Source organism: Enterococcus sp. S22(2020), from assembly GCF_020295385.1.
GTDB classification, from domain to species: domain Bacteria; phylum Bacillota; class Bacilli; order Lactobacillales; family Enterococcaceae; genus Enterococcus_L; species Enterococcus_L dunnyi.
In genome coordinates, this window is the sequence record NZ_JACFUD010000005.1 from 211,037 (window position 1) to 268,707 (window position 57,671).

Annotated in this window: 62 protein-coding genes (2 of these 62 running past the window's edge); 55 read left to right on the forward strand and 7 right to left on the reverse strand. The window is 40.0% G+C overall.

Annotated features, from left to right (window positions below):
* The 6 genes from H3T55_RS12090 to H3T55_RS12115 form a co-directional block, all read left to right on the forward strand.
* Positions 1–499, forward strand: the 3' portion of a protein-coding gene (locus H3T55_RS12090) for a LacI family DNA-binding transcriptional regulator (RefSeq protein WP_225534681.1). It extends 461 nt beyond the left edge of the window; only the last 499 of its 960 coding nucleotides appear in the window; the start codon falls outside the window, past its left edge; the stop codon is at positions 497–499.
* 79 nt (positions 500–578) lie between these two features.
* On the forward strand, positions 579–1,460 hold the full coding sequence (rbsK, locus tag H3T55_RS12095; protein ID WP_225534682.1) for a ribokinase: 882 nt from the start codon (positions 579–581) through the stop codon (positions 1,458–1,460).
* Complete coding sequence (rbsD, locus tag H3T55_RS12100; RefSeq protein ID WP_225534683.1) at positions 1,457–1,846, forward strand: D-ribose pyranase; 390 nt, start codon at positions 1,457–1,459, stop codon at positions 1,844–1,846. The genes rbsK and rbsD overlap by 4 nt, the downstream gene beginning before the upstream one ends.
* A gap of 20 nt (positions 1,847–1,866) precedes the next feature.
* Positions 1,867–3,348, forward strand: coding sequence for a sugar ABC transporter ATP-binding protein (locus tag H3T55_RS12105; protein WP_225534684.1), 1,482 nt, complete (start codon positions 1,867–1,869; stop codon positions 3,346–3,348).
* A 2-nt stretch (positions 3,349–3,350) separates the two neighbouring features.
* Complete coding sequence (locus H3T55_RS12110; protein ID WP_225534685.1) at positions 3,351–4,295, forward strand: ABC transporter permease; 945 nt, start codon at positions 3,351–3,353, stop codon at positions 4,293–4,295.
* 22 nt (positions 4,296–4,317) lie between these two features.
* Complete coding sequence (locus H3T55_RS12115; protein WP_225534686.1) at positions 4,318–5,250, forward strand: D-ribose ABC transporter substrate-binding protein; 933 nt, start codon at positions 4,318–4,320, stop codon at positions 5,248–5,250.
* Between the two features lie 186 nt (positions 5,251–5,436).
* Here the strand turns inward: H3T55_RS12115 and H3T55_RS12120 are convergent, their stop codons facing one another.
* On the reverse strand, positions 5,437–5,772 hold the full coding sequence (locus H3T55_RS12120; RefSeq protein WP_225534687.1) for a RidA family protein: 336 nt from the start codon (positions 5,770–5,772) through the stop codon (positions 5,437–5,439).
* A gap of 171 nt (positions 5,773–5,943) precedes the next feature.
* Here H3T55_RS12120 and H3T55_RS12125 point away from each other — a divergent pair, with 171 nt between their 5' ends.
* The 6 genes from H3T55_RS12125 (at position 5,944) to H3T55_RS12150 (ending at position 13,451) form a co-directional block, all read left to right on the forward strand.
* The gene (locus H3T55_RS12125) at positions 5,944–6,891 is read left to right on the forward strand and encodes an ABC transporter permease (protein ID WP_087641973.1); all 948 of its coding nucleotides are present in this window, start codon (positions 5,944–5,946) and stop codon (positions 6,889–6,891) included.
* Positions 6,892–6,906: 15 nt separating this feature from the next.
* Positions 6,907–7,827, forward strand: coding sequence for a carbohydrate ABC transporter permease (locus H3T55_RS12130; protein WP_087641974.1), 921 nt, complete (start codon positions 6,907–6,909; stop codon positions 7,825–7,827).
* A 163-nt stretch (positions 7,828–7,990) separates the two neighbouring features.
* Complete coding sequence (locus H3T55_RS12135; RefSeq protein WP_225534688.1) at positions 7,991–9,457, forward strand: ABC transporter substrate-binding protein; 1,467 nt, start codon at positions 7,991–7,993, stop codon at positions 9,455–9,457.
* A gap of 167 nt (positions 9,458–9,624) precedes the next feature.
* Positions 9,625–10,239: a YesL family protein gene (locus H3T55_RS12140; protein ID WP_087641976.1), complete on the forward strand. Its 615-nt coding sequence runs from the start codon at positions 9,625–9,627 to the stop codon at positions 10,237–10,239.
* On the forward strand, positions 10,232–11,965 hold the full coding sequence (locus tag H3T55_RS12145; RefSeq protein WP_225534689.1) for a sensor histidine kinase: 1,734 nt from the start codon (positions 10,232–10,234) through the stop codon (positions 11,963–11,965). The genes H3T55_RS12140 and H3T55_RS12145 overlap by 8 nt, the downstream gene beginning before the upstream one ends.
* Positions 11,955–13,451, forward strand: coding sequence for a response regulator transcription factor (locus H3T55_RS12150; protein WP_087641978.1), 1,497 nt, complete (start codon positions 11,955–11,957; stop codon positions 13,449–13,451). The genes H3T55_RS12145 and H3T55_RS12150 overlap by 11 nt, the downstream gene beginning before the upstream one ends.
* Positions 13,452–13,500: 49 nt before the next feature.
* Here H3T55_RS12150 and H3T55_RS12155 read toward each other — a convergent pair whose 3' ends face one another.
* Together H3T55_RS12155 and H3T55_RS12160 are read right to left on the reverse strand one after the other, a co-directional pair.
* Positions 13,501–15,642, reverse strand: a complete 2,142-nt coding sequence (locus H3T55_RS12155; protein ID WP_225534690.1) for a GH92 family glycosyl hydrolase — start codon at positions 15,640–15,642, stop codon at positions 13,501–13,503.
* A 3-nt stretch (positions 15,643–15,645) separates the two neighbouring features.
* Positions 15,646–16,680 carry a GntR family transcriptional regulator gene (locus H3T55_RS12160; RefSeq protein ID WP_225534691.1) on the reverse strand — a complete coding sequence of 345 codons (1,035 nt, stop codon included), beginning with the start codon at positions 16,678–16,680 and terminating at the stop codon, positions 15,646–15,648.
* A 158-nt stretch (positions 16,681–16,838) separates the two neighbouring features.
* Here H3T55_RS12160 and H3T55_RS12165 point away from each other — a divergent pair, with 158 nt between their 5' ends.
* From H3T55_RS12165 to H3T55_RS12185, 5 genes are all read left to right on the forward strand, one after another.
* The gene (locus H3T55_RS12165) at positions 16,839–18,128 is read left to right on the forward strand and encodes a glycoside hydrolase family 125 protein (RefSeq protein ID WP_225534745.1); all 1,290 of its coding nucleotides are present in this window, start codon (positions 16,839–16,841) and stop codon (positions 18,126–18,128) included.
* 27 nt (positions 18,129–18,155) lie between these two features.
* Positions 18,156–20,843 carry an alpha-mannosidase gene (locus tag H3T55_RS12170; protein WP_225534692.1) on the forward strand — a complete coding sequence of 896 codons (2,688 nt, stop codon included), beginning with the start codon at positions 18,156–18,158 and terminating at the stop codon, positions 20,841–20,843.
* Positions 20,844–20,860: 17 nt separating this feature from the next.
* Positions 20,861–21,715: an ROK family protein gene (locus tag H3T55_RS12175; protein WP_225534693.1), complete on the forward strand. Its 855-nt coding sequence runs from the start codon at positions 20,861–20,863 to the stop codon at positions 21,713–21,715.
* Positions 21,716–21,717: 2 nt separating this feature from the next.
* Positions 21,718–22,977 (forward strand): family 20 glycosylhydrolase, encoded by a 1,260-nt coding sequence (locus H3T55_RS12180; protein WP_225534694.1) that lies wholly within the window; start codon positions 21,718–21,720, stop codon positions 22,975–22,977.
* Between the two features lie 253 nt (positions 22,978–23,230).
* On the forward strand, positions 23,231–25,966 hold the full coding sequence (locus H3T55_RS12185) for an endo-beta-N-acetylglucosaminidase (RefSeq protein WP_225534695.1): 2,736 nt from the start codon (positions 23,231–23,233) through the stop codon (positions 25,964–25,966).
* Positions 25,967–26,010: 44 nt separating this feature from the next.
* On the opposite strand, the gene add is transcribed toward H3T55_RS12185, so the two are convergent.
* A complete protein-coding gene (gene add / locus H3T55_RS12190) occupies positions 26,011–27,033 on the reverse strand; it encodes an adenosine deaminase (RefSeq protein ID WP_225534696.1) in 1,023 nt (340 codons plus the stop codon).
* 330 nt (positions 27,034–27,363) lie between these two features.
* On the opposite strand from add, the gene H3T55_RS12195 reads away from it, so the two are divergent.
* The 13 genes from H3T55_RS12195 (at position 27,364) to H3T55_RS12255 (ending at position 40,579) form a co-directional block, all read left to right on the forward strand.
* Positions 27,364–28,392, forward strand: coding sequence for a LacI family DNA-binding transcriptional regulator (locus H3T55_RS12195; protein WP_087641986.1), 1,029 nt, complete (start codon positions 27,364–27,366; stop codon positions 28,390–28,392).
* A gap of 124 nt (positions 28,393–28,516) precedes the next feature.
* Positions 28,517–29,818, forward strand: a complete 1,302-nt coding sequence (locus H3T55_RS12200) for a pyrimidine-nucleoside phosphorylase (protein ID WP_225534697.1) — start codon at positions 28,517–28,519, stop codon at positions 29,816–29,818.
* Positions 29,819–29,836: 18 nt separating this feature from the next.
* Positions 29,837–30,499 (forward strand): deoxyribose-phosphate aldolase, encoded by a 663-nt coding sequence (gene deoC / locus H3T55_RS12205; protein ID WP_087641988.1) that lies wholly within the window; start codon positions 29,837–29,839, stop codon positions 30,497–30,499.
* A 24-nt stretch (positions 30,500–30,523) separates the two neighbouring features.
* Entirely contained in the window at positions 30,524–30,919 is a 396-nt protein-coding gene (locus tag H3T55_RS12210) for a cytidine deaminase (protein ID WP_087641989.1), read from the forward strand.
* A 244-nt stretch (positions 30,920–31,163) separates the two neighbouring features.
* Positions 31,164–32,270, forward strand: a complete 1,107-nt coding sequence (locus H3T55_RS12215) for a BMP family lipoprotein (RefSeq protein WP_087642076.1) — start codon at positions 31,164–31,166, stop codon at positions 32,268–32,270.
* Positions 32,271–32,455: 185 nt separating this feature from the next.
* Positions 32,456–34,021: an ABC transporter ATP-binding protein gene (locus H3T55_RS12220; RefSeq protein WP_225534698.1), complete on the forward strand. Its 1,566-nt coding sequence runs from the start codon at positions 32,456–32,458 to the stop codon at positions 34,019–34,021.
* Positions 34,014–35,147, forward strand: coding sequence for an ABC transporter permease (locus H3T55_RS12225; protein WP_263864691.1), 1,134 nt, complete (start codon positions 34,014–34,016; stop codon positions 35,145–35,147). Before H3T55_RS12220 ends, H3T55_RS12225 begins: the two co-directional genes overlap by 8 nt.
* Positions 35,147–36,109 (forward strand): ABC transporter permease, encoded by a 963-nt coding sequence (locus H3T55_RS12230; RefSeq protein WP_225534700.1) that lies wholly within the window; start codon positions 35,147–35,149, stop codon positions 36,107–36,109. Before H3T55_RS12225 ends, H3T55_RS12230 begins: the two co-directional genes overlap by 1 nt.
* A 110-nt stretch (positions 36,110–36,219) precedes the next feature.
* Positions 36,220–37,386: a phosphopentomutase gene (gene deoB / locus H3T55_RS12235; RefSeq protein ID WP_225534701.1), complete on the forward strand. Its 1,167-nt coding sequence runs from the start codon at positions 36,220–36,222 to the stop codon at positions 37,384–37,386.
* 10 nt (positions 37,387–37,396) lie between these two features.
* Positions 37,397–38,215: a purine-nucleoside phosphorylase gene (locus H3T55_RS12240; protein WP_225534702.1), complete on the forward strand. Its 819-nt coding sequence runs from the start codon at positions 37,397–37,399 to the stop codon at positions 38,213–38,215.
* Between the two features lie 21 nt (positions 38,216–38,236).
* The gene (gene deoD / locus H3T55_RS12245; protein ID WP_225534703.1) at positions 38,237–38,944 is read left to right on the forward strand and encodes a purine-nucleoside phosphorylase; all 708 of its coding nucleotides are present in this window, start codon (positions 38,237–38,239) and stop codon (positions 38,942–38,944) included.
* An 86-nt stretch (positions 38,945–39,030) separates the two neighbouring features.
* On the forward strand, positions 39,031–40,221 hold the full coding sequence (locus H3T55_RS12250) for an iron-containing alcohol dehydrogenase (protein ID WP_225534704.1): 1,191 nt from the start codon (positions 39,031–39,033) through the stop codon (positions 40,219–40,221).
* Between the two features lie 25 nt (positions 40,222–40,246).
* Positions 40,247–40,579, forward strand: a complete 333-nt coding sequence (locus H3T55_RS12255) for a hypothetical protein (protein WP_225534705.1) — start codon at positions 40,247–40,249, stop codon at positions 40,577–40,579.
* Positions 40,580–40,714: 135 nt separating this feature from the next.
* On the opposite strand, the gene H3T55_RS12260 is transcribed toward H3T55_RS12255, so the two are convergent.
* From H3T55_RS12260 to rpiA, 3 genes are all read right to left on the reverse strand, one after another.
* A complete protein-coding gene (locus H3T55_RS12260; protein ID WP_069662399.1) occupies positions 40,715–41,401 on the reverse strand; it encodes a 2,3-diphosphoglycerate-dependent phosphoglycerate mutase in 687 nt (228 codons plus the stop codon).
* Positions 41,402–41,592: 191 nt separating this feature from the next.
* Positions 41,593–42,177 (reverse strand): recombinase family protein, encoded by a 585-nt coding sequence (locus H3T55_RS12265; RefSeq protein WP_225534706.1) that lies wholly within the window; start codon positions 42,175–42,177, stop codon positions 41,593–41,595.
* Between the two features lie 133 nt (positions 42,178–42,310).
* Positions 42,311–42,988 carry a ribose-5-phosphate isomerase RpiA gene (gene rpiA / locus H3T55_RS12270; protein ID WP_225534707.1) on the reverse strand — a complete coding sequence of 226 codons (678 nt, stop codon included), beginning with the start codon at positions 42,986–42,988 and terminating at the stop codon, positions 42,311–42,313.
* A gap of 343 nt (positions 42,989–43,331) precedes the next feature.
* On the opposite strand from rpiA, the gene rpsL reads away from it, so the two are divergent.
* From rpsL to rpsE, 25 genes are all read left to right on the forward strand, one after another.
* The gene (gene rpsL, locus H3T55_RS12275) at positions 43,332–43,751 is read left to right on the forward strand and encodes a 30S ribosomal protein S12 (protein WP_010761696.1); all 420 of its coding nucleotides are present in this window, start codon (positions 43,332–43,334) and stop codon (positions 43,749–43,751) included.
* Between the two features lie 59 nt (positions 43,752–43,810).
* A complete protein-coding gene (gene rpsG, locus H3T55_RS12280) occupies positions 43,811–44,281 on the forward strand; it encodes a 30S ribosomal protein S7 (RefSeq protein WP_069662405.1) in 471 nt (156 codons plus the stop codon).
* A 79-nt stretch (positions 44,282–44,360) separates the two neighbouring features.
* Complete coding sequence (gene fusA, locus H3T55_RS12285; protein WP_225534708.1) at positions 44,361–46,445, forward strand: elongation factor G; 2,085 nt, start codon at positions 44,361–44,363, stop codon at positions 46,443–46,445.
* 138 nt (positions 46,446–46,583) lie between these two features.
* Positions 46,584–47,771, forward strand: coding sequence for an elongation factor Tu (gene tuf, locus H3T55_RS12290; protein WP_087642001.1), 1,188 nt, complete (start codon positions 46,584–46,586; stop codon positions 47,769–47,771).
* 173 nt (positions 47,772–47,944) lie between these two features.
* On the forward strand, positions 47,945–48,271 hold the full coding sequence (locus tag H3T55_RS12295) for a PadR family transcriptional regulator (RefSeq protein WP_225534709.1): 327 nt from the start codon (positions 47,945–47,947) through the stop codon (positions 48,269–48,271).
* Positions 48,261–48,815: a DUF2812 domain-containing protein gene (locus tag H3T55_RS12300; protein ID WP_225534710.1), complete on the forward strand. Its 555-nt coding sequence runs from the start codon at positions 48,261–48,263 to the stop codon at positions 48,813–48,815. The genes H3T55_RS12295 and H3T55_RS12300 overlap by 11 nt, the downstream gene beginning before the upstream one ends.
* Positions 48,816–49,131: 316 nt before the next feature.
* On the forward strand, positions 49,132–49,440 hold the full coding sequence (gene rpsJ / locus H3T55_RS12305) for a 30S ribosomal protein S10 (protein ID WP_002389727.1): 309 nt from the start codon (positions 49,132–49,134) through the stop codon (positions 49,438–49,440).
* 24 nt (positions 49,441–49,464) lie between these two features.
* Positions 49,465–50,094, forward strand: coding sequence for a 50S ribosomal protein L3 (gene rplC / locus H3T55_RS12310; RefSeq protein ID WP_069662420.1), 630 nt, complete (start codon positions 49,465–49,467; stop codon positions 50,092–50,094).
* Positions 50,095–50,119: 25 nt separating this feature from the next.
* Complete coding sequence (gene rplD, locus H3T55_RS12315; RefSeq protein ID WP_069662421.1) at positions 50,120–50,743, forward strand: 50S ribosomal protein L4; 624 nt, start codon at positions 50,120–50,122, stop codon at positions 50,741–50,743.
* Positions 50,743–51,036: a 50S ribosomal protein L23 gene (locus H3T55_RS12320; RefSeq protein WP_087642004.1), complete on the forward strand. Its 294-nt coding sequence runs from the start codon at positions 50,743–50,745 to the stop codon at positions 51,034–51,036. The genes rplD and H3T55_RS12320 overlap by 1 nt, the downstream gene beginning before the upstream one ends.
* Before the next feature lie 39 nt (positions 51,037–51,075).
* Complete coding sequence (gene rplB / locus H3T55_RS12325) at positions 51,076–51,906, forward strand: 50S ribosomal protein L2 (protein ID WP_087642005.1); 831 nt, start codon at positions 51,076–51,078, stop codon at positions 51,904–51,906.
* A 42-nt stretch (positions 51,907–51,948) separates the two neighbouring features.
* Complete coding sequence (gene rpsS / locus H3T55_RS12330; protein ID WP_087642006.1) at positions 51,949–52,227, forward strand: 30S ribosomal protein S19; 279 nt, start codon at positions 51,949–51,951, stop codon at positions 52,225–52,227.
* A 20-nt stretch (positions 52,228–52,247) separates the two neighbouring features.
* Complete coding sequence (gene rplV / locus H3T55_RS12335; RefSeq protein WP_069662425.1) at positions 52,248–52,595, forward strand: 50S ribosomal protein L22; 348 nt, start codon at positions 52,248–52,250, stop codon at positions 52,593–52,595.
* Between the two features lie 208 nt (positions 52,596–52,803).
* Positions 52,804–53,460, forward strand: a complete 657-nt coding sequence (rpsC, locus tag H3T55_RS12340) for a 30S ribosomal protein S3 (protein WP_087642007.1) — start codon at positions 52,804–52,806, stop codon at positions 53,458–53,460.
* A gap of 2 nt (positions 53,461–53,462) precedes the next feature.
* On the forward strand, positions 53,463–53,897 hold the full coding sequence (gene rplP, locus H3T55_RS12345; protein WP_002356208.1) for a 50S ribosomal protein L16: 435 nt from the start codon (positions 53,463–53,465) through the stop codon (positions 53,895–53,897).
* The gene (gene rpmC, locus H3T55_RS12350; RefSeq protein WP_010766220.1) at positions 53,887–54,075 is read left to right on the forward strand and encodes a 50S ribosomal protein L29; all 189 of its coding nucleotides are present in this window, start codon (positions 53,887–53,889) and stop codon (positions 54,073–54,075) included. Before rplP ends, rpmC begins: the two co-directional genes overlap by 11 nt.
* A 23-nt stretch (positions 54,076–54,098) precedes the next feature.
* Positions 54,099–54,365 (forward strand): 30S ribosomal protein S17, encoded by a 267-nt coding sequence (rpsQ, locus tag H3T55_RS12355; RefSeq protein WP_010761681.1) that lies wholly within the window; start codon positions 54,099–54,101, stop codon positions 54,363–54,365.
* A gap of 58 nt (positions 54,366–54,423) precedes the next feature.
* Complete coding sequence (gene rplN, locus H3T55_RS12360; RefSeq protein WP_010766218.1) at positions 54,424–54,792, forward strand: 50S ribosomal protein L14; 369 nt, start codon at positions 54,424–54,426, stop codon at positions 54,790–54,792.
* A 34-nt stretch (positions 54,793–54,826) separates the two neighbouring features.
* Entirely contained in the window at positions 54,827–55,135 is a 309-nt protein-coding gene (gene rplX / locus H3T55_RS12365; protein ID WP_069635457.1) for a 50S ribosomal protein L24, read from the forward strand.
* Positions 55,136–55,161: 26 nt separating this feature from the next.
* Complete coding sequence (gene rplE, locus H3T55_RS12370; protein ID WP_069635456.1) at positions 55,162–55,701, forward strand: 50S ribosomal protein L5; 540 nt, start codon at positions 55,162–55,164, stop codon at positions 55,699–55,701.
* A gap of 18 nt (positions 55,702–55,719) precedes the next feature.
* Positions 55,720–55,905: a type Z 30S ribosomal protein S14 gene (locus tag H3T55_RS12375; protein ID WP_002356214.1), complete on the forward strand. Its 186-nt coding sequence runs from the start codon at positions 55,720–55,722 to the stop codon at positions 55,903–55,905.
* A 35-nt stretch (positions 55,906–55,940) separates the two neighbouring features.
* Entirely contained in the window at positions 55,941–56,339 is a 399-nt protein-coding gene (gene rpsH / locus H3T55_RS12380; RefSeq protein WP_010770626.1) for a 30S ribosomal protein S8, read from the forward strand.
* A 31-nt stretch (positions 56,340–56,370) separates the two neighbouring features.
* Positions 56,371–56,907 carry a 50S ribosomal protein L6 gene (gene rplF / locus H3T55_RS12385; RefSeq protein ID WP_087642008.1) on the forward strand — a complete coding sequence of 179 codons (537 nt, stop codon included), beginning with the start codon at positions 56,371–56,373 and terminating at the stop codon, positions 56,905–56,907.
* 165 nt (positions 56,908–57,072) lie between these two features.
* Entirely contained in the window at positions 57,073–57,429 is a 357-nt protein-coding gene (gene rplR, locus H3T55_RS12390) for a 50S ribosomal protein L18 (RefSeq protein ID WP_225534711.1), read from the forward strand.
* Between the two features lie 20 nt (positions 57,430–57,449).
* Positions 57,450–57,671, forward strand: partial view of a 30S ribosomal protein S5 gene (gene rpsE / locus H3T55_RS12395; protein WP_069635454.1) — the 5' portion only. The gene runs 279 nt beyond the window's last position; the window shows 222 of its 501 coding nt (coding positions 1–222); it begins with the start codon at positions 57,450–57,452; its stop codon lies beyond the right edge, outside the window.

The window sequence follows — 57,671 nt, forward strand, 5'->3', positions numbered from 1 at the left end:
CGGACAAATTATTGGGACAGAGATTTTAAAGACAGCATTCAAAAAGCTATTGATCATTACTGGTAGCTTATCTTTTGAAAGTGCTAGAAAACGATTAAAGGGCTTGACGGATACCTTAGAAGCAGAAAAATTTTCCTATGAAGTGTTTGAAACGAGTTCGTTCAATGTGGATGAGGTCGATAAAATTTCAGAGACGTTTTTTGAAAAGTATCAAGGCGTTGATACGGTGATCGCTTCGAATGATTATCTTGCACTGAAGATCATGCAAAAGGCACAGCAAAGAGGATTGAACATCCCAGAAGATCTACAAATCATGGGGTATGACGGGATTCCTTTTGCTGATATGACCTACCCAAAATTAACGACGATCAAGCAGCCGGTTTATGATATTGGAGAGACGGCAGCGATGTTGATGGTCGATCTTTTAACGGGTGAAGAGCAGCGAAAGAGTGAAACAATTTTACCAGTCTCGCTACAAAAAGGAGAAAGTTTACGCTGAAAGGGTTTACATTTTCGTCGAAAGATGTTAATGTATGGACATAGGTAACCGGTTACACATTCTGGATGGAGATGAGAAAATGAAGAAAGTAGCAGTAATAGGTAGTATATCAATGGATTTTGTCGTAACAACCAATATAATCCCGAACCAAGGCGAAACAGTTGTTGGTGAGGCATTTCAGACATTTTTTGGCGGTAAAGGGGCGAATCAGGCGATCGCATTAAGTCGATCAGAACTAGATGTATTTATGCTGGGAGCTGTTGGCAACGATTCTTTTGGACGGTCGCTGATCGATAATTTGAAAAACAACGGTATCAACACAGAGATGATCCAAACCCATGATAATGTTGAGAGCGGCTCAGCGCATATTCAAATCAAGGATGGTGATAATCGAATCATTATCGTACCAGGTGCAAATGATTTGATTTCAGTCGAGGTCGTTCAATCTTATCGTGAAAAACTAGAACAAATGGATATGATCGTCTTGCAAAATGAAATGCCGATGGAAACGATCGAATATTTGATCGAGTTTTGCTCTGAGCGTCAGATCGCTGTGTTGTACAATCCAGCGCCGGCAAAAGAAATTCCTGAAAGATACTTGGATAAAGTCACATATTTAACTCCGAATGAACATGAGGCATTGTTATTATTTCCAAATCAAAGTCAAGAAGAAATGCTCCGCAATTATCCGAACAAACTGGTCATCACTCTTGGGGATCAAGGTGCTGTCTTCTTTGATGGAGAAAAACAAATCACTGTCCCGGCTAAAAAGGTAGACACTGTTGTGGACACGACCGGAGCTGGAGATACATTTAATGGCTATTTCGTTAAAGGAATTTTAGAAGGCTTATCGATCGAAAAAAGTTTGGCACTTGGAAATGCCGCATCAGCGATCGCGATTCAAACAAAAGGCGCGCAAAGCGGGATTCCAGCATATGAGAAGGTGGCGGCAACTGTATGAAAAAACGTGGGATTTTAAATTCAGAGATCGCAAAAGTGGTTGATGATCTAAGACATACAGACCGAATCATTATTAGTGATTGCGGCTTGCCTGTACCGGATCATATCAAAGAAATCGATATTTCCTTGAAACAAGGCACCCCCTCTTTTTACTCCGTTTTAGAGCTGATTTTAGCAGAAGTTGCGGTAGAAAAGGCAATAGTAGCGAGTGAAATCAAGAAAAATAATACTGAACTTCATGAAAAAATAAAAGGCGTTCTTCCTTCTATTGCGTATGTTTCTCATGAAGAGTTTAAGCAATTGAGCAATGATGTGAAGGTGATCATCCGTACGGGAGAAGATACACCATATGCAAATGTGATTTTACAGTCCGCTGTAATCTTTTAGAAAGTGAGAGGAGCAGTCTCATGGAAGTGAAAATGGTAGCGATCAGCAAAAGTTTTGGAACAAATAAGGTGCTGGAAGGGGTGGATTTTGAACTGAAATCAGGTGAAATCCATGCCTTGATGGGCGAAAATGGTGCAGGAAAATCCACGTTGATGAATATTCTGACGGGATTGCATAAGCGTGATGCGGGGAAAATTTATATCGATGGTACGGAACGATACTTTAAAAACGCAAAAGAAGCAGAGGAATTTGGGATCACATTTATTCACCAAGAAATGAATACGTTTTCTAACATGACAGTTTTGGAAAATATGTATCTGAATAGAGAGTTAAAGACGAAATTTGGTTTGTTGGATACGAAAAAAATGGCGGCAGAAGCGCTGAAAATATTTGACGAACTGCATATTTCTTTAGCACTGGATGCTCAGGTCGATACGCTGTCTGTTGGTCAGCAGCAGATGCTGGAAATCGCCAAATCATTGATGACAAATGGAAAAGTTCTGATCATGGATGAACCGACCGCGGCACTTTCAGAAACAGAGATCGATAACTTATTCAAGATCATTCGCGGGTTGAAAGACAAAGGTGTTGCAATTGTTTACATTTCACATCGAATGGAAGAAATTTTTGCTTTGTGCGATCGGATCACTGTGATGCGTGATGGAATTTCTGTCAGCTTATATCAAATTTCAGAAGTCGACGTGAATCAAATCGTCCATGATATGGTTGGTCGTGATATCGGTGATTTTTATCCCGAAAAAAATAATCCAATCGGCGAAGTTAAATTTGAAGTTAGAAATTTAAGCTCAAAAGGAGTGTTTCAAGATATATCTTTCTCCGTGAAAGAAGGAGAGATTCTTGGCTTTTCAGGGCTGATGGGCTCCGGCAGAACAGAGATCATGCGGGGAATTTTCGGGATCGATACGTATGACTTAGGAGAAATTCTGCTAAATGGGGAGAAAATCACTATCCATAAGCCTTCAGAGGCAATAAAAAAGGGAATTGGGTTCCTCACTGAAAACCGAAAAGATGAAGGGCTGATCCTTGATTTTAGTTTAGAAGATAATATTTTATTGCCATCGGTGGATGAATTTAGTAAACGCGGGTTACTGGATCAAAAAACGATCGACGATTTTGTAGAGCTATTATTGAAACGGTTAACAGTCAAGGCTGAAAATAAGGAGGTTCCAGCCAGCAGTTTATCTGGTGGAAATCAACAGAAAGTCGTTCTAGCGAAGTGGATCGGTATTGGTCCGCAAGTCTTGATTTTGGATGAACCAACGAGAGGTGTAGATGTGGGCGCCAAAAGGGAAATTTATCTTTTGATGAATGAGTTGGCAGAGCGCGGTGTTGCGATCATCATGATCTCAAGTGATTTACCGGAAGTGATGAGTGTAAGTGATCGAATCGTTGTAGTCAGAGAAGGACAGATTGCAGGCGAAGTAGTGAAAGCTGATGCCTCACAAGAAAAAATTATGAACTTAGCTACAGGAGGAAACTGATCATGGAAAATACGAAAAAGAAAAAATTTGCTCTCGGTTCTTTAGGTCCGTTGTTAGCTTTGATTGCTTTAGTGATCGTTGTGACCGTATTGAATCCAAGCTTTATTACACCGAATAATCTGTTGAATCTACTGCGTCAGGTGTCCATCAATGCGTTGATTGCCTTTGGAATGAGCTTTGTTATTTTGACTGGCGGTATTGATCTGTCTGTTGGCTCAACACTTGCTTTATCTGGGGCACTGACAGCCGGGCTGATCGCAAATGGCATTTCTCCTATATTGGCGATGCTGGTTGGAATGGTTTTAGGCGCATTTTTGGGACTGATCAATGGTCTTTTGATCACAAAGGGAAAAATGGCACCTTTTATTGCAACCTTGGCAACGATGACGATTTATCGTGGAGCAACACTTGTTTATACAGATGGTAACCCAATTACAGGGATCGGTGAAAGCTTCATTTTTCAGTTTATGGGAAAAGGCTATCTATTCGGCGTTCCATTTCCAATTTTCGTTATGCTGATTTTCTTTCTATTATTATATGTTCTTCTGCACAAAACCGCATTTGGTAAAAAGACGTATGCTGTCGGAGGGAATTTGAAAGCGGCAGAAATCGCAGGAGTCAAAACGGATCGTGTCCAAATGATCATCTATACGATCTCTGGTTTGATGGCCTCTATTTCAGGGATCATTTTAACGTCCCGCTTAAATTCAGCTCAGCCAACGGCAGGACAGGCGTATGAGATGGATGCAATTGCAGCAGTTGTATTAGGCGGAACGAGTTTGTCTGGCGGAAAAGGACGTTTGTTTGGCACATTGATTGGTGCGCTGATCATCGGAACGATCAATAATGGATTGAATTTATTAGGTGTTTCGAGTTTTTATCAACAAATCGTCAAAGGATTAGTCATTATTATTGCAGTGTTACTGGATAGAAAACAAAATAAATAATCAAATAAGGGAGAGAAACAACATGAAAAAACTGTTTATTTCGATGATGGCCGCGGTGTTACTTTTATCAGGGTGTGGAGCAGCAACTTTAGGAGACAATGAGTCAAAAGGAGATACGAAAACAGAGGAGAAAAAAGCGGCGGATCTAAAAGTCGGTGTAAGTATTTCCACATTGAATAATCCGTTTTTTGTTTCAGTCAAAGATGGGATCACCACATTGGCAGATGAAAACAAAACGAAAACGATCATCTCTGATGCACAAAATGATGCCTCTAAACAAAGTAATGATATCGATGACCTGATCCAGCAAAAGGTAGATGTGATTTTAGTCAATCCAGTAGATTCTTCTGCGATTCAACCAGCTGTTGAAGCAGCAAATGAGGCGAATATTCCAGTGATCGCATTAGACAGAAGTTCTGATGGCGGAGAAATTTTGACATTAGTTGCTTCTGATAATGTGAAAGGCGGGGAAATGGCCGCTGATTTCATCATCGAAAAGGTTGGTAAAGGCGCAAAAGTAGTTCAACTTGAAGGAACTCCCGGTGCTTCTGCGACACGTGAGCGTGGAAAAGGATTTGAGAATATCGCAAAGAATGATCTGGATGTCGTACAAAGTCAGTCAGCAGACTTTGACCGTGCGAAAGGCTTGAGTGTGATGGAGAACATTCTACAATCTAATTCGGATATCAAAGCTGTTTTTGCACAAAATGATGAAATGGCTCTTGGGGCAGTCGAAGCGCTCAAGGCAGCAGGGAAAAAAGATGTCTTAGTTGTAGGATTTGATGGAAATGAGGATGGAATCAAAGCAGTCGAAGCTGGAACGATGGGGGCAACAGTTGCACAACAACCAGTCGAAATGGGTAAATTGGCCTTACAGGCAGCGTATGATCATTTTGAAGGGAAAGAAGTTGAAAGTAAAATTGACTCACCATTAGAATTGATGAAAGCAAAATAAACAAAACTGAAACAAAGGTTGAGATGAAGTGTTCAACTTTGGGGACTAAGTGCATCGATTTTTAGCATCTTTGATACTAAAAATTGATGTGATCTAGTAGTTGCTTTCGTTTCTAGTATCTAGTCATTTTTAAAGGGATTGGGGCGTAACTCGCAGAGTTACGCCCCAATCTTTTTTGTGAAATAATTAGAAGGCTGCAATTCCATCGATTTCGACTTTAAAAGCTGGATCGATCAGGCCGGCAACAATGACGAGCGTCGCTGTTGGTTTTGAACTGCCGACAAAAGCAGCAAGTTTTTCTCTAGCTCCTGATAGATGATCAACATGAGTAAGGTAAATCGTGATTTTTACTAATTCTTCTACAGTCAATCCATTTTCTTCCAATGCAGCATGGATCTTTTCTAAAACTATGTCCATTTGTTCTGAGATCGTTTCAGGAGTGAAGCCGTCTTTACTTGGCGTTTGACCAGAAATATACAAGCTTTTGCTTCCTGCAATTTTTGTGTTTTGATAGATAGCCATCAGTGAATCCCTCTTTTCAAGTTTTTTTGAGTATAACACAATCGGAAAGGATTTTTGCGGAAAAGAGGTATCTATATTTTTTATAGGAATAACTATATTTTGTTTATTCTTATTTTTAGTTGAAAGCGCTATAATTTCGTTGTGAATAAGTTGAAGAAAGGAGTTGAGCAGATGAAAAGAAAGTCAAAGCGTGCGCTTTTCTTTTCAAATATTTGGCGGTATAAGGCATTGATCCTAATGGCTGTTCCGGCGATGGTCTGGATGATCTTCTTTTTTTATATTCCAGTTTTGACCAATGTCGTAGCCTTTAAGGATTTTCATATTTCCCCAGATGGTTTTATTGCAAGTTTGAAAGAAAGTCCATGGGTTGGCTGGGAGAACTTCAAGTTTTTATTTTCTTCCAATGATGCCTTTTTGATTACGAAAAATACAGTGTTGTACAACGTGACCTTTATTACTTTGAACCTTGTCATTTCTGTATTTTTTGCAATCGTGATGAGCGAGCTTCGGAATAAGCGCTTGGTAAAAGTGTATCAAACGATGTCACTATTGCCGTATTTCTTATCGTGGGTCATTATCGGGTATTTTGTTTATGCCTTTTTGAGCCCGGATAAAGGGATTTTCAATCAGTGGATTTCAAGTCAGGGAGGAACACCGATCAACTGGTATAGCGAAGCAAAATACTGGCCGTTTATTTTAGTCTTTATTGGTACATGGAAAGGGATTGGCTATAACAGTATTATTTATTTTGCTTCTGTTATGGGCATCGATCCAACCTATTATGAAGCTGCGATGGTCGATGGAGCTAGCAAATGGCAGCAGATCAAAAATGTAACGATTCCCCAATTATTACCGCTGATGACGATCATGACGATTTTAGCTGTAGGGAATATTTTTAGAGCCGATTTTGGGTTGTTCTATAATGTTCCTAGAAATTCAGGTGCTTTATATGAAGTAACTTCTGTTTTAGATACGTATATCTTCAATGGATTGACTGCCACGGGTGATATCGGAATGACAGCAGCTGCTGGTTTATATCAATCCACAGTTGGATTTGCTTTATTGATGATCACCAACGGAATCGTTCGTCGTTTTGACAACGAATCGGCATTATTCTAAGAAGGAGTGAAAACATTGAAGAAAAAGCCCGTGTCAAAAGTAGAAATTCGTTCATTTAATAAACCGGTCAATCTATTCTTTAATCTATTGATCGCTGTTTTTGCTCTCTCGTGTATCTTGCCGTTTTTGTTTGTGGTGGCGATCTCATTCAGTAGTGAAACAGCCTTGGCAGCCAATGGGTATAGTTTTTGGCCGCAAGATTTCAGTGTGTTTGGCTATACGTATTTGTTTGGTCAGATGAATGATAAAATCATTCAAGCATTGATGGTAACATTGTTAGTCACTGTTTTAGGAACGCTGATCAATAGTACAGCAACGTCATTATATGCGTATGTGATCTCTAGATCGAACTTTCCCTTCCGTCGTTTTTTTACCGTATTTTGTTTGATTACGATGTTGTTTTCTCCGGGGATGGTAGCTAATTACTTGGTTATGACGAATTTATTGCAGTTGAAAGATACGATTTGGGCATTGATCTTGCCAATGGCCGTTAGTCCGTTTAACATTATCGTGATGCGGACATTTTTCAAACGGTCTGTGTCAGATTCGATCATTGAATCAGCGCGGATCGATGGCGCATCTGAGTTGCGGATTTTTGTGCAGATCGTTCTACCATTAGCCGTTCCTGGCATTGCGACGATTAGTTTGTTTGCAGCTTTAGGGTATTGGAATGATTGGTTCAACGCACTATTGTATATTCAAAAAGATAGTTTAGTTCCACTACAGTATTTATTGATGAAGATTCAAAATAACATTCAGTATCTGACTCAAAATGCTGGCGCCAGCAGCCAATTATCTGGCGGGATGGCGGCGATCCCGGGTGAATCTGCTCGAATGGCGATCGTCGTGATTTCTACACTGCCGATCGCGATAAGTTATCCATTTTTCCAAAAGTATTTTGTAAAAGGATTGACGATCGGTGGAGTGAAAGAGTAATCCAATAAGTCTACTGAAGAAAAAAGAGATTCAGTAGACTTATAAATGGTGTAAATATAGACTGTTTTTGAGTTGAATCAGTAGAGAGAAAAAGAGCTTCACGCAGATAGTGACACGTCTCTGTTTTTAATAAGTGTCGATCATAAATTTAGGAGGAATAGAAATGAAGAACTGGAAAAAAGTCGCAAGTGCAGGAATAGCAGTGGTTCTTTTAGGAGCTTTGACAGCATGTGGAGGCGGAAGTAAAGAAAAAACAGCTGGCAGCAGTAATAAGTCAGATGAAAATACGCTTTTGATGTATCAGATCGGTGACAAGCCTGATAATTACGATGAATTGATGGAAGTGGCGAATAAGCGCTTAGAAGAAAAGACAGGCGTGAAGCTAAATATTCAGTATATCGGCTGGGGTGATTACAAGAAGAAGATGAGTGTAATTGTATCATCAGGCGAAAATTATGATATTGCTTTTGCTGATAACTATGTGCCGAATGCACAAAAAGGAGCATTTGCAGATTTAACTGAACTTGCCCCTAAATTTGCGAAAGATGCATATGATCAACTGGATGAAGCTTACATCCAAGGGAATTTAGTTGATGGTAAATTGTATGCGTTTCCGGTAAATGGAAATGTCTATTCTCAGCAAGTATTGACGTTCAATAAGCAGTATTTAGATAAATACGATCTGACCATCGACGATATCAAAACTTATCAGGATACGGAGGATGTCTTGAAAGCTTTCCATGAAAAAGAACCGAATGTTGCAGCTTTTGCGATCGGTCAAGGATTCAAAGTACAAGGGGACTTCGACTTTCCGATCGGAAACGAATATCCGTTTGCTGTAGACCTAAATGGCGATTCTGATAAAATCATCAACCAATATGACAATAAAGAGTTTGTAGAGTCATTGAAAACGATGCATAAATGGTACCAAGCTGGCTACATCCCATCAGATGCAGCTACAAGTAACACAGAGTTTCCATTAGAAGGCAATACTTGGTTTGTTCGTCAAGAAACGCAAGGCCCTTATGATTATGGTGATACGATTTTGACGAATGCTGCAGGCCAAGAGTTAGTTTCTAAAGCTTTCACGACACCATTGAAATCTACTGCTCAAGCACAAATGGCTAATTTCGTTGTTTCAAATACATCTAAAAATAAAGAAAAAGCAGTTGAAGTCTTGGGACAACTGAATAGCGATCCGGAATTATTAAATGGCTTGGTCTGGGGGATCGAAGGCGAAGCTTGGGAGAAAATCTCAGGGAAAGAAGATAAAATCAAATTATTGGATGGATACAAACCAAATACGCATCTAGCTGCTTGGAATACAGGAAACAATAAGATCCTTTATACACAAGATACGATCACAGATGACATGATCAAAGAACGTGATGAATCGATCGCAAAAGCAGAAACTTCCCCAATTTTAGGCTTTAATTTTGTAACATCAAGTGTGAAAACAGAATTAAGCAATATCGCTAATGTCATGAGTCAATATCTGGATGGCTTAAACACAGGAACCGTTGATCCAGAAGTGACGATCCCTAAATTGAAAGAAGCTTTGGACAATGCAGGGTATGAAAAAGTACAAACAGAAATGCAAAAACAATATGATGAGTTCTTGAAAAAATAGAGCGAGCTGGAGAGCCAAGTGATTTCGATGATTTGTCGTTTTTACTTGGTTCTTTTAAAAATGAATAGGATAAATAATGCGTATCTTATTTATGAAGTAGTGTTTTAGTTGGCATATCTGCTTGAGTTATTTATTATAAGAGAAGAGAACTAGAAAGGACGGAGAAAATGGTCGGTAAAGCATTAGAAACGTTATTCATCAAAATTTGGGTGATTGTGAAATTGAATCTGTTTTTTTGGTTATTCAGCTGCTGCGGATTACTGATTGCAGGAGTAGGCCCAGCACTTAAGACGGTGAATGAACTATTCATCCGTCATGAATTTAATTATAAAGACATTACGCTGAAAGAAGGCTGGCAAAGCTTTAAAGAAAATATGATTAGAGGGAATCTACTTTTTTATGGGGTAGGCATACTCTTGCTTATTTTGGGATACAATCTATTTTTATCGGTACAAATCCAAGGACTCCTTTTCTTGGTGATCGATTTTATTTTGGTTTTCGGAATGATCTATAGCTTGGTTGCTTTTCAATATACGTTATTATTAGATAGCTATTACGAAATCGATTTGATCAATTTGATAAAGCTGGCTGTTATTTCAACGCTCTCTAGCTTTATGAATCTTCTAAAGATAGCTATTGGCGTCGGCTTGATTTTTTTGATCACATGGAAGTATAAAGGGTTATTTCTCTTTGCTACGTTTTCCATGATTCAAATTTGGAGTTTTACAGCGACTAGATCATGGCGTCAAACGATCGATCAGCGTTTAGAGGGCTATGCGTAAAAGATTTCCTCTGTCCATCTATAAAAAGACGTTATTGAACCGGCTGCTAAAAAACTATGCATTGATTCTTGCTTCGTTGATTTTAGTCGGTATGGTCAGTATAGGGATGAATACCTATTGGCAGGCGATGGGAAGAGGAAAAGCAACGACACAAGAGGCAGTCGATCTGCTCAGTCGGTCGATCAATGACAAAAATTTACAAGGCAAGACTATGCTGAATGGATTGACAGATAATCAAGACAAGATCAATAGTTTGAACCGCTACATGGGGTCTGATATTCCTGAGTATTTAAATTACACCTATGATGAACAGCTAAAAACAGGGAACTATTTATTTTTGCCTAGTCAGGTCAAAAATTTTTATACGACATATGAAAATATTGAATCGATCATCATGGTTTTGAATAACTATGAAGGGTACTATTTGTCTACTAATGACAACAAAGGAGGGATGAAAGAAGAAGGGACGCCTGATCTTGAAGACAAATTCTACTTGTCGTATCCAATGATCCATCCTGTGACATTAGAGGTGTTTGGAAGCTTTTATGTGGAATTTTCCAAACAAGATATGTTAAGTAGTTTGATGCATTTAACAACCTATGATGGACTATCCGCCTATATTTTTTCAGAAACAGGGTACCAATTGTTGACATATACTGAAGTGACTAAACAAATGGATCAAGAACTGATCCAAAAGCGTATGAAAGAAACTTCAGAGCTCCCGATTCAATCGTTAATGGAAAAAAATCTACTAGAGCACTTAGAAACGGTCGGAGGATTTAATATCCTAGTGACTATTTCCAAGGAGAAGATCGTGAAAGCTGTGCTGAGCGATTTGCGTATTTTAGTGGTTGGCGGCGGCGTCCTGATTCTGATTTTATTATATTTACTTTATCGAACCTTTACGAAGTATTCCCAACAAGTAGATATAATCATGGATTCGATGGCACTAGTCACACAAGGGGACTTAAATACACGGATCGACGAGAAAATGACGCAGTTTGAATTAAAAGAACTCTCTAATGGAATCAATACGATGCTGGATAATATCGAGCAATATATTGCAGATATATATAAATTAGAGATCAAGCAGCAGGATGCTCATATGAGAGCGTTACAATCTCAAATTAGTCCTCATTTTTTATATAACACACTGGAATATATCCGAATGTATGCGTTAAGTGAAGGTAGTGAAGAGTTAGCAGATGTTGTTTACGCGTTTTCAACATTATTAAGAAATAATACAGACCAAGCCAAAACAACAACGTTAGAAAAGGAGCTAAGCTTCTGCGAAAAATATGTTTATCTTTATCAAATGAGATATCCTGACCGTATCGCCTATCACTTTGAAATCGATGATGCGCTTAGAGGATTAGTGTTACCTAAGTTTTCAATTCAGCCTCTGATCGAGAATTATTTTGTCCACGGCATTGATTTTTCTCGCAATGATAATGCAATCAGTGTGAAAGCAAGAGTAGTTGGAAAACGTGTAGAGATCATGATTCGTGATAACGGCAAGGGGATTTCTGATCAGAAGCTGTCTGTGATCCAAGAAAAACTAAAGCAGCAAACGATTGAGCTGCATGATTCGATCGGTCTGCAAAATGTCAATGAGCGGCTTCGTGCCTATTTTAGTCCGACATTCCTAATGCAAGTGGTATCAAATGAACCCAGCGGACTGACTATTATATTATCGTTCGAAAAGGAGCAAAAAGATGAGCTATAATGTTTTATTGGTCGATGATGAATATATGATCGTCAATGGCTTAAAAAAGATCATCTCTTGGGAAGAAGAAGGATTCGCGATCAGAGCGACCGCAAGAAATGCAAAAGAAGCATTGACTTTGATGGAATCTGAGGAGATCGATCTAGTGATCACGGACATCACTATGCCGGAGATGACTGGGTTAGAGTTCATTGATGCGGCCCAAAAAGAAGCGCGACAATTTGAATTCATGATTTTGTCTGGTTATCAGAAGTTTGACTTTCTAAAAGGCGGGTTACAGTTGGGAGCTATCAATTATCTGATGAAACCTGTCGATAAATCTGAGTTGTTAAAAAGTGTTAGAAAGGCAAAAGATCGTTTGGATACCCGTAATAGACAAGAAACAAGAGAAGGAATGTACAGTGAAGTTTTGTTGTCTCAATGGGTCAATGATGAATTAGAAACAGGAAATTATGAGGCATTCAGCCAGCTCGTTGATCTATCGGATAAATCAGACTGGACTGTTCTGATTTTTGAAGTTTCTAGAGAAAAAAAGAATGTACTGAGTGAATGGCTGAAACAACAACAGCAAACGCTGTTTTTCTCACGGAACTTGGGCGATAAAAGCTTAGTGATACATATTTTCAAAGGAAATAAATACCTGTTGAATCAACTCCTTTTAACGAATCCATTGCAGGAACAAGATGAGAAGGATTGGGTATTAAGTGTGGGTGAGACGGTTTCCGATTGGGAAGATGTTCCAGATAGTTTTGAAAAGGCAAATCAAACCTTGCAGCGTTATAAGTTTTATGAAAGAAGCGGGAGCAATATTTTATATGCTGTGTTTTCAGATGATTTTGATTTGTCAGCAGATATCATCAATTTTAACAAAACATTGATGGTTGGAGACTTTCCGACGATCGAGGAGACGATCACAGACATCTTTGCAAAAACACAAAAGATAGGGGCTCGTCCTGAAGATGTTAGACATATTACCTTTATGCTGTTTATGGATATCTATCGGCGGTTCAATCACCTAGATGAAGAAGAATACCGACAAATATTAGATGATATCAACCGATCCTCGAATGTAGATAAACTATGTGGCATTTTGACATCTACGATCAAGGAAATCACAAAAGAAAAAACTGCTTATGATTATTCTGAAAATGTCCAAAACGTGATCGATAAAATTCGTATGGATTACGCCAGTGATTTAAGCTTGAAATCAGTTGCTCAATCTCTTCATCTGAACGTTATGTATCTAGGGCAATTGTTCAAAAAAGAAACGAAAAAAAGTTTCTCCCAATATTTGAACCAGTACCGAATGAAAAAAGCCCAAAATCTATTGTTGTATACAGATGACAATGTCAATGAAATCGCAGATCAAATCGGTTTTAATAATAGTACGTATTTCTCTCAAATGTTTAAAAAGATGAACGATTTGACACCTAAAGAATTTAGAGAAAAATACAAGCACCATTATCATTCTGTCGGTGATGAATAAAAACAGGAACAACCTGTCGATGTACGATAAGGTTGTTCCTGTTTTTATTTTATATGCTAAATGGCAGTTGTTCATCTGTATAAGATTTAGGTCTAGGAACAGTTCCAAGTGAAAAATCGATCTTTGCTCCACTTAATAGATCTTCGTGTTTGAAGAATAGAGCATCATACGGTGTGTCATTGAAATGGATATGATCGACAAATTGATGCTGCTCTTGATTTGGACCTGCAGTGATCGTGACGGACTTGCCATTAGATAAATGAAGAGTCGCTTTATCAAATAGAGGCATCCCGATCACATATTCACCAGAGCCGGGACATACGGGATACATTCCTAAAGAACTGAAAATGTACCAGCTAGCCATACTACCGTTATCTTCGTCGCCTGGATATCCAGTGAAACTGTCGTTAAAAGTTTGGGTCATCAGTTGTTTTATCAGTGGTTGAGCAAACTCAGGTTTACCTAGGTAACTGAATAAATAAGGGAAATGGAAACTTGGCTGATTTGAGATAGCCAGCTGCCCAAAATCGATGGCAGCCATCTCGCTCATTTCATGGATCTCAAAGCCGTAACCAGAGACATCAAAAGTAGGCGTTTGATTGCAAAGGTCGATCAATTTTTGTTGGAACTTTTCTGGCCCGCCGAAAGCCTCGATCAGCCCTTTGAAGTCATGGTAAACAGCGAAGCTGCTTTGCCAAGAACTACCTTCAGCATAATCTTCTCCCCAGCTATAACAATTAAATGGTTCTTTAAACTGTCCATCTGTTTGCTTGGCTCTCATGAATCCTGTTTTTGGATCAAAAATAGTCAAGAAATTCTTTGCTTGTTTTTGATAATGTTCAGCAGTAGCTGTGTCGTTCAGCTGTTTCGCTACTTGAGAAATACAGAAGTCGCTGTAACAGTAATCAAGCGTATGATTGACTGATTCATGATAATTTGCCGGCACATAACCATACTTTAAATAATCATCGGTTCCTTGCCGACCATAGTTCGAATGTTTACTTTGAATGGTTGCCCCTTTGAGCATGGCTTCTAAAAATTCAGGCATTAAATCAGGGCGAATATTTTTTACAGCTGCATCAGCAATCACTGCATCGATCAATGTACCAGGCATCAACCCTCTTTCGTCTGGTGATAACCATTTAGGTAAATAACCACTCTCGCGATAGCTTGTTAAAAATCCTTCCAGCATTTCTTCATATTTGTCCTGTGCAATCAGTGAGTACAGTGGATAAACAGTTTTATACGTATCCCAAAAACCATTGTTGGTATAGAGAACACCTTGTTTCACTTGTTTTGCTAATGTGTCGTAGTGAATAGCTCGATCATTTTCATCTTTTTCGTAGAAGGTTTGGGGAAATAGAAATGCTCGATACAAGTTATGATAAAACGTTGAATACCGTTCAGCATTTCGATCTTGAATCTCGATTCTACTAAGGTAATCTTTCCATTGAGCGTTAGAATGAGCGAGATAATCTTCAGGCTGCCAATGTACTTCTCTAGATAAATTCAGTTTAGCTTGTGCGCCGCTGATAAAAGAGGTTCCGAATTGTACGATCTGTTCCTCAATGTCACCAAAAGAAAAGGAAACGACATTGTTGTCACCTGACTTTTCTAACCAAGTTTCCTTTAACAAGGGTTCTTTAAAGTATAGCGTAAAGTAAAAGGTAAAATCAGCATCTTCACAACCAGCATAATTGATGATCGAGCCTGAAACAGTGTGAGCGTCTTCGATTCGAAGGTGGTACTTACCAGGTAGTGAGAGAAGTAATTTTGCTTCTGGTTGCGTGTAGCGAGCAGTTAAAACACCGCCGTACATACTAGGAATCAACCGTGTCGTCAGTTGATAACGCTGTTCAGTGATTTCTAGGTAACTAGGGCTAAAAACGCTTTCATCCGGTCGGTAAGAAGACTGCGCATGAAAAAACGTTTCTTCCTTCAACGAACCGTTATATGGCAAAAGAACAAAGTAGCTAAAATCGCCCATCCAAGGGCTTGGCTGGTGCGTTAAGCGAAAGCCTTGAAAGATGTGGTCTCGCGGATTAAACCACCAACTACCGTTGTCGCCGTTGGTTTGAGGAGCAAAATAATTCATCCCAAAAGGAACGCCTGTATAAGGCAGACAGTTGCCGTTTGAAAATGAATGTTGATTATCGGTACCGTGTCTTGTATCGATCGAGTATGGGTTCATGCATTAAATCTCCTTTGTCGAATGTCTGATGATTTGTTTTACAGGAATCTGTTGGTCTGTCGGTATTACTTGTTGCTCGATCCATTCTATCAACATCGTTCCCGCTAATTGTCCCATGCCTTTGAAATCTTGAGCGATCGTCGTCAGTGAAGGATCGACCAAAGAGGCTGCTTGGATATTATCGAAGCCAACGACAGAAAGTTGGGCAGGGATGCTGATATTTGCTCGTTTCGCCTGATTCATCAATGAAATCGCGACTAAATCATTTTCGCACACAACACCTGTGATCTCATTTTCTATTAAATACTCTAAAGTTTTTTCATTTGAAATCGCTGCTTTATCCGATAGTGCTGTATGAAATGATAAATGATGTTCTTTTGTTGCATGGATATAACCTAAATACCGCTGGCGCACAGATTGAGGCAATGTTGATTCACCGAAAATATACGCAATTCGCTGATGGCCATGTGTTGCTAAATAATTTGTTGCCATTTCTCCTCCAGAAAAGTTGTCTGACTGAATCGTTGGATAAGGCAAATCATGGATTTTTTTGTCTAAAATAATGACAGGGAACTGCTGGATCGATAACTCAAATAAGGTATCTAAGAAATCTTCTGTATTATGGGCATAATAAATCATACCGTCAAAATCAGCCATAATATCTTCCGCTTGTTTGTTGATCAAAAATTCTGCGGATGACATGATCACTTCGTATTGATGCTCACTCGTAACTGGCGCTAGTCCTTCATTGAAATTTCCTAAAGATAAGTCATTTAAGAAAGGAATCAAAAATAAAATACGTGCGGCCTTCTTTTTCTTTGGTCGTTGTGTTTGAACATAGCTACCTTTTCCTTGAATACGGTATATCAACCCTTGGTTTTCTAATTCAGTCAATGCCCGCTTGGATGTGATCCGGCTAACTTGGTACGTTTGGGAAAGCTCTTTTTCTGTCGGAAGCTGTGCATGTTCGGGCAATTTTCCAGAAGCGATTGCCTGTAACAGATCATCGATGATTTTTTTATATAAAGGTTTAGTCATAATAGCTCTCCTAATGCGAAATGATATATCATTAAGAGTAGTTTATCATAGTGGGAAAAGAACGTCAATTCAAAGAAAAATAAAAAAGAGTAGACAAAAGACTATTGATGTCATATACTTTCGTTGTGAAATGATATATCAAATATTGGAGGTTATTGATAGTGGATAAAAAAATTCCCGAGTCCGTACGGACATTTATGGAAACGATTACTAAATTATGCGGTGAAGAGCACGCCGATTGGGCGGAGAATTTTAATGCTGCATTTGCGAATACGTTGACGACAACTGTCAAAAAGCAAGAGGATGGAACAACTTTTCTATTGACTGGTGATATTCCAGCAATGTGGCTGCGTGACTCAACGGCGCAAGTTCGTCCGTATTTAGTGATCGCGAAAGAAGATCCAGAACTTGCCGACATGATTTGTGGACTTGTTCAGCGACAATTTAGATATATCAACATCGATCCATATGCAAATGCTTTTAACGAAACGGCAAATAGTGCAGGGCATCAAACGGACAAAACAACGATGAACCCTTGGATTTGGGAACGTAAATATGAAATCGATTCTCTGTGTTATCCTGTTCAGCTGGCCTATTTATTATATAAAAATACAGGTTATACAAAGCAGTTTGATCGATCATTTATCGACGGCGTGAAAAAGATTTTGACTGTGTTTAAAACAGAACAAAATCATCAAGGTTCATCCTATACCTTTGAAAGAGACACGACACGATCGGAAGATACATTGCCGAACGCTGGTCGTGGATCAGACGTTGGACCAACTGGGATGACGTGGTCTGGGTTTCGACCAAGTGATGATGCTTGCCGTTACGGTTATTTAGTACCGTCGAATATGTTTGCAGTTGTGATTTTAGGCTATATAGAAGAGATTTTTTCTACGGTGTTATCGAATCAGGAAATAGTTGATCAAGCGGTAAAATTAAAAAAAGAAATCGATACAGGGATCAAAGCCTACGGGCTAACCAAGAATCAGCAAGGAAAGCAAGTTTTTGCCTATGAGGTTGACGGTTTGGGCAATAGTACGATCATGGATGATAGTAATATTCCTAACTTACTGGCAGCACCATATTTAGGGTATGTAGATGAAACAGATTTGATATATCAAGAGACAAGAGCTACTCTTTTAAGCCAAGAGAATCCCTATTTTTATGAGGGCAAATACGCGAAAGGAATCGGCAGCTCTCATACACCGGAAAATTATGTGTGGCCGATTGCTTTAGCGATGGAAGGAATGACAACAAGCGATAAAGCTGAGAAAAAACGAATTCTTGATTCGCTGGTTGCAAATGATGCAGGAACTCATTTGATGCATGAAGGCTTTGATGTAGACGATCCCGAAAACTATACGCGGGAATGGTTCTCCTGGGCGAACATGATGTTCTGTGAATTAGTGATGGATTATTTTGAGATTCGTGTGGCACGTTAAAAAATGGACGAGAGAAGGAGCAATAACATGAAGAAAAAAGTTTACATCGTTTCCCATTCCCACTGGGATCGTGAATGGTACATGCCGTATGAGCAGCATCATATGCGCTTAGTCGAATTGATGGATGATGTCTTAGAGCTAATTGAAACAGATCCAGCATTCAATAGTTTTCATCTTGATGGACAGACCATTATATTGGACGATTATTTACAAGTTCGTCCAGAACGCAAAGAGGATGTTCAACGAGCGATTACTGCTGGAAAACTAAAAATAGGACCATTTTACATTTTACAAGATGATTTCTTGATCAGCTCTGAATCAAATGTCCGGAATATGCTGATCGGTAAAAAGGAAAGTGAAAAATGGGGCGCTCCAGTGAACCTAGGCTATTTCCCTGACACATTCGGTAATATGGGACAGACCCCGCAAATGATGAAACAGGCTGGGTTAGAAACAGCCGCTTTTGGTCGAGGTGTCAAACCAGTGGGCTTCAATAATGAGGTGCTGGATGATGAAAATTACACCTCTCAGTATTCTGAAATGTGGTGGCAAGGACCAGACGGGACGAATATTTTAGGACTCCTGTTTGCAAATTGGTACAGCAACGGCAATGAAATTCCAGCAACTAAAGAAGAAGCAGTAACTTTTTGGACACAAAAATTAGCGGAAGCTGAAAAATTTGCTTCAACAAACCATTTATTGATGATGAATGGTGTGGATCATCAACCTGTTCAAAAAGATGTGACTAAAGCGATTGCGTTGGCGAATGAATTATTCCCGGAATATGAATTTGTTCATTCTAATTTTGATGAATATCTACAAGCAGTTCGTCAGGACCTGCCGGAACATGTTGGAACCGTTCATGGGGAATTGACAAGTCAAGAAACTGACGGCTGGTTTACCTTAGCTAATACCGCATCTGCCAGAGTGTATTTGAAACAATGGAATACCAAAGTAGAGCGACAGCTAGAGAATGTTACTGAGCCCTTGGCGGCTATGGCGTATGATCTAACAGGCAGCTATCCACATGATCAGCTAGATTATGCCTGGAAATTATTATTGCAAAATCATCCTCACGATAGTATTTGCGGGTGTTCAGCAGATGAGGTTCACCGAGAAATGATCACGAGATTTGAAAAAGCGGATGAAGTCGGCAACTACTTGGCGAATGAATCGCTAGAACAGCTTGTAAGTGAAGTGCAAACAGATGGATTTCCGGAAAACAGTTACCCTTTTGTTGTTTTTAATACATCTGGTTATGTAAAATCAGATATCGTCAATGTAAGAATCGAGCTTGAAAGAAAGCCATTTAAAGAAGGCGTTCCTCATGAACTATGGCAGGAATTAAATGAAAGTGAGACACCAAATTTTGAGGTGATCGACGGACAAGGCAAAAGAATCCCCGCAAGCATTTCTGCGCCAGAAGTTTGCTTTGGATATGACTTGCCGAAAGATCGTTTTAGAGTTCCATACATGGCAAAATATGTTGAAGTAAAAATGCTGCTCTCTGATTTGCCAGCATTTTCATGGGAAACATTTGCGTTGCAAGAAATACAGGAACATCCTCAACTAGCTGCTTCGATGGTCAAAAGTGAGACGCCTGTGGTTTTGGAAAATGATCTTTTAGAGGTGAAATTCAATGAGAATGGTACGATAAACGTTCAGGATCGAGCGACTGGAAAAACCTATCATGAGTTGCTTACTTTTGAAGATACTGGAGATATCGGGAATGAGTATATCTTCAAACAGCCGGAAGGAACAACGCCGATTCTATCGAATGAACTCTCAGCAGAAATTGCCGTCGTGAAAGACGAGTCATTTATCGCACAAGTGAAAATCGTTCAGCAGATGATGATCCCAGAAGCGGCAGAAGAATTGCTCTTACAAGAACAAAGAGCAGTAGTCGATTTCCGTTATCGAAAAGCGAAGCGCTCAACGAAGCTGAAATCACTCACGATCACAACACTTGTAACGATGACGAAAGATTCTTCTCGTTTAGCCTTTGAAACAACGATCGATAATCAAATGGATGATCATCGTTTACGTGTACTATTTCCAACGGAGATCGAAGCTGAGACGCATGAAGCCGATAGTATTTATGAGGTGGTTACAAGGCCGAACCAAGTAAGTAAGAGCTGGGAAAATCCGACCAATCCACAGCATCAACATGCATTCGTCAATATTCATGATGAAATGCGGGGAATGACTGTTTCAAATTATGGATTAAATGAATATGAAGTCTTGCCGGAAAAAAATACGATCGCATTGACGTTAGTAAGAGCTGTCGGCGAAATGGGGGATTGGGGCTATTTCCCAACACCGGAGGCGCAATGTCATGGAGAGTTTGCGTTCCAATATGGATTGGATTTTCATGGTGCAGACTCTGGGCGCTACGAAACCTATCAGCGGGCGTATAGTGCACAAATTCCATTTAGTTTGAAGCAGACGACTCGTCATTCAGGTCAATTAAAGGCTGAAGATCAGTATGTAACGGTAGCAGGCTCGACATTTGCTGTTACAGCGGTCAAAAATAGTGAAGACGATCAGTATTTAGTGGTTCGCGGCTTCAATATGAGTGATCAAGCGGCAGAAGTGCAAGTAAAAAAACAGACGAATACAGCAGAGAAGCTGAATTTGCTTGAAGAAAAACAATCAGAATCATTAGGTGAAGAGTTAAGTCCATATGAAATTCGAACGATCGGGTTTCGTAGATGAGAAAAGGAGAGGAAAACATGAGCTATTATGGATCGATCGAAGCAGGTGGAACAAAATTTGTTTGCGCTGTAGCGGATGAGGAGCTATCGATTATTGAACGGATCAGTATACCAACAACGTTACCGGAAGAAACGTTGGCTCAAGTCTTTGATTTTTTTGATCGATATGAACTTAAGGGATTAGGTGTTGGCTCATTCGGTCCGATCGATGTCAATGAACAATCTGAAACCTATGGGTATATCACGTCAACGCCTAAAAATGGCTGGAGAAACATCGATCTTTTAGGGTTATTGAAGGCGCGATATGCTCTGCCGATTGCTTGGACGACAGATGTCAATGCCGCGGCTTATGGAGAGATGCATTTAGGAGCTGGACGAAATACTCAAAACTGTCTTTATTTGACTGTGGGAACCGGTGTTGGCGGCGGTGCTGTAGTTCAAGGATCTATTTTACATGGGTTCAGTCATCCTGAGATGGGACATATCTCAGTAACACGGCATCCAGAGGATTCTTTTGAAAGTACTTGTCCTTATCATGACCATTGCCTTGAAGGCTTGGCAGCAGGTCCAGCGCTCGAAAAAAGAACAGGAGTCAAAGGCCAGTTAGTAGCAGTGGATCATGCGGTTTGGGAACTTGAAGCTTTTTATCTAGCCCAGGCATTGATGAACTATACATTGATCTTATCACCAGAAAAAATTATTTTAGGTGGCGGGGTCATGAAGCAAACACATCTTTTAGAGAAAATCCGCCAATCATTGGAAGAGCAGCTAGGTGGTTATGTCTCATTGCCTGATGATTATATTGTCGGCTGTGGATTAGGAGATAATAGCGGAACGATCGGTTGTCTGCTTTTAGCTAAAGAGGGTGCGTAAAGATGGACTCAGAGTTGTCTATTTTTCTGGATGCAGCATTTTGTCTATCGAGAAAACAAATAAGTGAGCTGTATGAGCGATTGTTGGGGAAAAAGGTTCGATTTGTTTCTGATAGCGAAGAGGCTGTGGTTGTAATGAAACGTTCTTCTGGATCATCAGCGTTGTTTTCAATTGAGTCTGTTGCACCACTATTGCTTAGTGCTGATAATGAGAACGGAGCATTTCAAGGTCTGATGTACGTAGCAAGATCGCTTAGATTGGGAAAAGAATGTGAATGCGGGTCAAAAATACCAAAGATATCCGAGCGCATCATCATGCTGGATATCGGCAGGAAGTATTTTACCCCGAACTTTTTAAGGCTGCTGCTGGAAGAAATGGCATTGTTTGGCTTTAATTATCTGCAGCTGCATTTTTCCGAGGATACAGGTTTGGGGATCGAATCAAAAAAATATCCTGAACTCAATTCCCAAAAGACTTTATCGCAAAAGGAAGTGCGCAAGTTGATAGAGGCTGCCGCTGAATTATCGATCGAAATTATTCCAGACTTAGATACACCGGGACATATGACACATATACTCAAAAAGCATCCAGAATGGCAATTAAAAGAGCTGACGTCACGGGGGATATCTTCTGTTTCGTCGGCGATGGATGTGACGAATGAGGCAGCCGTAGCTTTTACCTTTTCTCTTTATCAAGAATATGTGGCGCTTTTTACTGGTTGTCGCTACTTTCATATTGGGGCAGATGAATTTGCTGATTTTGATCATTTCGAATGTTATCCAGCTTTGGCTGATCGGGGACAAGAGAAATTCGAAGGGTATGTCAATTCGATTGCAGCGCTTGTCAGACAAGCTGGTTTTATTCCGAGAGTTTGGAATGATGCTTTCTTTAGAAAAAATAGGACAAGTACATTAAGCGAAGAGCTGGAAATTACGTATTGGACAAGATGGCAAAAGGAAATGGCACCCGTTCGGACGTTTCTAGATAAAGACTACTCCGTCATCAATTTTAATGATAATTATCTCTATTATGTGCTAGGAGAAAATGCTGGTTATTCTTATCCAACAGCACAAAAAATCAAAGAGAAATGGCAGCCGGATCTATTTGCATCTGAACAAAAAGTCAAGACGGAACATCAAGAACAGATCAAAGGAGCTGCGTTAGCGATCTGGTGTGATAAACCGGAAGCGAAAGAAGAAGAAACGATTTTTTTAGAGGTAGTCCAATTGATGGCTGCCTTTTCAGAACATTTTTATCAATAAGGGAAGTATGAAAGGAGAGCGGGACAAAACTAAAACCAGTTTTGTTCCGCTCTTTAAAACGCGAATAAACGACGAGAGGAAAGTAGATCCATCTTACCTCTCGGATCAGAATGCTCATTAGCGAAAGTATGACCTATAGTTTTTAAACGAAAACCTATAATTTTTCTATTTATAAACCAGATGGAAAGCGCTAACATTTTGTAGAAGAATGAATGATGCTGCATTTAGGCGAATAATGAAGGAGGTTCATTCAGTGAAAAGAAAAAAATGGAAACAGTTGTTTTATTGCTCGATACTTACATTGGGGGCAGCAGTCGGGTCTATCGGACTCGACTTGCCGGCTCATGCAGAGTCAGTTGGAAATAGTGGGATACCAATCAACGAGCATTCTCCCCAAGCAACAGCCTTATTTCCGGAAACATTACTAAATTGGAGTGCTAAAACAGACCCCGATGCGCCTTTCAATGTATCGAAAGTTCCTTTAGCATCTCGCGTAAAAGGAAAGAAAATGAATGAGGATCAAAGTACAGACGCGAAAGTTTTATCGATTGCGATCGTCAATCGACACACAAAAGGAACGCCGGCGCAAGGGGATGCGGATAAAGCTGTTTATAACTTTACGAACTGGCAATATGTAGATACTTTGGTTGCTTGGGCTGGTTCTTCTGGTGAAGGGATCATTGTACCGCCAAGTGGTGATGTGACAGATTCAGCTCATCGAAATGGCGTGCCGGTGATCGGGACAGTCTTTTTCCCGCCGGAAGCTTACGGTGGAAAAAGTGAATGGGTAGAGCAATTCGTGCAAAAAGATTCTAAAGGCCGCTTTCCAATGGCAGATAAGCTGTTAGAAATGTCAGCAGCGTACGGCTTTGATGGTTGGTTTATCAATCAGGAAACAAATGTCGATGCACAAACGGCTAGTCAGATGAAAGAATGTTTAAGCTATTTACAGGCTAAAAAACCTAAAAATCAACAGATCATTTGGTATGATTCGATGATTCCAAGCGGCAATGTCGTGTGGCAAGGCGCGTTGAATGAAACGAATCAAGGCTATTTCCAAGAAGGGAAAAAACGTGTTTCTGATAATATGTTTATTGATTTTCGCTGGCGTGAACTAGCTTCTTCTAAGGAAAAAGCACTTCAGCTGAAACGTGATCCCTACGATTTGTTTGCTGGAATCGATGTGCAGGCAAATGGCGTAAACACAGGCAGAAAACCAAGCAGTATTTTAGATACCGATGGAAAACCAATTGTTTCTTTAGGCCTATACTGTCCTGACTGGACACTGAGAGATGGTGGACAATACGATATCGAACGCTACTGGAAAAACGAACAGCTGCTTTGGATCAATCCCCAAGGTGATCCCAGAGCCGTTACTAGTGGGAAAAATGAATGGCAAGGAGTTTCTCGGTATTATGTCGAGAAATCGCCAGTTACACAATTTCCATTCTTGACGAATTTTAATGTAGGTAATGGAGATGCATTTTATTTAAACGGTACAAAGGTCAAAGAAGGAACCTTTAATAACCGCAGTATTCAAGATGTCATGCCGACCTACCGCTGGGTCATCGATAATGAAGCAGGTAATCACTTGAGTGCGGATATTAGTTATGAAGATGCCTATAATGGCGGTTCTTCGATCAAATTATCCGGTCAAATGACTGAGAATCAAGCAACTCGTATCAATTTATACGCAGCACAAGTCAAACCTTCAGCTTCTGATACGGTGAGTGTTGTGACGAAAGGTGCAGACGAAACAGGACTCGTATTGGAAATGAAAGAAAAAGAAACTCCAACTGTACTGAATGGTGAGCAGAAAAATCTAGAAAATGGCTGGATTCAAACGAGCTATTCGCTAAAATCAGTTGCAGGTAAGACGATCACATCGATCGGTTTGGACTTGAAAAATACCAATACGGCATCAGCAGAAATTTATTTAGGTCAACTCCGATTAGGAAAAGAAAAAACAACACCTGTCAGCAAAATAGACAAGGTAGTTTTTCCAGGAAAAAGTATCGTTGATGACCTAACTGAAAACGTCAATATCAGCTGGCAAACGAAAGGAAAGAATACTGCGTCCTATCGAATATATCGTGAAGTTGAAGGCCAGCTACAATTTGAAGGAGAGACAGCAAATACATCTTATACGCTGTTAAATCAGGAACGCATATCAGAAACATCTGTTTATCAGGTCGTTCCAGTTGATTTTTATGGTCGGGAAGACCGTAAGAGATCAGCCTCAGCGGTCTACACATTTGAAGCACTGAAAAAACCTGAAATCGCGATCAACGCAAGTAAAACGTTAGTTGCTGTCGGTGAACCAGTAACATTATCAGCTGCAGTCTCTAAATCAACAGAAACAGTAAATTGGGAAATATCTGGCAGTGATCTTGAGATGATCTCTGGGCAAGAAGCGACGGTAACATTTGCGAAAGCAGGAAGCTATACAGTCAAAGCGACAGCATTCAATTCAGCAGGTGAGACGGAAGTCGTTATTGAAGATTATATTTATGTTTATGACAAAGGAAGCGGCATCACAAGTGAAAATCTTTCGATCTTGCCAACGACAAGTGCAACAGAAGGATCTGGTTACACCAATGAACGTGAAAGTTATCGCTATGCTTTAGATGGCGACCTAAGCACGAAATGGTGTGACAATAGCAGTGACAAACCATGGATGATCGCTGATTTAGGCGCAGTCAAAACAATTGCCGGATTTGAGTTGTCTCATGCGGGAGCTGGTGGAGAAAGTTCGGAATGGAATACAAAAGACTATGATATCCTGATCAGCAATGATAAACAAACATGGACAACAGTTGTTCAGGCGCGTGGAAACCGAGCTGACGTAAGTAAAGATGCGATTCGTCTAGTCGAGGCCCGCTATGTCAAACTGAGTCTTGAAAAAGCTGAACAAAATGGTAAAACTGCCAGAATCTATGATTGGCAAATCATCGGAGTGAACCAAACAGGGATCGTACAAACGAATTAAATCAACTAAAAAACACGGCGGAATCCTTGACTCCACCGTGTTTTTTAATTGATCAGTTCAAAGTAGTCAGTTGATAATCGGTCATGAAGCAGTTGTTTTTCTGCTTCTGGCAGAAAAGCACCAGTGACAGCGTTATGGTTCAGCTGTTCCATATCATTGTAAGTAATGCCGTACCATTCATGTAGTTTCATAAATTCGTCAGTTAATGTGGTGGCAGAAACGGTGCGATTATCGGTATTGATGCAAACATTGATACCAGCATCTAAAAACTGCTGAAATGGATAATCGTCTAAAGAAGTCACTGTTTTTGTTTGAAAATTACTCGTTGGGCACATTTCGATCAATGTTCCTTGTTCTTGAAGCAGTGCAAAGTATTCGGGTGTATCTTTTACTGCGATGCCATGACCAATTCGTTTGGCACCCAGATAGACAGCATCTGCTACATTTTTTCCGCAGCCGCATTCACCTGCGTGTAGAGTCAGAGGGATGTTTGATCGTTCAACAAGTCTTAGCGTTTCTTCAAAAGCATAGGGTGGAAAATCGATTTCATTGCCGGCAAGGTCGAAACCTGCAACACCAGAACGTTTATACTCTTCTGCTAAAAGAACGATCTGTTCGATTTCATCCAGCTCTTCATGCCGCATGCCGCACAACAACGCATTGCTTTTCACGCCGAATTGTTCTTGTCCTTGATTCAAACCTGCTAACACAGCGGTTACGATTTGGGCTAAAGAAAGGCCTTTTTCTGTATGCAAAGAGGGGGCAAAACGCACTTCGATATACTGAATATTCTCCTCAGACGCTTGGCTGATTAAATCAAAAGCTGCTTGCTGTAAGGCATTTTCTGTCTGAAGACAACTTAATACAAGGTCAAAACGCTGCAAGTACTCATTTAAATTTTGGCAATCTTCTGGTGCAACTAGAAGTTCTTTGAGCTCGTTTTCAGATGCTGGTAGTGAAATTCCTTGCTGTGCTGCAATTTTTTGTAAGGTAGCTGGTCTGATCGAACCGTCTAAATGGCAATGCAATTCTATTTTAGGTAAATTTTTGACAAGTGCGCGCTTCACATGATCATCCTTTCATAACTATTGCTCCAATAAGTATTTTGAAGACTTTAACATGCTCAATGAACTATGTCAAGATAAGAAAAAAAGATTTTTACTAAGAAATAAAAGAGAACTTATATCTAATAGAAAATAAAAGAAATCCACACATACAACCGTTTGAAATACCATGATTTGAATAAAAGAAAAGAAGAGGAGCGATGAGCTCAAGAGTTATTTTTATTGTTTAAACTATTCTATTGCTGAAATTTCTGATACACTGAACTCATTCAGTAAGTTTTTTTGAAAACGTTGACATGGTTGGTAGGCATGTGACTAAAGGGAGAATGAATAATGAAGTTGACCATTAAGGAAATTGCGGATATGGCAGGCGTTTCAGTGACCACTGTTTCTCAGATCATCAATAATAAAGGCAGCCGATTCAGTGAACAAACGAGAAAGAAAGTATTAGAAGTTGTGGAAGAGTATGATTATAAGCCGGATTATTTTGCTTCGAATATCATCACTCGCCACTCAAAGACGATCGGTATGGTAGTGCCGGATGTCACTGATTTTTTCTTTGCAAAAGTGATCGAAGGTGTGGAGACCTATCTTAATTCTCTGGGATACATGATTTTATTATGCAATTCCAAACATGATGAAGATAAGGCAACGCAATATGTGACAGAACTTGTCCACCGTTCTGTTGATGGCATCATTTTTGCAACACCTAATTTACTGCCGGCAAACCATATTTTACGAAACAAAAGCAAACGCAAGGTTCCCGTAATATTAGTCGATCGCGGAATCAATCCTAGAGAAAGCGGGCGTTTGATCGTAAAAGAATATGAGGGCGCTTACCAAGCGGTTTCTTCTTTGATCAAGCAAGGTCATAGACATATCGGGATGTTGAAGGAAAATGACGGGTATTATCAGTTGACAGAGAGGATCACGGCGTATCAGCATGCACTAAAAGATCATGGAATTCCGCTGAGAGATGAATACATGGCGAATGGAGACCTGAATTTAGGTGGAGGTTATGAAGCGGCGAAAAAAGTGTTGAAAAATGAAAAAATCACAGCGATTTTTTGCGGGAATGATGAGATGGCGATGGGTGCATATCAAGCGATTGAAGAATGCGGAAAAAAAATCCCGGAAGATATCTCAGTAATTGGTTTTGATGGCTTGGAAATTTCTGAATATTTAGTTCCTGGATTGACGACGGTTTATCAACCAAGCTTTGATATTGGTTTTTATGCCGCTCAGTTTTTGGTGGAGTCGATCGATCATCCCGAGAAAAAAATTCCGAACAAAACTTTTGAAACAACATTTATTTTAAGAAATAGTACGAAATCGATTGACAAGTCGGTTGATTTGATTTAATGTTCGTGTTATAAGCGTTTTCAAAAAAATGGAAGCGTTAGTAAACTGTTTTACTAAAAGGTTTTAACCTGAATAAATTTAGTGTATAATACATCCTTGGGGATTAGTTCGGAGGAAAAAAAGCATGAGAATGGTCGATTTGATCGAAAAAAAACGTGATGGACACGTACTGACAGAAGAAGAAATCCAATTTATTGTTTCCGGATATACAAGTGGTGATATTCCGGATTATCAAATGAGTGCACTTTTGATGGCTATTTTTTACAAAGATATGACGGATGAAGAAATCACGACTTTGACACTTGCGATGGCAAATTCAGGTGAAATGATCGATTTATCATCTATCCAAGGAATCAAAGTGGACAAGCACTCTACTGGCGGCGTAGGCGATACGACAACGTTGATCTTGGCACCTTTGGTAGCAAGTGTAGGTGTTAGCGTAGCAAAAATGTCTGGACGAGGACTTGGTTATACTGGAGGAACGATCGATAAATTAGAAGCAATTCCAGGTTTTCATGTGGAGTTACCAGATGAAGATTTTATTCGCTTAGTCAATGAAAGCCATGTAGCAGTCATAGGACAATCAGGAGATCTGGCACCCGCAGATAAAAAATTATATGCGTTGCGTGATGTGACAGCGACTGTTGATTCGATCCCATTGATCGCGAGTTCGATCATGAGTAAGAAAATCGCAGCGGGAGCAGATGCGATCGTTTTAGATGTAACAACTGGTGAAGGTGCCTTCATGAAAAATATCGATCAAGCCCGCCGTTTAGCGAAAACAATGGTACGTATCGGTCATCTTGCGAATCGTCAAACGATGGCGGTCATCTCAGATATGTCTCAGCCTTTAGGTGAAGCCATCGGCAATAGTCTTGAAGTGGTCGAAGCAATCGAAACATTGCAAGGAAATGGCCCGGAAGACTTGCTGGAAATGTGCTACATCTTAGGAAGTCAAATGGTTGTGCTGGCGAAAAAAGCAGAGACTTTGGACGAAGCGCGTGCAATGCTGAAAGAAGCATTGGAATCAGGAAAGGCACTGGCTAAATTCCGTGAAATGATCAAAAATCAAGGCGGCGATGATAGTGTGATCGATCATCCTGAAAGTCTGTTGACTGCTCAGTATGAAATCGAACTGCCGGCAAAAGCAAGCGGAACAGTTCAAAAAATCGTAGCTAATGAAATTGGAATTGCTGCAATGCTCTTAGGTGCAGGTCGAGCAACAAAAGAAGATTCGATCGATCATGCAGTTGGGATCAAACTCCATAAAAAAGTTGGGATGCCTGTTACAGAAGGCGAAGCGTTGCTTACGATTTACGCCAATACTGAATCGATCGATCATGTGAAAGAACTTTTATATAAAAATATCGAAATTGGCAGTTCTGGTACTGAACCTGAGCTGATCCATGATATAATAACAGCATAAAGGATGTGTATAAAAATAATGGAATTAAATCAAATGATTGACCACACTATTTTAAAAGCAGATGCGACAGAAGAGGCAGTTCTGCAAATCATTGAAGAAGCGAAAAAGTATGAATTTTTCTCTGTATGTATCAACCCAAGCTGGGTCGCTTTTGCTAAGGAACGTTTAGCTGGAACCTCTGTAGATGTTTGTACAGTGATCGGCTTTCCTTTAGGAGCGAACACTTCAGAAGTAAAAGCGTATGAAGCGGCAGATGCTATCAATAACGGCGCAACAGAAGTCGACATGGTGATCAATATCGGTGCTTTGAAATCAAAACAATACAAAAAAGTATTGAAAGATATCCAAGCAGTCGTAGATGCAGCCAAAGATAAGGCTTTAGTGAAAGTGATCATCGAGACAGCATTACTAACAGATGAAGAAAAAGTCAAAGCATGTGAATTAGCGAAAGAAGCGGGCGCTGATTTCGTCAAAACATCGACAGGTTTTTCAACAGGTGGAGCGACTGTAGCGGATGTTAAATTGATGCGTGAAACAGTTGGACCAGATATGGGGGTCAAAGCTTCCGGTGGTATCCATAATGAAGCAGAAGCTACTGCAATGATAGAAGCTGGTGCAACACGCATTGGGACAAGTGCCGGTGTAGCGATCATGGAAGGTGCAACTGGAGCAGGCTATTAATCTAAAGAAGAAAGTGGCGGACAAATGACAGCAAAAAAAGAGTGGTTGGCGATCGCTGATGAGGCGCTGACAAAAGCATATGTACCCTATTCACACTTTCCGGTAGGTGCGTGCTTAGTAACTGAAGCAGGTCAAACCTATCAAGGCGTTAACATTGAAAATGCGTCGTATGGCTTGACTAACTGTGCAGAACGAACAGCAATCTTTAAAGCCGTTTCAGAAGGCGAGCGTGATTTCCAACATTTAGTGATTGCTGGAAATACTCCGGAACCAATTTCTCCATGCGGAGCGTGCCGTCAAGTCATGGCTGAATTTTGTGCGCCTGATATGCCAGTGACGCTAGTTGGTGAACACGGGGTAACAAAAGAAACAACAGTTTCTGAGCTGTTGCCTTATGCATTTACTGAAAAAGATCTATAAGATCTAGCTACATGAACCAAACCTCTCAACAAATAGATAAAATGCTAGCAAGATAAAAAAACATCTTTCTATCATTTTCCAAATTTGTTCGAGGTCTAAGCAGTTCATGCAACACAAAGAACGTAGTGATTTGAAGTTGAAAAGTACAAGACGAACAAAGAGAGAGTTGTTACATTATTATCTTGTTTCATTCAGTCATTCGGCTGTTGAAAATATAAAACTATTATTAGGGGGCTTTACAGAAATGAAAAAAGCGAAATTATTTGGTTTTGGCTTGACTGCACTAGCATTAACAGTGGCATTAGCAGCTTGTGGCGGCGGTAAAAAAGATGGAACAGATTCAACAGGCGGAAATTCTGCAGGCGGCGACGCAGATCACAGCGTAGTGATCGTAACAGATATCGGTGGTGTAGATGACCGTTCATTCAACCAATCAGCTTGGGAAGGATTACAAGCTTGGGGGAAAGAACATGACCTTAAAAAAGGAGCAGACGGTTTTGATTACATCCAGTCAAACGACGCTTCTGAATACGTAACAAATATCGATACAGCTGTTTCTAATGGATTTAAAACAGTCTTTGGGATCGGTTACTTATTAGCTGATTCTATCAGTACAGCAGCAGATGCAAACCCAGATACACAATTCGGTATCATTGATAGTGTCATTGAAGGCAAAGACAATGTCGTTTCTGCAACATTTAAAGACCAAGAAGCTTCTTATTTAGCTGGTGTAGCAGCTGCTCATACAACAAAAACAAACACTGTAGGTTTCATCGGTGGTGAAGAAGGCGCGGTTATCGACCGTTTTGAAGCTGGTTTCCATCAAGGTGTTATCGATACAGCGAAAGAATTAAACAAAGATATCAAAGTTGAGATCGAATATGCTGCTTCATTTGGTGATCCTGCTAAAGGAAAAGCATTAGCAGCTTCTATGTACCAAAAAGGCGCTGACATCATCTTCCATGCTTCAGGCGGTACAGGCCAAGGTGTCTTCCAAGAAGCAAAAGATTTAAATGAAACTGGTTCAAAAGATAAAGTTTGGGTTATCGGTGTAGATAGTGACCAAGACAAAGAAGGTAAATACAAAACAAAAGACGGTAAAGAAGATAACTTCACTTTGACATCAACACTTAAAGGTGTAGGTGCTGCAGTTCAAGATATTTCTAACCGTGCGTTAGAAGATAAATTCCCTGGTGGCGAACACTTAGTTTACGGTTTGAAAGACGGCGGTGTTGATTTGACAAAAGGTTACTTATCAGATGAAGCACAAAAAGCGGTCGATAAAGCAAAAGAAGAAATCATCGATGAAAAAATCACTGTTCCAGAAGTACCAAAAGATGTAAAAGAATAGAATTTTTTGCTTAGCGCTGCGTTCGTAGCAGCGCTAAGGTTTTATTAAGCCTTTAAAGAAAGAAAACGAATGATCAGACAACTCATTTTCTTTCTTTAAGAGCCTAAAAGCTATTTTAATTTTGGAAGTACCGTATCAATAGATGATGTAAGTGTAAGTGATTAAATCGTTAGGAAGTGAAAAATGTGGCTCAGGAAAACTATGTAATTGAGATGCGCAATATCACTAAGCAATTCGGAACGTTTAAGGCCAATGATAATATCAACTTAACTGTTCGGCCAGGAGAAATTCATGCATTGCTTGGAGAAAATGGTGCAGGTAAATCGACCTTGATGAATATTTTATCAGGTTTGTTGGAACCAACCTCAGGTGAAATATTTATGAATGGTTCAAAAGTAACGATCAATGGACCGACGGCAGCAAATCGCTTGGGAATTGGAATGGTTCATCAACACTTTATGTTGGTAGATGCTTTTACAGTAACTGAAAATATTGTTCTCGGAAGTGAGCCGACAAATGCGGGGATATTAGACCGTAAAAAAGCAACAGCAGAAATCAAACGTGTTTCTGAACAATATGGTTTGTCCGTAGATCCAGGAGCATATATTCGAGACATCTCTGTTGGTGCGCAGCAGCGTGTAGAAATTTTGAAAACGTTGTATCGTGGAGCAGATGTATTGATTTTTGATGAACCGACCGCTGTTTTGACACCTCAAGAAATCGACGAACTGATCGAGATCATGCAGGGATTAGTTCAAGAAGGTAAATCAATTATCTTGATCACGCATAAGTTAGATGAAATCAAAAAAGTAGCGGATCGTTGTACGGTTATTCGCCGTGGACAAAGTATCGATACAGTCAATGTGAAGGATGTTTCTTCTCAACAGCTGGCAGATATGATGGTGGGACGTTCTGTTTCGTTTAAAACAGAAAAGAAACCGGCGGAACCAAAAGAAGTAGTTCTTTCGATCAAAGATTTGGTAGTAAAAGAAAGCCGCGGATTGGATGCTGTTAAAGGTCTTAGCTTAGATGTACGTGCTGGCGAAGTCGTTGGGATTGCGGGGATCGATGGTAATGGTCAAACGGAATTGATTCAAGCGCTGACTGGTTTACGCAAGGCAGAAAGTGGTTCAGTCGAACTTAAAGGTGAAACGATCACGAATAAGCAGCCGCGTTTTATTACAGAATCAGGTGTTGGACACGTACCAGAAGATCGTCATAAATACGGTCTAGTGTTAGATATGACATTAGCTGAAAATATTGCTTTACAAACATATTATAAAAAACCACTAAGTCAAAGTGGCGTTTTAAATTATAATCAAATCAATTCATATGCGCGTAATTTGATTGAAGAATACGATGTTCGGACAACGAATGAGCTTGTTCCAGCCAAAGCATTGTCAGGCGGGAATCAACAGAAAGCAATTATTGCCCGCGAAGTTGATCGTGATCCAGATCTATTGATTGTTTCTCAACCAACTCGAGGCTTAGATGTCGGTGCAATCGAGTATATCCACAAGCGCTTGATCGAACAACGTGATAAAGATAAAGCTGTATTACTGGTTAGTTTTGAATTAGAAGAAATATTAAATGTTTCTGATCGCATCGCTGTGATCCATGCAGGGAAAATCGTCGGTATCGTTGATCCGAAAGAAACAACAGAAAATGAATTAGGATTGTTGATGGCGGGTTATTCATTAGAAGAAGCCAGAGCCGAATTAAGTAATAAGGTAGGTGAGTCAGTTGAATAATCGAACAGAACGATTACGAAATATTTTAGTTCCTATCTTATCAGTTTTGATGGGCTTTATTCTAGGTGCAATTATTATGCTTATCTTTGGCTATCAGCCAATAGCTGGCTATCAGGCAATGCTGCAAACAGCCTTTCAAAGTCCGAAAAGTATCGGTGAGATTTTTGTAACAGCGGGCCCATTGATATTTACAGCACTGGGCTTTGCAGTAGCGAATTCAGCTGGATTCTTTAATATCGGGCTTTCCGGCCAAGCCTTATGTGGCTGGGTCGCAAGTATCTGGGTCGCTTTAGCAATGCCGGATGCACCACGTCTTGTGGTATTACCGTTAGCGATCATTACTGGAGCTTTGGCTGGCGCAGTTGCGGCAGCAATACCTGGTTTTTTACGGGCCTTCTTTGGTACAAGTGAAGTCATCGTGACGATCATGCTGAATTATGTATTCTTGTATGTAAGTACACATATCGTCAACAATGTGATGTCAGAAAATATCATCAGCAACAAAGGGGTAACGAAAGTGATTGGTGAAAACGCTAGTTTAAGAACAGCGTTTCTAAAAGAAATCAGTGGCGGCTCGCGTTTGAATATCGGGATTTTTCTTGCCTTGATTTTCTTAGTATTGATTTGGTTTTTAATGAAGAAAACGACACTAGGCTACGAAATTCGTTCTGTTGGGTTGAATCCATTTGCTTCAGAATATGCTGGAATGAGTAGTAAACGTACGATCGTCATGTCTATGGTGATCTCAGGTGCTTTAGCTGGTCTTGGCGGTGTCGTTCAAGGGCTGGGTACATTCGGAAACTTCTTTGTTCAAGGTTCATCATTAAGTATCGGTTTTGACGGAATGGCGATTTCCTTACTGGGAGCAGGCAGTTCGGTCGGAATACTGCTTTCAGCGCTGCTCTTTAGTGTCTTGAAATTAGGTGGACAAGGAATGCCGTTGCGTGCAGGTGTTCCAACAGAATTAGTTGATGTGGTTATTGCTTCGATCATCTTCTTTGTAGGAATCAGCTATTTGATTCGTTTCTTATTAGCTAAAACTTCTGGAAGCAAAAAAGAAGTAGCGATCGTTGAAGAATTAGAAGGAAAAACGGACCCAGCTAGTCAAGAAGGAGGGAAAATCTAATGGAGATTGCATTAATCGCTGTATTAGCACCGATTATTACCCAAACGTTGGTTTATTCTACTCCTTTGGTCTTTACGGCTTTGGGCGGTACATTTTCAGAGCGTAGTGGGATTGTTAACGTAGGACTTGAAGGAATCATGGTGATGGGGGCATTTAGTTCTGTCGTCTTTAACTTAACCTTTGCGGATACATTAGGCGCAGCAACCCCATGGATTGCCTGCTTGGTCGGCGGACTTGTGGGAATGCTATTTTCAGTTCTACATGCTGTTGCGACAGTCAATTTACGGGCAGATCATATCATCAGTGGGACAGTAATTAACTTAATGGCACCAGCTTTAGGAATCTTTTTAATCAAAGTTATCTACGGAAAAGGGCAAACAGATACAATCAGTCGTTCGTTCGGTTATTTCTCATTTCCGATTCTAAAAGATATCCCGATCATTGGTGATTTGTTCTTCAAGCAAACAACTTTGCCCGCTTTTGTAGCAATTTTAGTATCAGTATTAGCTTGGTTTGTTCTATTTAAGACACGTTTTGGCTTACGTCTGCGCTCCGTTGGCGAAAATCCACAAGCGGCAGATACATTAGGGATCAATGTTTACGTAATGCGTTATTCAGGGGTGTTGATTTCTGGATTCTTAGGCGGTATCGGTGGTGCGGTCTTTGCGCAATCGATCGCCGGACGTTTTGCAGTAACAACAATTGCCGGACAAGGATTTATTTCAATGGCGGCAATGATCTTTGGAAAATGGAATCCTCTAGGCGCGATGGGGGCAGCTTTATTCTTTGGATTTGCCCAAAATATCAGTATTGCCGGATCTAATATTCCGTTGATTTCATCGATTCCAGCTGTTTATTTACAAGCGGCGCCATATGTTTTAACGATTCTAGTCTTGGTTATTTTCTTAGGAAAAGCCTCTGGACCAAAAGCCAATGGACAGAATTATATCAAATCCAAATAAATAATTTTAGTATAAAAGGGTGGGACTATGGGACAGTATCTTAAGTCACGCCCTTTTTATCAATAGTAAGCAATTTTTTTCGAATAAAAATAAAAGAAAGAAGGATGGTTATGTTTAAACGTGTACATTTAATCGTAATGGATTCAGTAGGGATCGGAGAAGCGCCGGATGCTGAGAAATTTGGAGATGTCGGCAGTGATACGTTAGGGCATATTGCAAAAGAAGCAGGCTTGACGATTCCTAATTTAGAAAATCTAGGGTTAGGAACGATTGCCCCTCTTCATAATGTAGAAGCAGTCGCTGATCATAAAGGATACGCAACAAAATTAGAAGAAGTTTCTGTCGGTAAAGATACAATGACAGGACATTGGGAAATCATGGGGTTGAACATTCAAAAGCCTTTCCGCGTTTTCCCAGACGGATTTCCAGAGGAACTGTTAAAACAAATTGAAGAATTTTCAGGACGCAAAATCGTCTGTAACAAACCTTATAGTGGTACAGCTGTTATCGATGATTATGGTAAACATCAAATGGAAACCGGTGATCTGATCGTCTACACTTCAGCGGATCCAGTATTGCAAATTGCTGCACACGAAGAAATCATCCCATTGGAAGAATTGTATCGTATTTGCGAATATGTCCGTGAAATCACCAAAGACGAACCGTATATGATCGGCCGAATCATCGCTCGTCCATATATTGGCGAGCCTGGCAACTTTACAAGAACAAGCAATCGTCATGATTATGCTTTAGATCCATTTGGTCATACAGTGTTAGACTCATTGAAAGACAACGGTAAAGATGTGATTGCAGTAGGGAAAATCAATGATATCTTCAATGGGCAAGGAATCACTGATTCTGTTCGTACGAAAAGCAATATGGACGGTGTGGATCAATTATTGAATGTAATGAAAAAGGATTTTGATGGTCTGAGCTTTACAAATTTAGTTGACTTTGATGCGTTGTATGGTCATCGTCGTGATGTTGTAGGATACGCTCATGCAATCGAAGCATTTGATTTACGTTTGCCTGAAATCATTGATGCGATGACAGATGATGACTTATTGATGATCACTGCTGACCACGGCAATGATCCGACTTTCCCAGGAACTGATCATACAAGAGAATACGTTCCACTACTGGTTTACAGCAAAAAAATGAACGGTCAAGGCAGTCTAACGCAAGGACATTATGCCGATATCTCAGCGACGATCGCTGAAAACTTTGGTGTTCTGAAAACTGAAAACGGCGCAAGCTTCTTAGATAAATTAGTATAGGAGAGAGACGATGACAAAACTAAGTGAAATGTTGACAGAAACAACTGGTTTTTTAAAAGAAAAAGGGATCAGCCAAGTAGACTTTGGCTTGATTCTTGGTTCTGGATTAGGTGAGTTAGCAGATGAAATCGAAAACGCAATTGCAATTCCATTTTCAGAAGTTCCTCACTTTGCTGTATCTGCAGTTGTAGGACATGCTGGGAAGCTAGTCTATGGGACTCTTTCTGGTAAAAAGGTTTTGGCATTACAGGGTCGCTTTCATTATTATGAAGGACATTCGATGCAGACAGTTACTTATCCTGTAAGAATGATGGCGGCAATCGGCGCGCATTCGATAATCGTGACAAACGCTGCTGGCGGTGTAAATGAAAGCTTCACACCTGGTAATTTGATGTTGATCACAGACCATATCAATTTTACTGGTGATAATCCATTGATCGGTGAAAATGATGATGACATGGGACCACGTTTTCCAGACATGAGTCATGCTTATACGCCGAGCTACGCTGAAACAGTAAGGAAAGTAGCAAAAGAACAAAATGTTCCGCTACAAGAAGGTGTTTATATGGGCTTTTCTGGTCCAACTTATGAAACTCCTGCTGAAATTCGGATGGCTCGTACAATGGGAGCAGACGCAGTTGGGATGTCTACAGTATCAGAGGTTATCGTAGCAGCTCATAGCGGATTGAACGTGTTAGGAATTTCTTGTATTACAAACTTAGCGGCTGGGATGCAAAGCACATTGAACCATGCAGAGGTTGTAGAGACGACAGAACGTGTTAAAGGGCAGTTCAAAGAGTTGGTCAAAGCGAGCTTAGCAGCTCTATAAAAAAATAAGAGGAGTGAAAAAATGAGTGTTCATATCGAGGCGAAAACAGGTGAGATCGCAGATAAAATTTTATTACCAGGAGATCCGTTGCGTGCAAAATACATTGCGGAAACCTTTTTAGAAAATCCAGTTTGTTATAACCAAGTAAGAGGAATGCTGGGCTATACAGGAACTTACAAAGGTGAACGCGTTTCTGTTCAGGGAACGGGAATGGGGATGCCTTCTGCTACGATTTACGCCCATGAATTGATCAATTCTTACGGTGTGAAAAAATTGATTCGTGTAGGAACATGCGGTTCGATTTCTGAGAAAGTCAAAATTAGAGATTTAGTGATTGCTCAAGCAGCGGCAACACCCTCATCAATGATCCGCAATGATTTTCCTAAATATGATTTTCCACAAATCGCAAGTTTTGATATGCTGTTAAAATCATATACAGTGGCAAAAGAAAAAGGCTTTACAACTCATGTGGGTAATGTATTGTCTGATGATGTGTTTTACAAAGAAAGTATGGACGAAGTCTTTAAACTTGGAAAATTAGGAGTTCTTGCTATTGAAATGGAAGCGGCGGCGTTGTATTATTTAGCGGCTAAATTTGATGTGCAGGCTTTAGCGATCATGACTGTTAGTGATAGTTTAGTAACTGGAGAAGAGACAACTGCTGAAGAACGTCAAACGACATTCAATGATATGATTGAAGTAGGATTGGAGACAGCACTTTATAGCTAAAACGGATAAGAGGTTGAAATGAGTTACTTTCAATCTCTTTTTTGCTATTCTATTATAGAGATATAGAAATGAATGGAGGAAGAAAAATGGATAATTTTCGTTTTTATGTACCAACAGATATTCGTTTTGGTCAAGATCGTCTTGAAACTGAACTGACTGGTGTTTTAGATACGTATGGAAAAAATGTGCTATTAGTTTATGGCGGCGGCAGTATCAAGAAAAATGGATTATATGATCAAGTGACGGACTTACTAAATGCAAATGGAAATACAATCGTTGAGTTAAGTGGTGTAGAGCCGAATCCCCGAATCGAAACGGTTCGTAAGGGTGTTGCTTTGTGCCGCGAACATCACGTAGATGTGATTTTGGCTGTGGGCGGCGGTTCGACGATCGATTGCTCCAAAGTGATTGCCGCAGGTTTCTTCAGTGAAGAAGATCCGTGGGAGATCGTTTTAGGTAGAAGAGGTTATCAAGGAGAAGCATTGCCGATCGTGACGATTTTAACACTTGCAGCTACAGGAAGTGAAATGAATGCTGGTGCGGTGATTTCTAACATGGCGACGAATCAAAAACTTGGTGTTGGCGGTCCGGCGATGATGCCGAAAGTTTCGTTCCTTGACCCTGCCAATACGTTTACGGTTCCTGCTTATCAAACGGCAGCGGGCTCTGCAGATATTCTAAGTCATTTGTTTGAAAGCTATTTCAATGTGACAGAAGGAACGGATGTCCAAGATTTTGTTTCGGAAGGCTTGATGCGTTCAGTGATCAAGCATTGTCCGATCGCTTTAAAGGAACCGAATAATTATGATTCCCGTGCTAATTTAATGTGGGCGAGCAGTTTAGCTTTGAATGGATTGACACGTGGCGGAAAACACGGCGTTTGGTCTTGCCATGCGATGGAACATGAATTAAGTGCGTTTTACGACATTACGCATGGCATTGGGTTGGCTATTTTGACACCGCGCTGGATGGCCTATGTATTGTCTGAACAAACAGTAGATAAGTTCGCGCAGTTTGCGAAGAATGTCTGGGATATCACGGAAGCAGATAAAATGACAGCGGCCAAGCAAGGGATTCAAGCGACGTATGACTATTTTAAAGCCTGTGGTATTCCGATGACCTTGCCGGAAGTAGGGATCGAATCTGAGAAGTTTTCTGAAATGGCCAAACAGGCAGTGGAGCATAGTACGATCAAAACAGACGCCTTTGTTCCTTTGACTGAAAAGGATGTTGAAGCAATTTATCAAGCCTGCTTAACAGAGTCTACTTTTATCTAATGTTTACGATATAGGAGGAGAGAGTGTGAAACAACTATTTGATGAAACCTATTCGGAAAACCGCACATTGTGGTATGGTTATTTTTCAACACTTGAGCAAGCAGACTTGATTGATAAACTCACCAAAATTATTCATCTGGATTTGGAATCTTCTCAAAAAGTTCACGCAACCAGTTGGATATTTTATAGTGAAGTGAAGCAAACGGATGCGTTAGAAGAGGATGTTAGATCATCTATTATGGTGCGTTATGTTGAAGGGCAATATTATGTGCATTACAACATGTCTGACTTTGAATTTGTTACCCAGAGGGAACAAATAGAAGAGTGGTTGACAAAGTTGAAGAATCAATTGAGCTGAATGAGACAATAGAAAAAGAGAGCGGAACAAAACTAAAAATCAGTTTTGTTCCGCTCTCTACACGTGATTAAACGGCGGGAAAAAACAGCTCCTTCGAAAATAAGAAGGAGCTGCTTTTGTCTCAGCCTCTACTTTTTATAAGTAGTATTTTTTAGCGACTGTTAGGTCATCGTTTAATTCATAAACAAGTGGTTGACCTGTTGGGATTTCAAGATCCATGATATCTTCATCTGAAATACCTTCGATATGTTTAGCTAAGGCACGTAGTGAGTTACCGTGTGCTGCCACTAAAACAGTTTTGTTATCTAATAAAGCAGGAGCAATTTCATCTTGCCAGAAAGGTAACGCACGTTCCAAGGTTACTTTTAAGTTTTCTCCGCCTGGTACATCGCGTTTGTCTAACATAGCATAACGACGATCGTTTGCTGCAGAACCTGGATCTGTTGTTTCCAATAATGGAGGAAGAGTGTCGTAAGAACGACGCCAAATGTGTACTTGGTCATCTCCATATTTTTCAGCAGTTTCTTTTTTATTCAAGCCTTGTAATTTACCATAATGACGTTCGTTTAAGCGCCAAGATTTTACTTGTGGTACCCATAATTGATCTGAGTTTTCCAAGATCAAGTTACATGTTTTGATTGCGCGAGTTAAAACTGAAGTGAAAGCAATATCGAATTCGATTCCAGCTTCTTTGATTTTGCGTCCGCCTTCTTTGGCTTCTTCGATTCCTTCAGGTGCTAAGTCCACATCTACCCAACCTGTAAATTGGTTCAATGCATTCCATTCACTAAGTCCATGACGAGAAAAAACTAATTTTGGCATGTATAGCTCTCCTTTGAGTTGTAGTTTCTGAAACTTTCATTTCCTTTTCTATTGTACACCGTTTTAAAATAGATTTCCATTGTAAATTGGCAAAAGTGAATGGAAATGAGCAGGATCGGTTATCTATTACTGGATATAAAGAAAAAACTAGACGGAGATAAGAAAAAACTTCCTATTTCCGTCTAATTAGTTTATTGAGAGAGCTTTGCTGCTTCATTCTCCGATAAATTAATGTATTTATAGCAAGTGCCGATCGAAACATTGCATTTTGAGGCAATGAATTGAATCGTTTCGCGCTTTTCATGATACAAATGTCGAATGCGTTTAACTGTTCGGCCATCTATTTTAGGGCGACCGCCGATCTTGCCTTTTTTACGCGCGTTGTTTAGGCCAACAAGTGTCCGTTCTTTGATCAGGTTGCATTCCATGTGTGCCAAGCTGTTCATCATCTTGAAATAGATTTCACCCATAGGTTCACGTGTATCGATTTCGTCATCCAAGCTGACTAAGTGGATACCAGAACCTTTGAATTCTTGTGTAAGTTCAGTTAATTGACGAGTAGAGCGACCTAAACGATTTAAAGAGCAAATGACAAGAGTGTCGTCTGGCTGTAGTTTGCTCAAGACCGTTTCTAATTCAGAGGTCAATTGCTTTTCATCAATAACGTCAAAAGATTCATGATGGATCTCGTCACAACCAAACTTAGTCAAGGTGTTGATCTGGGCATCTAAATCATTGTCAATAATCGTTGTTCGTGCATAACCAATTAATTTCATCGTTCGTCCTTTCTCATTTAAATAGTAAATATAATCTATTAAAAATGTAGCATATAAACGAATGAAATGATAGTTGTTTTTTTATCTTTTTTTAATCTTTTTGTGTTGTTTTCAAATCGGATTCAAAGAATTTTTAGCGTGATACCTCAATTGTTTTTGGACCGTTTTCATCGCCAACCATGACTGTTGTCACAACATCAAGGAACAATCCGTGTTCAACAACTCCAACAAGCTGATCCAAGTAAGCACCTAAGGCAATCGGATCATCGATTTTCTGTAGATGAAGATCGATGATGTAATGTCCGCCATCTGTAATAACAGTGCTATCATCAGCTGCTGTACGTAAAACAGGTGAATAGCCTTTCTTCTCAAATAAGTGAAGCAATTGTTGACTGCCATAGGGAACAACTTCTACTGGCAATGGGAATTTTCCCAATTTCTCCACCATTTTTGATTCGTCAACAATCCAAATGCATTTTTTTGAATAGGTTGCAACGATTTTTTCAAATAAAAGTGCAGCTCCACCGCCTTTAGTTCCTTGAAAATCAGCGCTGATCTCATCTGCTCCGTCGATGGTCAAATCGACATAAGGGACATCATCGATACTCTTTAAAGGGATCCCTAAACTCTGAGCTTGACGTTCTGTCTCTTTAGAAGTCGTTACGCCTGTGATCGACAACCCTTCTTCTTTGATTCGCCGTCCGACTTCATCAACCATAAACTTTGCAGTAGATCCCGTACCTAATCCTACGATCATACCGTCTTCTACATATTTTGCTGCTTCGATTCCTGCCATTTGCTTAAGATTCATCAGCTATTTCGCCCCTTTCGGATAATCAAAAACATTGTACCGTTAAACCCCGAAAAAAGATAGAAAGATTAGTAAAAATCTTTCTTTTCTTCTATTATAAATGTGAAGAAAAGAAAACGTGATTACTTTAACGAAAAAAGTGATACAAAAGGTTGACAGAGCAAGTATATCGTGATATCCTAGCGAAGGTGCTTTATCTACAGGTCTCTCAACAGAGACGTGCTGACTGTCTATCAAAGCATATTTGATAAAGAGTGCATAGATTGCATTATTTTTTATCGCTAAAAAAGAACCACCTGGATGTGTGGGACTAGATGCGAAATGAGGAAGGAGGAAACAAGGAATGCCTACAATTAATCAATTAGTACGTAAACCTCGTAAATCAAAGGTGGAAAAATCTAATTCACCAGCGTTGAACAAAGGATATAATAGCTTCAAGAAATCTCAAACGAACGTAAACTCACCACAAAAGCGTGGGGTTTGTACTCGTGTGGGAACGATGACACCTAAAAAACCGAACTCAGCTTTACGTAAATATGCCCGTGTTCGTTTGTCTAACTTAATCGAAGTAACAGCTTATATCCCAGGGATCGGTCACAACTTACAAGAACATAGCGTGGTTTTACTACGTGGTGGACGTGTAAAAGACTTACCAGGGGTACGTTATCATATCGTACGTGGTGCGCTTGATACAGCCGGCGTTACTGATCGTAAACAAAGCCGCTCTAAATATGGTACTAAAATGCCTAAAGCAGCTAAATAATTCGACAATCACTAAAGGTATTATATAAAATAAAGAATTTTCGGAAGGAGGAGTTACGGATGCCTCGTAAAGGTCCTGTTGCAAAACGTGATGTTTTACCAGATCCAATTTATAACTCAAAATTAGTAACTCGCTTGATCAACCGTGTAATGGTTGACGGTAAACGCGGGATTGCTGCTAATATCATCTATAATTCATTTGATATCATCAAAGAATCTACAGGTAACGATCCATTGGAAGTTTTCGAACAAGCAATGAAAAACGTTATGCCTGTCCTAGAAGTTAAAGCTCGCCGTGTCGGTGGTTCTAACTATCAAGTGCCGGTTGAAGTTCGTCCAGAACGTCGTACAACTTTAGGTCTTCGTTGGGTTGTTAACTACGCTCGTTTGCGTGGAGAACACACAATGGAACAACGTCTAGCGAAAGAAATCATGGATGCAGCCAATAACACTGGTGCTTCTGTTAAAAAACGTGAAGACACACATAAAATGGCTGATGCTAACCGTGCGTTCGCACACTATCGTTGGTAAGATCCTCTGTGCATGTAGTTTAGGCTACAGCAGACAGTTAGTATATTCGATTTAAATAAAGAGAGGAGAACACCCTAGAATGGCAAGAGAATTTTCGTTAGAAAAAACTCGTAATATCGGAATCATGGCCCATGTTGATGCTGGTAAAACAACAACAACAGAGCGTATCCTTTATTACACAGGTAAAATCCATAAAATTGGTGAAACGCACGAAGGTGCATCACAAATGGACTGGATGGAACAAGAACAAGAACGTGGTATCACAATCACTTCTGCTGCGACTACAGCACAATGGAAAGGTTACCGTGTAAACATCATTGATACACCTGGACACGTGGATTTCACAATCGAAGTACAACGTTCACTACGTGTATTAGATGGTGCTGTAACCGTTCTTGATTCACAATCAGGCGTGGAGCCTCAAACTGAAACAGTTTGGCGTCAAGCGACTGAATATAAAGTTCCGCGTGTTGTTTTCTGTAACAAAATGGATAAAATCGGTGCGGATTTCTTATACTCTGTAAACTCATTACATGATCGTTTACAAGCAAATGCACATCCGATCCAATTACCAATCGGTGCAGAAGATAGTTTCACTGGGATCATTGACTTGATCACAATGAAAGCTGAAATTTATACAAATGATTTAGGTACAGATATCCAAGAAACAGAGATTCCAGAAGAATATATGGATCAAGCTGTGGAATGGCGTGAAAAATTAGTGGAAGCAGTTGCTGAAACTGATGAAGACCTAATGATGAAATATCTTGAAGGTGAAGAAATCACTATTGAAGAACTAAAAGCGGGTATCCGTAAAGCAACAATCAACGTTGAATTTTTCCCAGTTATGGCTGGATCTGCCTTTAAAAACAAAGGTGTTCAATTGATGCTTGATGCAGTTCTTGACTACTTACCTTCACCACTTGATATCGATGCAATCAAAGGTATCGATGTGAAAACAGACGAAGAAACAACTCGTCCTGCTGATGATGAAGCACCATTTGCTTCATTAGCATTTAAAGTTATGACTGACCCATTCGTAGGACGTCTAACATTCTTCCGTGTGTATTCTGGTGTCCTTGAAAGTGGTTCATACGTATTGAACGCTTCTAAAGACAAAAAAGAACGTATCGGTCGTATCCTGCAAATGCACGCGAACACTCGTCAAGAAATTGATAAAGTGTACTCAGGTGATATCGCAGCAGCCGTTGGTTTGAAAGATACAACAACAGGAGATACTTTGTGTGCGGTTGACGCGCCGGTAATCCTTGAATCAATCGAGTTCCCAGAACCGGTTATCCAAGTTGCTGTTGAACCTAAATCAAAAGCTGACCAAGATAAAATGGGTGTGGCATTGCAAAAACTTGCAGAAGAAGATCCATCATTCCGCGTTGAAACAAACGTTGAAACTGGTGAAACAGTTATCTCTGGTATGGGTGAGTTGCACTTAGACGTATTAGTTGACCGTATGAGACGTGAGTTCAAGGTTGAAGCTAACGTTGGTGCACCGCAAGTATCTTATCGTGAAACTTTCCGTGCTCCGTTAACTCAAGCAGAAGGTAAGTTTGTACGTCAGTCTGGTGGTAAAGGACAATACGGTCACGTATGGGTTGAATTTACTCCAAACGAAGAAGGTAAAGGCTTTGAATTTGAAAACGCGATTGTCGGTGGTGTGGTTCCTCGTGAATACATCCCAGCAGTTGAAAAAGGCTTGTCAGAAGCGATGAACAACGGGGTTCTTGCTGGCTATCCATTAGTGGATATCAAAGCGAAACTTTATGATGGTTCTTACCATGATGTCGATTCGAATGAAACTGCCTTCCGTGTAGCAGCATCTATGGCTCTACGTGCGGCAGCTAAAAAAGCGAACCCAGTTATCTTAGAACCGATGATGAAAGTAACGATCACTGTACCAGAAGATTACTTAGGTGATATCATGGGACACGTTACAAGCCGTCGCGGACGTGTTGAAGGAATGGAAGCACACGGTAACTCACAAATCGTTAACGCGATGGTACCGTTGGCTGAAATGTTTGGTTATGCCACAACATTACGTTCAGCAACTCAAGGTCGTGGAACATTCATGATGGTCTTTGACCACTATGAAGATGTACCAAAATCTGTACAAGAAGAAATCATCAAGAAAAATGGCGGCAACGCTTAATAGTTAAGAAATAGGTCGTAGATTTATTTATGACTAGGATTTTCTGAAGATTTCGGGTAAAATAAGTAAAGATGATCAGGTAGTTGAACTATCTATCAAATAAAATAAAATTCATATATTTTAGGAGGAACATTTAAAATGGCTAAAGAAAAATTTGACCGTTCTAAACCCCATGTAAACATTGGTACTATTGGACACGTTGACCATGGTAAAACTACATTAACTGCTGCAATTGCAACTGTGTTAGCTAAACACGGTGGCGGTGAAGCTCAAAACTATGCTGATATCGATAACGCTCCTGAAGAAAAAGAACGTGGTATCACAATCAACACTTCTCACATCGAGTATGAAACTGATGCTCGTCACTATGCTCACGTGGACTGCCCAGGACACGCGGACTACGTTAAAAACATGATCACTGGTGCTGCACAAATGGACGGAGCTATCTTAGTAGTATCTGCTGCTGATGGTCCTATGCCTCAAACTCGTGAGCACATCTTGTTATCACGTAACGTTGGTGTACCATACATCGTTGTTTTCTTAAACAAAATGGATATGGTCGATGACGAAGAATTATTAGAATTAGTAGAAATGGAAGTTCGTGATTTATTATCTGAATACGACTTCCCAGGTGATGACACTCCAGTTATCGCAGGTTCTGCTTTGAAAGCTTTAGAAGGCGACGCTTCATACGAAGAAAAAATCATGGAATTAATGGCTGCAGTTGATGAGTATATCCCAACTCCAACTCGTGATACTGACAAACCATTCATGATGCCAGTTGAGGATGTATTCTCAATCACTGGTCGTGGTACTGTTGCAACTGGTCGTGTTGAACGTGGAGAAGTTCGCGTTGGTGACGAAGTTGAAATCGTAGGTATCAAAGAAGAAACATCTAAAACAACTGTTACAGGTGTTGAAATGTTCCGTAAATTATTAGACTACGCTGAAGCTGGCGATAACATCGGTGCTTTATTACGTGGTGTTGCACGTGAAGATATCGAACGTGGACAAGTATTGGCAAAACCTGCTTCAATCACTCCACATACAAAATTTAAAGCTGAAGTTTATGTTTTATCAAAAGAAGAAGGCGGACGTCACACTCCATTCTTCACTAACTACCGTCCTCAGTTCTACTTCCGTACAACTGACGTAACTGGTGTAGTTGAATTACCAGAAGGTACTGAAATGGTAATGCCTGGTGATAACGTTGCAATGGACGTTGAATTAATCCACCCAATCGCTATCGAAGACGGAACTCGTTTCTCTATTCGTGAAGGCGGACGTACTGTTGGTTCAGGCGTTGTTTCTGAAATCGTTAAATAATTAAGACTTAAATATAGCAATAACCAGTGTGAGAAGCTGGGGTACTCGGACGTAAGCCGAAGGGATTTCCCTTCGGCTTTTTTTTGTGTATAAAAAATGCTTGACATATATCGAGCTTCGATATAATATTGTGTTACGATATAACGAGGTGCGATATAAGGAGAGATCTTAAGATGGATGAGAAGCTGAGAAGGATATACATACCGATGACGGAAACAGGCTTTTATATTTTGTTTTCACTCAGAGAAGAAAGACATGGTTATAGCATCATTCAGCATGTAAAACAATTGACGGAACAAGAAATCATCATCAGTGCAGGAACGATGTATGGTAGTTTGAGTAAAATGGAAAAAGATGGATTGATAAAAGTAACTAAGGAAGAGGAAAGGCGGAAAAGCTATTTGATCACAGCGCTCGGTGAAGAAGTTTTACAGCATGAAATCAAGCGGATCGAACGATTATATAAAAATAGTATTGAGGAGAAATTAGATGGAAACTAAAAAAGTAAGAAGACGTTTTGAGTTGGCAGATTATTTAGAAGAAGAACGATTTTTAGAAGAACAGCATAGAAACGGTTGGAAGATGGTTGAGCTAAAATTACCTTTATCTACCTATATATTTGAACGTTGTGGATCAGAAGACTATGTTTATCAGTTAGATTTTAATTCAGAGAAAAGTGGAACAGAATCCTATGTACAGCTATTCGAAGATTGTGGCTGGGAATACTTTTACAAATTTGGGAATTGGTATTACTTTAGAAAATCGAGATCCGAGGTGGAAAGTGAAAATGTCATATTTAATGACGGGCCTTCACGTGCGAAAATGGCAAAGAAAGTCGCTAAATTCCAAGCTGGCTTATCAGTGTTTTTGATCTTTCCTTTGATCTATCTTCTAGCGGTAGTTTCGACTAAAGCGATAGACAGTTCTCTTGTTTTGACGATCATGGTAGCTTTAATAGCTATTGTTATGGTTATAAGCGCAGGGATTCAATTAAAGAATATGCGGAAACTTAATAAGATCATTGAAAAAGAAGAACAACTATAAGAGAATCTATGATATTTTGACAGGGAAGAAAAAAGCTTGTTGGCTGTTAAAATATCATAGATTTTTTCTGTTATGAAAACCAAGAAAATAATATGAAAATAATGAAAAAAAGCCTTGCTATTGCTGCGTTTCTGTAATATAATTACAAAGGTGCTGTTTACAGAAGTGTGAAAAGCACTGGTAAATCAAGGTTTTGATCTACCGGCTAAGAAACGAGAGGTTGCGACACGCCCGGACGCTTTGCCACGAACGAGCGTGACGGAAAAATTTTCGTGGAGCTATGTCTACTTTCAAAATAGGCGAAGGAGGGAACAAGATGGCAAAACAAAAGATTCGTATCCGTTTAAAAGCGTATGAACACCGTATTTTAGATCAATCAGCGGATAAAATTGTGGAAACAGCAAAAAGAACTGGAGCTGACGTATCAGGTCCGATTCCATTACCAACAGAACGCTCACTTTACACAGTTATTCGTGCGACTCATAAATACAAAGATTCACGCGAACAATTCGAAATGCGTACTCACAAACGTCTAATCGACATTGTGAACCCAACACCAAAAACAGTTGATGCTTTAATGAAGCTTGACTTACCATCTGGTGTAAATATTGAAATCAAACTATAAAATTAAGATGATGGAGGTGTACTCATGACCAAAGGAATCTTAGGGAAAAAAGTGGGAATGACACAAATCTTTACTGAGTCTGGTGAATTAATTCCAGTAACAGTAGTAGAAGCTACGCCAAACGTAGTTTTACAAGTAAAAACTGTTGAGACTGACGGATACGAAGCTATCCAAGTTGGTTACCAAGACAAACGTGAAGTTTTATCAAACAAACCTGCGAAAGGTCATGTTGCAAAAGCAAACACGGCTCCTAAGCGCTTCATTAAGGAATTCAAAAATGTTGAGCTGGGAGAATACGAAGTAGGAACAGAAATTAAGGTAGATGTTTTCCAAGCAGGAGACATTATTGATGTTACAGGAACAACAAAAGGTAAAGGATTCCAAGGCGTTATCAAACGTCACGGACAAAGCCGCGGACCTATGAGTCACGGATCTCGTTACCACCGTCGTCCTGGGTCAATGGGTCCAGTAGCACCTAACCGTGTATTTAAAAATAAAAAACTTGCCGGCCGTATGGGTGGTAACCGCGTAACAATTCAAAATCTTGAAATTGTTAAAGTGGACGCTGAAAGAAATGTAATCTTGATCAAAGGAAACATTCCTGGAGCGAAAAAATCATTAATCACAATCAAATCAGCTGTGAAAGCTAAATAAGCGTAGGGAAAGGAGGAACTAAGGAATGCCGAATGTAGCATTATTCAAACAAGATGGAACTCAAAATGGTGAAATCACTTTAAACGAAGAAATTTTCGGAATCGAACCTAATGAATCAGTTGTCTACGATGCGATCATCATGCAACGTGCTTCATTAAGACAAGGAACACACTCAGTTAAACACCGCGGAGAAGTTCGTGGCGGCGGCCGTAAACCATGGCGTCAAAAAGGAACTGGTCGTGCTCGTCAAGGTTCAATCCGTTCACCACAATGGCGTGGAGGTGGCGTAGTTTTCGGACCAACACCACGTTCTTACAGCTACAAACTTCCTAAAAAAGTTCGTCGTTTAGCAATGAAATCTGTATTGTCAGATAAAGTTGCTGAAAACAACTTGGTTGCTGTTGATGCATTAAGCTTTGACGCACCAAAAACAAAAGAATTCAAACAAGTTCTTACAAACTTATCTATCGATGCGAAAGTATTAGTTGTTCTAGAAGCAGGAAACGATTTTGCAGCATTATCTGCTCGTAATCTTCCAAACGTTTCTGTAGTAACTTCTGATAACGTAAGTGTTTTAGATATCGTTTCTAATACTAAAGTATTGGCAACACAAACTGCTCTTACTCAAATTGAGGAGGTGCTTGCATAATGAACTTACTAGACGTAATCAAACGCCCAGTGATCACTGAAAAATCCATGCTTGCTATGGACGAAAAGAAATACACTTTCGAAGTGGACACTCGCGCAAACAAAACATTAGTAAAACAAGCTGTAGAAGCAGCTTTTGACGGTGTTAAAGTGAAAAACGTAAACATCATCAACGTGCGTCCTAAATTCAAACGCATGGGTAAATATGCAGGATATACGAAAAAACGTCGCAAAGCAGTTGTGACATTAACAGACGATTCAAAAGAAATTCAAATTTTCGATGCTGCTGAATAAGCAGTCCATGTTTAATTATTAAATGGGAGGGAAAAAGACGTGGCGATTAAAAAGTACAAACCTACCACAAATGGCCGTCGTAATATGACAACGTCTGATTTCGCTGAAATCACGACTTCAACACCAGAGAAATCTTTGTTGGCGCCATTAAAAAACCATGCCGGCCGTAACAACAATGGTCGTATCACGGTTCGTCACCAAGGTGGCGGTCACAAACGTCAATACCGTTTGATCGATTTCAAACGTAATAAAGACAACGTCGTAGCGGTTGTTAAAACAATCGAGTATGATCCAAACCGTTCTGCTAACATCGCGTTAGTACATTACGAAGATGGAGTAAAAGCATACATCTTAGCACCAAAAGGATTAGAAGTAGGCATGCGCCTAGTTTCAGGTCCAGAAGCAGATATTAAAGTAGGGAACGCATTGCCATTGGAAAACATTCCAGTAGGTACTGTTGTCCACAACATTGAAATGAAACCTGGTAAAGGCGGTCAATTGATCCGTTCTGCTGGAACAAGTGCTCAAGTACTTGGTAAAGAAGGTAAATACGTATTGATCCGTTTGAACTCTGGTGAAGTTCGTATGATCTTAGCTACATGCCGTGCAACTGTCGGTTCTGTAGGTAACGAACAACACGAATTAATCAACATTGGTAAAGCCGGCCGTTCTCGTTGGATGCGTAAACGCCCAACAGTTCGTGGTAGCGTAATGAACCCGAACGATCACCCACACGGTGGTGGTGAAGGTAAACAACCGATCGGACGTAAAGCTCCAGTATCACCTTGGGGTCAACCAGCTATCGGCTTGAAAACTCGTAACAAAAAAGCTAAATCAGACAAACTTATCGTTCGTCGTCGTACTAAATAATTTTTTTGACCATGTGTCGTACATTTTGAGAGGAGGTTCACCATGGGTCGTAGTTTGAAAAAAGGGCCTTTCGCTGATGATCATCTAATGAAGAAAGTCGAAGCTCAACAAGGCGCTGAAAAGAAAAAAGTAATCAAAACTTGGTCTCGCCGCTCTACAATTTTTCCACAATTTGTTGGATTTACAATTGCTGTATATGATGGACGTAAACACGTTCCAGTATACATTCAAGAAGATATGGTAGGACATAAATTAGGTGAATTTGCACCGACTAGAACTTATCGTGGCCACGGAGCCGATGATAAAAAAACAAGACGCTAATTTGAGGGGAGGATATCCAAATGGCAGAACAAATCACATCAGCTAAAGCGACTGCTAAAACAGTTCGCGTTTCTCCTCGTAAATCACGTTTAGTAATTGATCTTGTTAGAGGGAAAAGCGTTGCAGACGCAATTTCAATTTTGAAGTTCACACCGAACAAAGCGGCTGGAGTTATTGAAAAAGTTTTAATGTCAGCAGTTGCTAACGCTGAAAACAACTTTGACTTAGATGTTGAGAACTTAGTAGTATCTGAAGCTTTCGTTAACGAAGGACCAACAATGAAACGTTTCCGTCCACGTGCTAAAGGTTCAGCATCACCAATCAACAAACGTACAAGTCATATCACTGTAGTTGTATCAGAAAAATAATCTGTTTCAAAAAACAGATATCACTAGATAAGAGGAGGAGCCTAAAGTGAAGTGACTTTTTAGGAGCAACGTTCCTTACAGTCACCTTGTACTGTGCCACATCAGTTCTGCGAAGCAGTCACTGTGTGTTGCAGCAATGGCTACCGAACCTCAAAAAGAAACTTGTTTGAAAGAAGCAAGTGTCACCAATTAAGAGGAGGGACAATCAGTGGGTCAAAAAGTACATCCAATTGGAATGCGTGTAGGCATCATCCGCGACTGGGATGCAAAATGGTATGCTGAAAAAGAGTATGCTGAATTCTTACACGAAGATTTAAGAATCCGTAAATTTATCGCATCAAAACTTGCTGATGCTGCTGTGTCTACAATTGAGATCGAGCGTGCTGCAAATCGCGTAAACATTTCAATCCACACAGCTAAGCCAGGTATGGTTATCGGTAAAGGCGGATCTGAAGTCGAAAACCTAAGAAAAGAATTGAACAAATTAACTGGTAAACGAGTTCACATCAACATCGTTGAAATCAAAAAACCAGATTTAGATGCAAAATTAGTCGGCGAGGGAATTGCACGTCAATTAGAAAACCGTGTAGCATTCCGTCGTGCACAAAAACAAGCGATCCAACGTACAATGCGTTCAGGCGCTCAAGGGATCAAAACACAAGTATCAGGTCGTTTAAACGGTGCTGATATCGCTCGTTCAGAAGGTTACTCTGAAGGTACAGTTCCACTTCATACTTTGCGTGCAGATATTGATTACGCATGGGAAGAAGCAGACACAACTTACGGAAAATTAGGAGTTAAAGTGTGGATTTACCGTGGAGAAATTCTTCCAACGAAAAAAAACACTGAGAAAGGAGGGAAATAATCATGTTAGTACCTAAACGTGTAAAACACCGTCGTGAATTTAGAGGTAAAATGCGCGGTGAAGCCAAAGGCGGAAAAGAAGTAGCATTTGGAGAATGGGGTTTACAAGCAACTGAATCTCACTGGATTACTAACCGTCAAATCGAAGCTGCCCGTATCGCTATGACTCGTTATATGAAACGTGGCGGGAAAGTATGGATTAAAATTTTCCCTCACAAATCATACACAAGTAAAGCTATCGGTGTTCGTATGGGTAAAGGTAAAGGGGCTCCTGAAGGCTGGGTTTCTCCAGTAAAACGTGGTAAGATCATGTTTGAAATCGCAGGCGTACCTGAAGAAGTAGCTCGTGAGGCACTTCGTCTTGCATCCCACAAATTACCGGTCAAAACTAAGATTGTAAAACGTGAGGAAATGGGTGGTGAATCGAATGAAGGTTAAAGAAATCAGAGAATTAACCACTGCCGAAATGCTTGAAAAAGAAAAGCAATTCAAAGAAGAATTGTTTAATCTTAGATTCCAACTAGCAACAGGTCAATTAGAAAACACTGCACGTATTAAAGAAGTACGTCAATCGATTGCACGCATCAAAACAGTATTGCGTGAACAAGCTAACTAATAGTGGAAGGAGGCCAAACGCGTATGACTGAAGAAAGAAATCAACGCAAAGTTTACCAAGGTCGTGTTGTTTCAGACAAAATGGATAAAACTATCACTGTTGTCGTAGAAACGAAGAAAAACCACCCTATTTACGGTAAACGCATGAAATATTCTAAAAAATACAAAGCTCATGATGAAAACAACACTGCAAAAGTTGGAGACATCGTAAGAATCATGGAAACTCGTCCATTATCAGCTACAAAACGTTTCCGTTTACTAGAGGTAGTCGAAGAAGCAGTTATTATCTAATAAAACGAGATTTTCCTATATAGATTGAAACATAAAATCTGAAAGGGGGATACACATCGTGATCCAACAAGAAAGCCGATTAAAAGTTGCAGACAACTCAGGTGCTCGTGAAATCTTAACGATTAAAGTACTAGGTGGTTCTGGACGTAAAACTGCTAATATTGGTGACGTGATTGTTGCTACGGTCAAACAAGCAACGCCAGGTGGAGTTGTTAAAAAAGGTGAAGTAGTAAAAGCCGTTATCGTTCGTACAAAATCAGGAGCTCGTCGTACAGACGGTTCTTACATTAAATTTGATGAAAATGCTGCGGTGATTATCCGTGACGATAAGAGCCCGCGTGGAACTCGTATCTTCGGTCCTGTTGCACGTGAATTACGTGAAAACAACTTCATGAAGATCGTTTCTCTAGCACCAGAAGTATTATAATCAGGACGCGTATCAAAGGAGGTGCGAAACTATAATGTTTGTTAAAAAAGGCGATAAAGTAAAAGTTATCACTGGTAAAGACAAAAATAAAGAAGGCGTTGTATTAGCAGCGTTTCCTAAAAAAGACAAAGTCATCGTTGAAGGTGTCAACATCATGAAAAAACACCAAAAACCTAACCAAGCAGCACCGCAAGGCGGCATCTTGGAAGTCGAAGCGCCGATTCATGTATCTAACGTGATGGTAATTGACGGTACAGGAGTAGCTGGTCGTGTAGGTTATAAAGAAGTCGATGGTAAAAAAGTCCGTGTTTCTAAAAAAACCGGTGAAGTCTTAGATAAATAGATTAAAAGGAAGGAGGGGCTTACTAAATGAACCGCCTGAAAGAAAAATATATTAAAGAAATTACTCCAGCATTAGTGGAAAAATTTAATTATAGTTCAGTTATGCAAACACCAAAAGTTGATAAAATCGTTATCAACATGGGTGTGGGCGATGCTGTATCAAACGCAAAAAACTTAGATAAAGCTGTTGAAGAATTAGCGTTGATCACAGGTCAAAAACCATTGATCACAAAAGCTAAGAAATCAATCGCTGGTTTCCGTCTTCGTGAAGGTATGCCGATCGGTGCGAAAGTTACTTTACGTGGTGAAAGAATGTACGAATTTTTAGATAAATTAGTATCTGTTTCTCTACCTCGTGTACGTGACTTCCACGGTGTAAGCAAAAAAGCCTTTGATGGACGTGGTAACTACACTTTAGGTATTAAAGAACAATTGATCTTCCCAGAAGTTGATTATGATTTAGTAGATAAAGTACGCGGCATGGACATCGTTATTGTAACAACAGCAAACACAGATGAAGAATCTCGTGAGTTGTTAGCACAATTAGGTATGCCATTCCAAAAATAAAATAAGGAGGCGAACTACGTGGCTAAAAAATCAATGATTGCTAAAAACAAACGCCCGGCTAAACATTCAACACAAGCTTATACTCGTTGTGAACGTTGCGGACGTCCACATTCAGTTTATCGTAAATTTCATCTTTGCCGTATTTGCTTCCGCGAACTTGCCTATAAAGGTCAAATTCCCGGCGTGAAGAAAGCTAGCTGGTAAACAAGTAAACTCGCATAAAGGAGGTAAATAGTTCAATGGTCATGACAGATCCAATTGCAGATTTTCTAACTCGCATTCGTAACGCTAACATGGTTAAACATGAAAGCTTAGAAGTGCCTGCATCAAAAATCAAACGTGATATCGCTGAGATCCTGAAACGTGAAGGTTTCGTACGCGATGTAGAATATATCGAAGATGACAAACAAGGCGTGATCCGTGTTTTCCTTAAATATGGTAAAAACGAAGAGCGTGTTATCACTAACTTAAAACGTATTTCTAAACCAGGTTTACGTGCTTATGTCAAATCTGACGAAGTGCCTAAAGTATTAAACGGTCTAGGAATCGCGATCATCTCAACTTCTGAAGGTGTTATCACTGATAAAGAAGCGAGAGCTAAAAACATCGGCGGCGAAGTAATCGCCTACGTATGGTAATTTAAAAAAACACACAAGGAGGTGTCTCTAAGTGAGCCGTATTGGTAATAAAATCGTTGAACTTCCTGCTGGCGTAGAAGTCAAACAAGAAGGAAACAACATTACTGTAAAAGGACCTAAAGGTGAATTGACTCGTGAATTTTCTGCCGATATCACAATGAATATCGATGGAAACGTAGTAACTTTCACTCGTCCAAACGATAGCAAAGAAATGAAAACAATCCACGGAACAACTCGTGCCAACTTCAATAACATGGTCGTTGGTGTAAGTACAGGTTTTGAAAAAGGACTTGAACTTATCGGGGTTGGGTACCGTGCTCAAATGCAAGGGACTAAATTAGTTCTTAACGTTGGGTACTCTCATCCAGTAGAAATCACACCACCAGCTGGTGTAACTGTAGAAGTACCTTCGAACACACAAGTAGTTGTTAAAGGCGCTAACAAAGAACACGTTGGTGAATTAGCAGCGAACATCCGTGGCGTTCGTCCTCCAGAACCTTATAAAGGCAAAGGAATCCGCTATGTTGGTGAATTCGTACGCCGTAAGGAAGGTAAAACTGGTAAATAATAAGAGATGTGTAGGAAAATCGCTTAGAAGCGAGCAACAAGAAAAAGCTGTTTTGATGAAGCTTGCCTTCATTAAAAGAGATTTTACTTGTGTCACAGCTTCTATTTTCCGCAACTCGTTGATTGCCTGAAATGGTGGTCCAATAAAATTAAAGAGGTGACAATTGTGATTACAAAACCAGATAAAAACAAAACACGTCAAAAGAGACATCGCCGTGTACGTAACAAAATCTCTGGTACTGCTGAGTGCCCACGCTTGAACGTTTTTCGTTCTAACAAAAACATCTACGCGCAAATCATTGATGACGTAGCGGGTGTAACGCTAGCAAGTGCCTCTGCCTTAGATAAAGAAATTTCAGGTGGAAACAAAACAGAAACAGCTGCAGCTGTTGGTAAATTAATTGCTGAACGTGCCGCTGCAAAAGGCATCAAAGTAGTAGTCTTTGACCGTGGTGGATACCTTTACCATGGCCGTGTGCAAGCTTTAGCTGAAGCAGCACGTGAAAATGGACTAGAATTTTAGGAGAAGGAGGAACACCATTCATGGTTTATATTGATCCAAAACACTTGGAATTAGAAGACCGCGTAGTTGCGATCAACCGTGTAACAAAAGTTGTTAAAGGTGGACGTCGTCTACGTTTTGCTGCTTTAGTTGTTGTGGGAGATAAAAACGGACACGTTGGTTTTGGTACTGGTAAAGCACAAGAAGTACCAGAAGCGATCCGTAAAGCAATTGAAGACGCGAAGAAAAACTTAGTTGAAGTG

Excerpts from the sequence above, each read along its gene's own strand:
- rbsK (WP_225534682.1), top strand. The coding sequence starts at position 579 with ATGAAGAAAGTAGCAGTAATAGGTAGTATATCAATGGATTTTGTCGTA.
- rbsD (WP_225534683.1), top strand. The coding sequence starts at position 1,457 with ATGAAAAAACGTGGGATTTTAAATTCAGAGATCGCAAAAGTGGTTGAT.
- H3T55_RS12105 (WP_225534684.1), top strand. The coding sequence starts at position 1,867 with ATGGAAGTGAAAATGGTAGCGATCAGCAAAAGTTTTGGAACAAATAAG.
- H3T55_RS12110 (WP_225534685.1), top strand. The coding sequence starts at position 3,351 with ATGGAAAATACGAAAAAGAAAAAATTTGCTCTCGGTTCTTTAGGTCCG.
- H3T55_RS12115 (WP_225534686.1), top strand. The coding sequence starts at position 4,318 with ATGAAAAAACTGTTTATTTCGATGATGGCCGCGGTGTTACTTTTATCA.
- H3T55_RS12120 (WP_225534687.1), bottom strand. The coding sequence starts at position 5,772 with ATGGCTATCTATCAAAACACAAAAATTGCAGGAAGCAAAAGCTTGTAT.
- H3T55_RS12125 (WP_087641973.1), top strand. The coding sequence starts at position 5,944 with ATGAAAAGAAAGTCAAAGCGTGCGCTTTTCTTTTCAAATATTTGGCGG.
- H3T55_RS12135 (WP_225534688.1), top strand. The coding sequence starts at position 7,991 with ATGAAGAACTGGAAAAAAGTCGCAAGTGCAGGAATAGCAGTGGTTCTT.
- H3T55_RS12140 (WP_087641976.1), top strand. The coding sequence starts at position 9,625 with ATGGTCGGTAAAGCATTAGAAACGTTATTCATCAAAATTTGGGTGATT.
- H3T55_RS12145 (WP_225534689.1), top strand. The coding sequence starts at position 10,232 with ATGCGTAAAAGATTTCCTCTGTCCATCTATAAAAAGACGTTATTGAAC.
- H3T55_RS12150 (WP_087641978.1), top strand. The coding sequence starts at position 11,955 with ATGAGCTATAATGTTTTATTGGTCGATGATGAATATATGATCGTCAAT.
- H3T55_RS12155 (WP_225534690.1), bottom strand. The coding sequence starts at position 15,642 with ATGAACCCATACTCGATCGATACAAGACACGGTACCGATAATCAACAT.
- H3T55_RS12160 (WP_225534691.1), bottom strand. The coding sequence starts at position 16,680 with ATGACTAAACCTTTATATAAAAAAATCATCGATGATCTGTTACAGGCA.
- H3T55_RS12170 (WP_225534692.1), top strand. The coding sequence starts at position 18,156 with ATGAAGAAAAAAGTTTACATCGTTTCCCATTCCCACTGGGATCGTGAA.
- H3T55_RS12175 (WP_225534693.1), top strand. The coding sequence starts at position 20,861 with ATGAGCTATTATGGATCGATCGAAGCAGGTGGAACAAAATTTGTTTGC.
- H3T55_RS12180 (WP_225534694.1), top strand. The coding sequence starts at position 21,718 with ATGGACTCAGAGTTGTCTATTTTTCTGGATGCAGCATTTTGTCTATCG.
- H3T55_RS12195 (WP_087641986.1), top strand. The coding sequence starts at position 27,364 with ATGAAGTTGACCATTAAGGAAATTGCGGATATGGCAGGCGTTTCAGTG.
- H3T55_RS12200 (WP_225534697.1), top strand. The coding sequence starts at position 28,517 with ATGAGAATGGTCGATTTGATCGAAAAAAAACGTGATGGACACGTACTG.
- deoC (WP_087641988.1), top strand. The coding sequence starts at position 29,837 with ATGGAATTAAATCAAATGATTGACCACACTATTTTAAAAGCAGATGCG.
- H3T55_RS12210 (WP_087641989.1), top strand. The coding sequence starts at position 30,524 with ATGACAGCAAAAAAAGAGTGGTTGGCGATCGCTGATGAGGCGCTGACA.
- H3T55_RS12215 (WP_087642076.1), top strand. The coding sequence starts at position 31,164 with ATGAAAAAAGCGAAATTATTTGGTTTTGGCTTGACTGCACTAGCATTA.
- H3T55_RS12230 (WP_225534700.1), top strand. The coding sequence starts at position 35,147 with ATGGAGATTGCATTAATCGCTGTATTAGCACCGATTATTACCCAAACG.
- deoB (WP_225534701.1), top strand. The coding sequence starts at position 36,220 with ATGTTTAAACGTGTACATTTAATCGTAATGGATTCAGTAGGGATCGGA.
- H3T55_RS12240 (WP_225534702.1), top strand. The coding sequence starts at position 37,397 with ATGACAAAACTAAGTGAAATGTTGACAGAAACAACTGGTTTTTTAAAA.
- deoD (WP_225534703.1), top strand. The coding sequence starts at position 38,237 with ATGAGTGTTCATATCGAGGCGAAAACAGGTGAGATCGCAGATAAAATT.
- H3T55_RS12250 (WP_225534704.1), top strand. The coding sequence starts at position 39,031 with ATGGATAATTTTCGTTTTTATGTACCAACAGATATTCGTTTTGGTCAA.
- H3T55_RS12260 (WP_069662399.1), bottom strand. The coding sequence starts at position 41,401 with ATGCCAAAATTAGTTTTTTCTCGTCATGGACTTAGTGAATGGAATGCA.
- H3T55_RS12265 (WP_225534706.1), bottom strand. The coding sequence starts at position 42,177 with ATGAAATTAATTGGTTATGCACGAACAACGATTATTGACAATGATTTA.
- rpiA (WP_225534707.1), bottom strand. The coding sequence starts at position 42,988 with ATGAATCTTAAGCAAATGGCAGGAATCGAAGCAGCAAAATATGTAGAA.
- rpsL (WP_010761696.1), top strand. The coding sequence starts at position 43,332 with ATGCCTACAATTAATCAATTAGTACGTAAACCTCGTAAATCAAAGGTG.
- rpsG (WP_069662405.1), top strand. The coding sequence starts at position 43,811 with ATGCCTCGTAAAGGTCCTGTTGCAAAACGTGATGTTTTACCAGATCCA.
- fusA (WP_225534708.1), top strand. The coding sequence starts at position 44,361 with ATGGCAAGAGAATTTTCGTTAGAAAAAACTCGTAATATCGGAATCATG.
- tuf (WP_087642001.1), top strand. The coding sequence starts at position 46,584 with ATGGCTAAAGAAAAATTTGACCGTTCTAAACCCCATGTAAACATTGGT.
- H3T55_RS12295 (WP_225534709.1), top strand. The coding sequence starts at position 47,945 with ATGGATGAGAAGCTGAGAAGGATATACATACCGATGACGGAAACAGGC.
- H3T55_RS12300 (WP_225534710.1), top strand. The coding sequence starts at position 48,261 with ATGGAAACTAAAAAAGTAAGAAGACGTTTTGAGTTGGCAGATTATTTA.
- rpsJ (WP_002389727.1), top strand. The coding sequence starts at position 49,132 with ATGGCAAAACAAAAGATTCGTATCCGTTTAAAAGCGTATGAACACCGT.
- rplC (WP_069662420.1), top strand. The coding sequence starts at position 49,465 with ATGACCAAAGGAATCTTAGGGAAAAAAGTGGGAATGACACAAATCTTT.
- rplD (WP_069662421.1), top strand. The coding sequence starts at position 50,120 with ATGCCGAATGTAGCATTATTCAAACAAGATGGAACTCAAAATGGTGAA.
- H3T55_RS12320 (WP_087642004.1), top strand. The coding sequence starts at position 50,743 with ATGAACTTACTAGACGTAATCAAACGCCCAGTGATCACTGAAAAATCC.
- rpsS (WP_087642006.1), top strand. The coding sequence starts at position 51,949 with ATGGGTCGTAGTTTGAAAAAAGGGCCTTTCGCTGATGATCATCTAATG.
- rplV (WP_069662425.1), top strand. The coding sequence starts at position 52,248 with ATGGCAGAACAAATCACATCAGCTAAAGCGACTGCTAAAACAGTTCGC.
- rplP (WP_002356208.1), top strand. The coding sequence starts at position 53,463 with ATGTTAGTACCTAAACGTGTAAAACACCGTCGTGAATTTAGAGGTAAA.
- rpmC (WP_010766220.1), top strand. The coding sequence starts at position 53,887 with ATGAAGGTTAAAGAAATCAGAGAATTAACCACTGCCGAAATGCTTGAA.
- rpsQ (WP_010761681.1), top strand. The coding sequence starts at position 54,099 with ATGACTGAAGAAAGAAATCAACGCAAAGTTTACCAAGGTCGTGTTGTT.
- rplX (WP_069635457.1), top strand. The coding sequence starts at position 54,827 with ATGTTTGTTAAAAAAGGCGATAAAGTAAAAGTTATCACTGGTAAAGAC.
- rplE (WP_069635456.1), top strand. The coding sequence starts at position 55,162 with ATGAACCGCCTGAAAGAAAAATATATTAAAGAAATTACTCCAGCATTA.
- rpsH (WP_010770626.1), top strand. The coding sequence starts at position 55,941 with ATGGTCATGACAGATCCAATTGCAGATTTTCTAACTCGCATTCGTAAC.